53 protein-coding genes and 2 tRNA genes (1 of these 55 cut by a window edge) are annotated in these 57,412 nt (G+C 64.5%); 17 read left to right on the top strand and 38 right to left on the bottom strand.

Annotated features, from left to right (window positions below):
* Both aceE and ABIB56_RS00270 read left to right on the top strand, forming a co-directional pair.
* Nucleotides 1–2,668: the 3' portion of a pyruvate dehydrogenase (acetyl-transferring), homodimeric type gene (gene aceE / locus ABIB56_RS00275; protein ID WP_354566716.1), read on the top strand. The gene continues 59 nt to the left of window position 1, outside the view; the window shows 2,668 of its 2,727 coding nt (coding positions 60–2,727); its start codon lies off the left edge, out of view; its stop codon occupies nucleotides 2,666–2,668.
* Nucleotides 2,669–2,688: 20 nt separating this feature from the next.
* Nucleotides 2,689–3,888, top strand: a complete 1,200-nt coding sequence (locus ABIB56_RS00270; protein WP_354566715.1) for a PucR family transcriptional regulator — start codon at nucleotides 2,689–2,691, stop codon at nucleotides 3,886–3,888.
* Here the strand turns inward: ABIB56_RS00270 and ABIB56_RS00265 are convergent.
* A complete protein-coding gene (locus ABIB56_RS00265) occupies nucleotides 3,885–4,925 on the bottom strand; it encodes a saccharopine dehydrogenase NADP-binding domain-containing protein (protein WP_354566713.1) in 1,041 nt (346 codons plus the stop codon). The two genes, ABIB56_RS00270 and ABIB56_RS00265, sit on opposite strands and share 4 nt — an antisense overlap.
* Nucleotides 4,926–5,065: 140 nt before the next feature.
* Here ABIB56_RS00265 and ABIB56_RS00260 point away from each other — a divergent pair, with 140 nt between their 5' ends.
* The 5 genes from ABIB56_RS00260 (at nucleotide 5,066) to ABIB56_RS00240 (ending at nucleotide 9,836) form a co-directional block, all read left to right on the top strand.
* Entirely contained in the window at nucleotides 5,066–5,983 is a 918-nt protein-coding gene (locus tag ABIB56_RS00260; RefSeq protein WP_354566712.1) for an ACP S-malonyltransferase, read from the top strand.
* On the top strand, nucleotides 5,980–6,984 hold the full coding sequence (locus ABIB56_RS00255) for a beta-ketoacyl-ACP synthase III (protein WP_354566711.1): 1,005 nt from the start codon (nucleotides 5,980–5,982) through the stop codon (nucleotides 6,982–6,984). The genes ABIB56_RS00260 and ABIB56_RS00255 overlap by 4 nt, the downstream gene beginning before the upstream one ends.
* Before the next feature lie 40 nt (nucleotides 6,985–7,024).
* Nucleotides 7,025–7,273, top strand: a complete 249-nt coding sequence (locus ABIB56_RS00250) for an acyl carrier protein (RefSeq protein WP_331098484.1) — start codon at nucleotides 7,025–7,027, stop codon at nucleotides 7,271–7,273.
* 114 nt (nucleotides 7,274–7,387) lie between these two features.
* Nucleotides 7,388–8,626: a beta-ketoacyl-[acyl-carrier-protein] synthase family protein gene (locus tag ABIB56_RS00245; RefSeq protein WP_354566710.1), complete on the top strand. Its 1,239-nt coding sequence runs from the start codon at nucleotides 7,388–7,390 to the stop codon at nucleotides 8,624–8,626.
* Nucleotides 8,627–8,648: 22 nt separating this feature from the next.
* A complete protein-coding gene (locus tag ABIB56_RS00240) occupies nucleotides 8,649–9,836 on the top strand; it encodes a glycosyltransferase family 4 protein (RefSeq protein ID WP_354566709.1) in 1,188 nt (395 codons plus the stop codon).
* Between the two features lie 76 nt (nucleotides 9,837–9,912).
* Here the strand turns inward: ABIB56_RS00240 and ABIB56_RS00235 are convergent, their stop codons facing one another.
* Nucleotides 9,913–10,392, bottom strand: coding sequence for a DUF3145 domain-containing protein (locus ABIB56_RS00235; RefSeq protein WP_354566995.1), 480 nt, complete (start codon nucleotides 10,390–10,392; stop codon nucleotides 9,913–9,915).
* A 291-nt stretch (nucleotides 10,393–10,683) separates the two neighbouring features.
* Here ABIB56_RS00235 and ABIB56_RS00230 point away from each other — a divergent pair, with 291 nt between their 5' ends.
* A complete protein-coding gene (locus ABIB56_RS00230) occupies nucleotides 10,684–11,247 on the top strand; it encodes a PadR family transcriptional regulator (protein ID WP_354566708.1) in 564 nt (187 codons plus the stop codon).
* On the opposite strand, the gene ABIB56_RS00225 is transcribed toward ABIB56_RS00230, so the two are convergent.
* The 4 genes from ABIB56_RS00225 to ABIB56_RS00210 all read right to left on the bottom strand — a co-directional run bounded on the left by ABIB56_RS00225 (nucleotide 11,248) and on the right by ABIB56_RS00210 (nucleotide 14,814).
* Nucleotides 11,248–12,924 (bottom strand): bifunctional 3'-5' exonuclease/DNA polymerase, encoded by a 1,677-nt coding sequence (locus ABIB56_RS00225; RefSeq protein ID WP_354566707.1) that lies wholly within the window; start codon nucleotides 12,922–12,924, stop codon nucleotides 11,248–11,250. It lies immediately after the preceding gene.
* A gap of 194 nt (nucleotides 12,925–13,118) precedes the next feature.
* Complete coding sequence (locus tag ABIB56_RS00220) at nucleotides 13,119–13,949, bottom strand: DUF1684 domain-containing protein (RefSeq protein WP_354566706.1); 831 nt, start codon at nucleotides 13,947–13,949, stop codon at nucleotides 13,119–13,121.
* Between the two features lie 115 nt (nucleotides 13,950–14,064).
* Nucleotides 14,065–14,268, bottom strand: a complete 204-nt coding sequence (locus tag ABIB56_RS00215) for a cold-shock protein (protein ID WP_147784641.1) — start codon at nucleotides 14,266–14,268, stop codon at nucleotides 14,065–14,067.
* A 378-nt stretch (nucleotides 14,269–14,646) separates the two neighbouring features.
* A complete protein-coding gene (locus ABIB56_RS00210; protein WP_354566705.1) occupies nucleotides 14,647–14,814 on the bottom strand; it encodes a hypothetical protein in 168 nt (55 codons plus the stop codon).
* Nucleotides 14,815–14,987: 173 nt separating this feature from the next.
* Between ABIB56_RS00210 and ABIB56_RS00205 the strand changes: the two genes are divergently transcribed.
* From ABIB56_RS00205 to ABIB56_RS00185, 5 genes are all read left to right on the top strand, one after another.
* Nucleotides 14,988–16,043, top strand: coding sequence for an acyl-CoA dehydrogenase family protein (locus ABIB56_RS00205; RefSeq protein ID WP_354566704.1), 1,056 nt, complete (start codon nucleotides 14,988–14,990; stop codon nucleotides 16,041–16,043).
* Nucleotides 16,037–16,795 carry a PIG-L deacetylase family protein gene (locus tag ABIB56_RS00200; protein ID WP_354566703.1) on the top strand — a complete coding sequence of 253 codons (759 nt, stop codon included), beginning with the start codon at nucleotides 16,037–16,039 and terminating at the stop codon, nucleotides 16,793–16,795. The genes ABIB56_RS00205 and ABIB56_RS00200 overlap by 7 nt, the downstream gene beginning before the upstream one ends.
* On the top strand, nucleotides 16,761–17,405 hold the full coding sequence (locus ABIB56_RS00195; protein WP_354566702.1) for a class I SAM-dependent DNA methyltransferase: 645 nt from the start codon (nucleotides 16,761–16,763) through the stop codon (nucleotides 17,403–17,405). The genes ABIB56_RS00200 and ABIB56_RS00195 overlap by 35 nt, the downstream gene beginning before the upstream one ends.
* Nucleotides 17,405–18,106: a glycosyltransferase family 2 protein gene (locus ABIB56_RS00190; protein ID WP_354566701.1), complete on the top strand. Its 702-nt coding sequence runs from the start codon at nucleotides 17,405–17,407 to the stop codon at nucleotides 18,104–18,106. The genes ABIB56_RS00195 and ABIB56_RS00190 overlap by 1 nt, the downstream gene beginning before the upstream one ends.
* A gap of 252 nt (nucleotides 18,107–18,358) precedes the next feature.
* The gene (locus tag ABIB56_RS00185; protein ID WP_354566700.1) at nucleotides 18,359–20,455 is read left to right on the top strand and encodes a PQQ-dependent sugar dehydrogenase; all 2,097 of its coding nucleotides are present in this window, start codon (nucleotides 18,359–18,361) and stop codon (nucleotides 20,453–20,455) included.
* A gap of 17 nt (nucleotides 20,456–20,472) precedes the next feature.
* Here the strand turns inward: ABIB56_RS00185 and ABIB56_RS00180 are convergent, their stop codons facing one another.
* From ABIB56_RS00180 to ABIB56_RS00160, 5 genes are all read right to left on the bottom strand, one after another.
* Nucleotides 20,473–20,739, bottom strand: coding sequence for a hypothetical protein (locus ABIB56_RS00180; protein WP_354566699.1), 267 nt, complete (start codon nucleotides 20,737–20,739; stop codon nucleotides 20,473–20,475).
* Between the two features lie 272 nt (nucleotides 20,740–21,011).
* On the bottom strand, nucleotides 21,012–22,481 hold the full coding sequence (locus ABIB56_RS00175; protein ID WP_354566698.1) for a hypothetical protein: 1,470 nt from the start codon (nucleotides 22,479–22,481) through the stop codon (nucleotides 21,012–21,014).
* Nucleotides 22,482–22,577: 96 nt separating this feature from the next.
* Nucleotides 22,578–22,654: transfer RNA gene (locus ABIB56_RS00170), tRNA-Ile, on the bottom strand.
* Between the two features lie 16 nt (nucleotides 22,655–22,670).
* A complete protein-coding gene (locus ABIB56_RS00165) occupies nucleotides 22,671–23,915 on the bottom strand; it encodes a glycosyltransferase (RefSeq protein WP_502917515.1) in 1,245 nt (414 codons plus the stop codon).
* A 29-nt stretch (nucleotides 23,916–23,944) separates the two neighbouring features.
* Nucleotides 23,945–24,886 carry a DMT family transporter gene (locus ABIB56_RS00160; RefSeq protein ID WP_354566697.1) on the bottom strand — a complete coding sequence of 314 codons (942 nt, stop codon included), beginning with the start codon at nucleotides 24,884–24,886 and terminating at the stop codon, nucleotides 23,945–23,947.
* Nucleotides 24,887–24,926: 40 nt separating this feature from the next.
* On the opposite strand from ABIB56_RS00160, the gene def reads away from it, so the two are divergent.
* Nucleotides 24,927–25,493, top strand: a complete 567-nt coding sequence (def, locus tag ABIB56_RS00155) for a peptide deformylase (protein WP_354566695.1) — start codon at nucleotides 24,927–24,929, stop codon at nucleotides 25,491–25,493.
* A gap of 22 nt (nucleotides 25,494–25,515) precedes the next feature.
* Here def and ABIB56_RS00150 read toward each other — a convergent pair whose 3' ends face one another.
* The 14 genes from ABIB56_RS00150 to dnaG form a co-directional block, all read right to left on the bottom strand.
* Nucleotides 25,516–25,821: an AzlD domain-containing protein gene (locus ABIB56_RS00150; protein WP_354566694.1), complete on the bottom strand. Its 306-nt coding sequence runs from the start codon at nucleotides 25,819–25,821 to the stop codon at nucleotides 25,516–25,518.
* On the bottom strand, nucleotides 25,818–26,528 hold the full coding sequence (locus ABIB56_RS00145) for an AzlC family ABC transporter permease (protein ID WP_354566693.1): 711 nt from the start codon (nucleotides 26,526–26,528) through the stop codon (nucleotides 25,818–25,820). The genes ABIB56_RS00150 and ABIB56_RS00145 overlap by 4 nt, the downstream gene beginning before the upstream one ends.
* A 22-nt stretch (nucleotides 26,529–26,550) precedes the next feature.
* Complete coding sequence (locus tag ABIB56_RS00140) at nucleotides 26,551–27,462, bottom strand: sensor histidine kinase (RefSeq protein WP_354566692.1); 912 nt, start codon at nucleotides 27,460–27,462, stop codon at nucleotides 26,551–26,553.
* 94 nt (nucleotides 27,463–27,556) lie between these two features.
* A complete protein-coding gene (locus tag ABIB56_RS00135; RefSeq protein ID WP_354566691.1) occupies nucleotides 27,557–27,880 on the bottom strand; it encodes an SHOCT domain-containing protein in 324 nt (107 codons plus the stop codon).
* 128 nt (nucleotides 27,881–28,008) lie between these two features.
* Entirely contained in the window at nucleotides 28,009–28,674 is a 666-nt protein-coding gene (locus ABIB56_RS00130) for a response regulator (protein WP_354566690.1), read from the bottom strand.
* On the bottom strand, nucleotides 28,671–29,933 hold the full coding sequence (locus ABIB56_RS00125) for a sensor histidine kinase (protein WP_354566689.1): 1,263 nt from the start codon (nucleotides 29,931–29,933) through the stop codon (nucleotides 28,671–28,673). Before ABIB56_RS00125 ends, ABIB56_RS00130 begins: the two co-directional genes overlap by 4 nt.
* Nucleotides 29,934–30,063: 130 nt before the next feature.
* Nucleotides 30,064–30,136: transfer RNA gene (locus tag ABIB56_RS00120), tRNA-Asn, on the bottom strand.
* Between the two features lie 63 nt (nucleotides 30,137–30,199).
* Nucleotides 30,200–31,186 carry a lactonase family protein gene (locus tag ABIB56_RS00115; RefSeq protein ID WP_354566688.1) on the bottom strand — a complete coding sequence of 329 codons (987 nt, stop codon included), beginning with the start codon at nucleotides 31,184–31,186 and terminating at the stop codon, nucleotides 30,200–30,202.
* Nucleotides 31,183–32,040 (bottom strand): ATP-binding cassette domain-containing protein, encoded by an 858-nt coding sequence (locus ABIB56_RS00110; protein ID WP_354566687.1) that lies wholly within the window; start codon nucleotides 32,038–32,040, stop codon nucleotides 31,183–31,185. The genes ABIB56_RS00115 and ABIB56_RS00110 overlap by 4 nt, the downstream gene beginning before the upstream one ends.
* Nucleotides 32,041–32,050: 10 nt before the next feature.
* Nucleotides 32,051–33,733, bottom strand: coding sequence for a dipeptide ABC transporter ATP-binding protein (locus tag ABIB56_RS00105; RefSeq protein WP_354566686.1), 1,683 nt, complete (start codon nucleotides 33,731–33,733; stop codon nucleotides 32,051–32,053).
* Complete coding sequence (locus ABIB56_RS00100; protein WP_354566685.1) at nucleotides 33,730–34,761, bottom strand: ABC transporter permease; 1,032 nt, start codon at nucleotides 34,759–34,761, stop codon at nucleotides 33,730–33,732. Before ABIB56_RS00100 ends, ABIB56_RS00105 begins: the two co-directional genes overlap by 4 nt.
* Nucleotide 34,762: 1 nt before the next feature.
* Nucleotides 34,763–35,857 carry an ABC transporter permease gene (locus ABIB56_RS00095; protein WP_354566684.1) on the bottom strand — a complete coding sequence of 365 codons (1,095 nt, stop codon included), beginning with the start codon at nucleotides 35,855–35,857 and terminating at the stop codon, nucleotides 34,763–34,765.
* A 99-nt stretch (nucleotides 35,858–35,956) separates the two neighbouring features.
* Complete coding sequence (locus ABIB56_RS00090; RefSeq protein ID WP_354566683.1) at nucleotides 35,957–37,597, bottom strand: ABC transporter substrate-binding protein; 1,641 nt, start codon at nucleotides 37,595–37,597, stop codon at nucleotides 35,957–35,959.
* 151 nt (nucleotides 37,598–37,748) lie between these two features.
* A complete protein-coding gene (gene dnaG, locus ABIB56_RS00085) occupies nucleotides 37,749–39,629 on the bottom strand; it encodes a DNA primase (RefSeq protein ID WP_354566682.1) in 1,881 nt (626 codons plus the stop codon).
* Nucleotides 39,630–39,947: 318 nt separating this feature from the next.
* Between dnaG and ABIB56_RS00080 the strand changes: the two genes are divergently transcribed.
* On the top strand, nucleotides 39,948–40,439 hold the full coding sequence (locus ABIB56_RS00080) for a hypothetical protein (RefSeq protein WP_354566681.1): 492 nt from the start codon (nucleotides 39,948–39,950) through the stop codon (nucleotides 40,437–40,439).
* A 7-nt stretch (nucleotides 40,440–40,446) separates the two neighbouring features.
* Here the strand turns inward: ABIB56_RS00080 and ABIB56_RS00075 are convergent, their stop codons facing one another.
* Both ABIB56_RS00075 and dusB read right to left on the bottom strand, forming a co-directional pair.
* Nucleotides 40,447–41,697, bottom strand: coding sequence for a deoxyguanosinetriphosphate triphosphohydrolase (locus ABIB56_RS00075; RefSeq protein ID WP_354566680.1), 1,251 nt, complete (start codon nucleotides 41,695–41,697; stop codon nucleotides 40,447–40,449).
* Complete coding sequence (gene dusB, locus ABIB56_RS00070; protein WP_354566679.1) at nucleotides 41,687–42,838, bottom strand: tRNA dihydrouridine synthase DusB; 1,152 nt, start codon at nucleotides 42,836–42,838, stop codon at nucleotides 41,687–41,689. Before dusB ends, ABIB56_RS00075 begins: the two co-directional genes overlap by 11 nt.
* A gap of 37 nt (nucleotides 42,839–42,875) precedes the next feature.
* Between dusB and ABIB56_RS00065 the strand changes: the two genes are divergently transcribed.
* Entirely contained in the window at nucleotides 42,876–43,361 is a 486-nt protein-coding gene (locus ABIB56_RS00065; RefSeq protein ID WP_354566992.1) for an aminoacyl-tRNA deacylase, read from the top strand.
* 776 nt (nucleotides 43,362–44,137) lie between these two features.
* On the opposite strand, the gene ABIB56_RS00060 is transcribed toward ABIB56_RS00065, so the two are convergent.
* The 9 genes from ABIB56_RS00060 to ABIB56_RS00020 form a co-directional block, all read right to left on the bottom strand.
* Nucleotides 44,138–44,791, bottom strand: a complete 654-nt coding sequence (locus ABIB56_RS00060) for a DsbA family oxidoreductase (RefSeq protein ID WP_354566678.1) — start codon at nucleotides 44,789–44,791, stop codon at nucleotides 44,138–44,140.
* Nucleotides 44,788–45,804 carry a putative endonuclease domain-containing protein gene (locus ABIB56_RS00055; RefSeq protein ID WP_354566677.1) on the bottom strand — a complete coding sequence of 339 codons (1,017 nt, stop codon included), beginning with the start codon at nucleotides 45,802–45,804 and terminating at the stop codon, nucleotides 44,788–44,790. Before ABIB56_RS00055 ends, ABIB56_RS00060 begins: the two co-directional genes overlap by 4 nt.
* A 250-nt stretch (nucleotides 45,805–46,054) precedes the next feature.
* A complete protein-coding gene (locus ABIB56_RS00050) occupies nucleotides 46,055–47,440 on the bottom strand; it encodes a glycine--tRNA ligase (RefSeq protein ID WP_354566676.1) in 1,386 nt (461 codons plus the stop codon).
* Nucleotides 47,441–47,823: 383 nt separating this feature from the next.
* Nucleotides 47,824–48,963 (bottom strand): cysteine desulfurase family protein, encoded by a 1,140-nt coding sequence (locus ABIB56_RS00045; protein WP_354566675.1) that lies wholly within the window; start codon nucleotides 48,961–48,963, stop codon nucleotides 47,824–47,826.
* On the bottom strand, nucleotides 48,960–49,817 hold the full coding sequence (gene nadC / locus ABIB56_RS00040; protein ID WP_354566674.1) for a carboxylating nicotinate-nucleotide diphosphorylase: 858 nt from the start codon (nucleotides 49,815–49,817) through the stop codon (nucleotides 48,960–48,962). The genes ABIB56_RS00045 and nadC overlap by 4 nt, the downstream gene beginning before the upstream one ends.
* Complete coding sequence (gene nadB, locus ABIB56_RS00035; RefSeq protein WP_354566673.1) at nucleotides 49,811–51,352, bottom strand: L-aspartate oxidase; 1,542 nt, start codon at nucleotides 51,350–51,352, stop codon at nucleotides 49,811–49,813. The genes nadC and nadB overlap by 7 nt, the downstream gene beginning before the upstream one ends.
* 2 nt (nucleotides 51,353–51,354) lie before the next feature.
* A complete protein-coding gene (gene nadA, locus ABIB56_RS00030; RefSeq protein ID WP_354566672.1) occupies nucleotides 51,355–52,659 on the bottom strand; it encodes a quinolinate synthase NadA in 1,305 nt (434 codons plus the stop codon).
* 29 nt (nucleotides 52,660–52,688) lie between these two features.
* Nucleotides 52,689–53,378, bottom strand: coding sequence for an NUDIX hydrolase (locus tag ABIB56_RS00025; RefSeq protein WP_354566671.1), 690 nt, complete (start codon nucleotides 53,376–53,378; stop codon nucleotides 52,689–52,691).
* 82 nt (nucleotides 53,379–53,460) lie between these two features.
* Nucleotides 53,461–54,519 carry an aminotransferase class V-fold PLP-dependent enzyme gene (locus ABIB56_RS00020; RefSeq protein WP_354566670.1) on the bottom strand — a complete coding sequence of 353 codons (1,059 nt, stop codon included), beginning with the start codon at nucleotides 54,517–54,519 and terminating at the stop codon, nucleotides 53,461–53,463.
* Between the two features lie 85 nt (nucleotides 54,520–54,604).
* Between ABIB56_RS00020 and ABIB56_RS00015 the strand changes: the two genes are divergently transcribed.
* Entirely contained in the window at nucleotides 54,605–55,555 is a 951-nt protein-coding gene (locus ABIB56_RS00015) for a LysR family transcriptional regulator (RefSeq protein ID WP_354566669.1), read from the top strand.
* Here the strand turns inward: ABIB56_RS00015 and ABIB56_RS00010 are convergent.
* Both ABIB56_RS00010 and ABIB56_RS00005 read right to left on the bottom strand, forming a co-directional pair.
* A complete protein-coding gene (locus ABIB56_RS00010) occupies nucleotides 55,552–56,613 on the bottom strand; it encodes a Gfo/Idh/MocA family oxidoreductase (RefSeq protein WP_354566668.1) in 1,062 nt (353 codons plus the stop codon). The genes ABIB56_RS00015 and ABIB56_RS00010 overlap by 4 nt on opposite strands.
* A 25-nt stretch (nucleotides 56,614–56,638) precedes the next feature.
* Nucleotides 56,639–57,028, bottom strand: coding sequence for a hypothetical protein (locus ABIB56_RS00005; RefSeq protein ID WP_354566666.1), 390 nt, complete (start codon nucleotides 57,026–57,028; stop codon nucleotides 56,639–56,641).
* Nucleotides 57,029–57,412: the final 384 nt, after the last annotated feature.

The following is a 57,412-nucleotide window of genomic DNA, read 5'->3' as shown; positions in this document are numbered from 1 at the left end:
GACTGCCGAATGGCAGGAATCCCTCGATGAATTGGTAGCCGCGCAAGGTCACGAGCGCGCCCGCGAGATCATGCTGAGTCTGCTCAAAAGGTCCAAGGAGTTGCACCTCGGTGTGCCCATGGTCCCCACGACTGACTACCTCAACACGATCGCTCCCGAGAACGAGCCGGACTTCCCCGGCGACGAAGAACTCGAGCGACGGTACAGGGCGTGGCTGCGCTGGAATGCGGCCATCATCGTGCACCGCGCGCAGCGTCCCGGCATCGCCGTCGGTGGACACATCTCCACCTATGCGGGTTCTGCGACGCTTTACGAGGTCGGCAGCAACCACTTCTTCCGTGGCCAGGACCACCCGGGCGGCGGAGACCAGATCTTCTATCAGGGCCACGCCTCCCCCGGCATGTATGCCAGAGCGTTCCTCGAGGGCCGGCTGAGCGCCGACCAGCTCGACGGATTCCGCCAAGAAAAATCCCACGCCGCAGGCGGGCTGTCCTCCTACCCGCACCCGCGCCTGATGCCGAACTTCTGGCAGTTCCCCACGGTGTCGATGGGTCTCGGTCCGATCAACGCGATCTACCAGGCCCAGTCGAACAAGTACCTCACCAACCGCGGAATCAAGGACGCCTCCGACCAGCAGGTCTGGGCCTTCCTCGGTGACGGCGAGATGGACGAGGTGGAAAGCCGTGGTGCGCTCCAGCTCGCCGCGAACGATGGTCTCGATAATCTCAACTTCGTCATCAACTGCAACCTGCAGCGCCTCGACGGCCCGGTGCGCGGCAACGGCAAGATCATTCAGGAGCTGGAGAGCTTCTTCCGCGGTGCCGGATGGAACGTCATCAAGGTGATCTGGGGTCGCGAGTGGGACGAACTCCTCGCCCGCGACAACGAGGGCGCCCTGCGCGATCTGATGAACCGCACCCCCGACGGCGACTACCAGACCTACAAGGCCGAAAGCGGCGCCTACGTTCGTGAGAACTTCTTTGGCCGCGACCCGCGCACCCTCGAGATGGTCAAGGACTACAGCGACGACCAGCTCTGGGGCCTCAAGCGCGGCGGACACGACTATCGAAAGGTCTACGCGGCCTTCAAGGCGGCATCCGAGCACAAGGGGCAGCCCACGGTCATCCTGACCAAGACGGTGAAGGGCTACGGCCTCGGCCCCTCGTTCGAGGGCCGCAACGCGACCCACCAGATGAAGAAGCTCACGCTCGACAACCTCAAGCAGTTCCGCGACGTGATGAATATCCCGATCACCGACGCTGTGCTCGAGGAAAACCCCTACCTCCCGCCGTTCTATCACCCCGGTGAGAACGACGAGGCGATCCAGTACATGCACGAGCGCCGACGCGCGCTCGGAGGTTATCTCCCTGAGCGCCGCACGAAGTACACCCAGGTCGCCGTGCCGGAAGACGCGTCCTACGCCATCGCCAAGAAGGGATCGGGCAAGCAGGAAATCGCCAGCACCATGGCCTTCGCCCGCCTGCTCAAAGATCTACTCAAGTCACCGGAGTTCGGCCACCGGATCGTGCCGATCATCCCGGATGAAGCGCGCACCTTCGGTATGGACGCCTACTTCCCCACCGCAAAGATCTACAACCCCAACGGCCAGCAGTACACCTCTGTGGACCGCGAGCTGCTCCTCGCCTACAAGGAGAGCGCCCAGGGACAGATCGTGCACGTCGGAATCAACGAGGCGGGCGGCTTCGCAGCCTTTACCGCCGCGGGCACGTCGTACGCCACGCATGGGGAGCCGCTGATCCCGGTCTACGTCTTCTACTCGATGTTCGGCTTCCAGCGCACCGGCGATGCCATGTGGGCCGCAGGAGACCAGATGGCTCGCGGATTCATCGTCGGGGCGACCGCTGGACGCACCACCCTCACCGGTGAAGGCCTCCAGCACGCCGACGGCCACTCGATCCTTCTCGCCTCCACCAACCCTGCGGTCGTCTCCTACGATGCGGCCTACGGCTACGAACTCGGTCGCATCGTGCAGGACGGCCTCAACCGCATGTACGGTGGCACGCATCCGAGTCCGAACGTCATGTACTACCTCACGGTGTACAACGAGCCGATCGTTCAGCCGGCCGAGCCTGAGAATCTCGACGTGGACGGAGTGCTCAAAGGTATCTACCTGCTGAAGCCTGCAGAGACGTCAGGGCCGAAGGCCCAGCTGCTGGCGTCCGGCGTGGCGGTGCCGTGGGCCCTCGAAGCCCAGCAGTTGCTCGCCGACGACTGGAACGTTTCGGCCGATGTCTGGTCCGTCACGTCGTGGACAGAGCTGCGCCGCGACGGCCTCGCCGCCGAGGAGCAGAACTTCCTCAACCCCAACGCGGAGAAGCGCGTGCCCTACGTCACGCAGAAGCTCGCGGAGGCGGAGGGACCGTTCGTCGCCGTCACCGACTTCATGCACGCCGTGCCTGACCAGATCCGCCAGTTCGTGCCCGGAGATTTCGCAACCCTCGGCGCCGACGACTTCGGCTTCTCCGACACCCGTGCCGCTGCCCGTCGATTCTTCAAGATCGACGGACCGTCGCTTGTCGTGCGCACTCTCGAGTCGCTGGCGGCACGCGGCCAGGTCGACCCGAGTGTGCCCCAGCAGGCGATCGATAGGTATCGGCTGCACGACGTGAACGCGGGCTCCACCGGCTCGGCGGGCGGCGAGAGCTAAAGCTCTCCGCTCGACGACTGATGGCACCGGTGGCGAAGACAAAAGAGCAGACGCTCGCCTGGCTCAGGGCGATCTCTGGCGAACTCGCGACCGCAACGCTCAAACGACTCGACGACACGCTGCCCTGGTACGGCGAAATGCCACCGGGGCGGCGGTCGGCTGTCGGTCTCGTCGCCCAGGCTGGCATCACCTCCTTCATCCACTGGTACGAGGACCCCGCATCGACACCGTGGATCGCAGCGGATGTCTTCGGTGCCGCGCCGCGCGAACTCCTCAGGTCGGTCAGCCTCACTCAGACGCTCCAGCTCATCAAGGTGACGGTGGAAGTGGTGGAGGAGCGCGTCAAAGGCGCTGATGAGTCGGTGCGCGAGGGGATCCTGCTCTATTCCCGTGAGATCGCCTTCGGTGCCGCTGACGTCTATGCTCGCGCGGCCGAAGCCCGTGGACTCTGGGATGCGCGGCTCGAGGCGCTTGTCGTCGACTCGATCCTGAGCGGAGAGTACGACGACGAACTGCCATCACGGATCGCCGCACTGGGCTGGCACGGGCATGGGGAGGTTTCCGTGCTGGTGGGAACCGCGCCGAAGATGCTCGACGTGGACATGCTTCGCCGCACGGCGCGACACCTCGACGCTGACGTGCTGATCGGTGTGCAGGGAAGCCGTCTCGTTCTCGTGATCGGTCGCGCCCATCCAACACCGGCGGACGACGAACCGGCGGGCGCCGTGCTGCTCCCGTTCCTCGACATCGCTACGGCTCTCGAGCCCGGCTTCGGCGACGGACATCTCGTGCTCGGCCATGAGGTGGCCAGCCTGGTCGAAGCATCCCGAAGCGCGAAGGCGGCACTCGCGGGTTTCGCCGTCGCACGATCGTGGCGCAACGCCCCACGACCGACGCTGGCAGACGACCTGCTACCTGAGCGCGCCCTCGCCGGCGACGCCCTCGCACGCGCGACCCTGATCAACCGCATCTACAAGCCGCTGCAGGCGCACTCGACAGAACTGCTCACAACCCTCTGGTGCTACCTCGACAACGGCCGATCGCTCGAAGCGACCGCACGGGAGCTGTTCGTGCACCCCAATACGGTGCGCTACCGCCTCAAGCGCGTCACCGAGGTCATCGGCTGGGATGCTACTGGGGCGCGCGAGTCGCTTATCCTGCAGGCGGCGCTGATTCTCGGATCCATCGCGGAACCCGACGGTCCGCTGCGGCGCAGCTAACTCCCGGTGACGATCCGTCCGCGGTCGTCCAGCGCGTCGATGCGAGTGTCTGGCACACCGAGCGCGAACTCGGTGCCGAGCACCGAGGCGATGGTGGCCACATCCGCCAGCGGTCGCCCGAGCACACCGAGTACCGCATTGACCGTTGAGGTGGCAGTGAAAGCGAAGCCCTCCCCCGTGGACAGCCAGGAACTCGCGGTGTGGCCGTTGGCATCCGTCGCTCTCGCCCATGCGTAGGAACGATAGACGTGGCCGGAACTGTGTCGCACCTCCGGCAGCCCTTTCACCAGGTGAGCACGCGCGGCGAAGCCGACGACCGGCAATCCCGCTGTCAACAGCGTCGCCGGCGCCGAAAAGCCGACCGAGGCGCTGACAGTGCGCATTCCCGTGGTCTGACGAACCGTCACGAGGTCGCCGGTGGCGATCGGGACGATGCTGCGCGCACCGATCGGCGTGGAGATGCGGCGGATGCCACGCCCCAACGGTGCCCGCTGCACCAGCCCGTTCACGATCCGAACGCCGCCGCTGCCGAGTACTCCGACGACACTCGCGGACGTGGCAGGACCACCCCGCGCGTTGTCGGCGAACATCGCTACCTCCACGGCGACGGGTTCGGCCACTGACCCGACGGCATGGGCGGCGACGGCGTCGGTGACCACCGTTCCAAATCCGACCGAGGGCACGGCCGTGATACCGACGGCGCGCACGCGGGCACCCTGCCGGAACAGCTGCTGCACCGACTCGAACTCGTTGGAGATGTCGAGGTAGTGCGTGCCGCTCACGATGCAGGCGGTGAGCACGGGTTCGAGCGTCTCGACGAATGGACCAGCCGCGTTCACGACCAGGTCCAGTGGAGTGAGAGCCTTCGCGAGCGACGCGTCGTTCACGACCACGAAAGGCAGATCGAGCGACTCCGCGAATGGCCGGAGTCGGGACTCCGTGCGTCCGAGCAGCACGGGGCGTTCACCCCTGGCAATCGCCTCTGCGGCGATGAGACCACCGGTATAGCCGGTCGCACCATAGATCGCCCAGGTCATCCAGCCTCCGATTGTGAACCATCACCGACCTTACGGCAGCCCGACACGCATCAACAGCTGTAGAACTGCGCCAAAGCTGTACGTGTTTATTAGTGTTGAAGCACAACTCCCCCGTCCCCCTCCCAGAGGAGACTTGACAAGTGATCGTCGTCGTGTGCCCAGGACAGGGCTCCCAAACTCCCGGATTCCTGGCTCCCTGGATCGCCGAGCCCCGGTTTCGCGACCACCTCGGCGCGATCTCCGACGCCGTCGGCATCGACCTCGTCGCCCACGGAACTACCTCCGATGCCGACACCATTCGCGACACGGCTGTCGCCCAGCCGCTGATCGTCGCCGCAGGACTGCTTACGCTGACCGCACTTCTGAAAACCCGCCGTGGCCGTGTCGGCGGCATCGCGGGTCATTCAGTCGGCGAGCTGACCGCAGCAGCAGGCGCCGGCATTCTGAGTGAAGCGGATGCCATGACTCTGGTGCGCGAACGCGGCACGGCAATGGCCAAGGCTGCGGCCATCACGAAAACCGGAATGAGCGCTGTCGTCGGCGGGGACGAAACCGCTCTTCTCGCCCAACTCGCTGAACTGGATCTCTCACCAGCAAATTTCAACGGCGGCGGTCAGATCGTCGTCGCAGGCGAACTGGCGGGTCTGGAGAAACTCAAGGAGAATCCTCCGGCCGGCGCCCGCGTCATCCCGCTCCAGGTCGCCGGTGCATTCCACACCCGGTATATGGCCCCGGCTGTTGATCACCTGCGCGACGTCGCCGCAGGGCTCGAGAAGCGCGACCCGAGCCTGACCATCTGGACCAACCGCGACGGCTCGGCGGTCGCCAGCGGTGACGCGTTCATCGAACTCCTCGTCGGCCAGGTCTCCTCGCCGGTACGGTGGGACAAGACCGTGGAAGCGTTCGCGGACGCAGGCGTCACCGGATTAATCGAGGTTGCTCCAGCTGGCGCCCTCGTGGGTCTTGCCAGGCGCGGCCTCAAGGGGATCCCGACGGTGGCTGTGAAGACCCCGGACGACCTCTCCGCAGCATTCGACCTGATAGACGGGAATTCATGAGCCAGCCAACACTCCAGCAGTCCACAGGACCGGAGTTCACCCGCATCTACAGCTACGGCGCCGCCCGCGGCGACCTGGTCGTGCCCAATGACGATCTAATCGGCCCGATCGACTCGAGCGACGAGTGGATCCAGCAGCGTACCGGGATCATCACTCGCACCAGGGCATCGCACGATGTCCTCGCCGTCGACCTCGCGACGGATGCCGCCCGCGAGGCCATCGACAAGTCCGGCATCGCACCGGAGCAGATCGACCTCGTGATCATCGCGACGATCAGCAATGTGCGACTCACCCCCTCGATGGCCGCAGTCGTCGCGGACCGGGTCGGAGCGAATCCCGCAGCCGCCTACGACGAGAATGCGGCCTGCGCGGGATTCAGCTATGGCGTGACGCAGGCTGACGCGCTCATCCGCACCGGCGCAGCCCACTACGCACTGGTCATCGGCGCGGAGAAGCTCTCTGACATCGTTGATCCGACCGACCGCTCCATTTCCTTCCTCCTCGGAGACGGCGCCGGAGCCGTCGTCATCGGGCCGAGCGACTTTCCCGGCATCGCAGCGCCCGTGTGGGGTTCGGACGGGTCAAAAGCGGATGCCGTCGGCATGAACGCGAACATCACAGAGTTTCGCGATGGCACAGCACCGTGGCCGACACTCCGCCAGGAAGGCCCTACGGTCTTTCGCTGGGCGGTCTGGGAGATGGCGAAGGTCGCTAAGCAGGCTCTGGAGGTCGCCGGTGTGACCGCCGAAGACCTCGCCGCGTTCATCCCACACCAGGCGAACATGCGCATCATCGACGAGTTCGCCAAGCAGCTCGGACTTCCGGAATCGGTGGTGATCGGCCGGGACATCGCTACCACCGGCAACACCTCGGCCGCATCCATCCCCCTCGCCACCCATCGCCTGCTCGAAGAGCATCCGGAGCTCAGCGGCGGACTCGCCCTGCAGATCGGTTTCGGCGCGGGCCTGGTCTTCGGGGCCCAGGTAGTAGTCCTCCCATAAGATAATCAACGGTCAACCGACACCCCCAAGGAGAAACACAATGGCATTGTCCACAGAAGAAGTTCTGGCAGGTCTCGCCGAGCTTGTCAACGACGAGACTGGCATCGCCACCGACTCGGTCGAGCTGGACAAGTCGTTCACGGACGACCTGGACATCGACTCCATTTCGATGATGACCATTGTCGTGAATGCAGAAGAGAAGTTCGACGTGAAGATTCCCGACGAAGAGGTCAAGAACCTGAAGACTGTCGGCGACGCTGTCAGCTTCATCGTCAACGCACAGGGCTAGACCCCTCACCAGACGCGGCTGGTCAGCCCTGGTTTGCCGCCAGGGCTGGCCGCAACCGCACCGCGTTGGACAGCGCGTAGTGCCTGATCGTCGATCCACAAGAGAGATGTCGTCATGAGACCCAAAAAAATCGTTGTTACCGGGCTGGGCACGACCTCGCCCCTCGGCGGAAATGTCCAGGACACCTGGGAAGCACTCCTCGCCGGGGAATCCGGCACCCACACCCTCGAGAACGACTGGGCCGAGACCTACGGGATCCCGGTGAACTTCGCCGCCAAGGCCAAAGTGCGCCCTGAGGAAGTTCTGGAGCGGCCGGAGGCCAAGCGGCTCGACCCGTCCGCGCAGTTCGCCCTCATCTCGGCACGCGAAGCATGGGCGGATGCCGGAACTCCCGATGTCGCGCCAGAGCGTCTCGGCGTGGATTACGCCACCGGCATCGGTGGCCTGTGGAGCCTCCTCGACGCCTGGGACACCCTGCGCGAAAAGGGATCCCGCCGAGTCCTGCCGATGACGGTCCCGATGCTCATGCCGAACGCGGCCGCAGCAGCCCTCTCGATGAATTTCGAGGCTCGCGCCTTCGCCCGTACCGTGGCATCCGCCTGTGCTTCGAGCACGGAATCGATAGCCAACGCCTACGAGCACCTCCAGCTGGGGCTCGCCGACGTGATCATCGCCGGCGGTGCGGAATCCGCGATCCACCCCATCACGCTCGCCTCGTTCTCGTCGATGCAGGCGCTCTCACGGCGCAATGATTCGCCAGAGACGGCGTCGCGCCCCTACAACGTCGACCGTGACGGCTTCGTGATGGGTGAGGGCGCGGCCAGTCTCGTGCTCGAGACCGAGGAACACGCCCTAGCCCGCGGTGCACATATCTACGCCGAGGTCGCCGGCGGTGGCGTGACGGCGGATTCGTATCACATCACCGCGAGCGATCCTGAGGGGCGTGGCGCCTCAAGGGCTATCGCGCAGGCGCTGGAACAGGCGGATGCGACCGCCGCCGAGGTCAATCACATCAACGCTCACGCCACGAGCACACCCGTCGGCGATATCGCGGAGTACGCGGCCCTTAAGGCAGCATTCGGCGATCGGATCCACGAGATTCCCGTATCGGCTACCAAGGGCGCCACAGGGCACCTCCTGGGCGGTACTGGGGCACTGGAAGCGATCTTCACGATTCTCGCGCTGCGTGACCGCACAGCGCCGCCGACAATCAACCTCACGGAGCAGGATCCCGAGATCCCTCTCGACGTCGTGACGTCGCCTCGTGCGCTGGGAGACGGACCCCTGCTGGCGATCAGCAACTCTTTTGGTTTCGGCGGTCACAACGCCGTACTCGCGTTCAGGAGCGTCTAGCCGGGGCGCCCCTGCGGATTCCATGCGTATTGCAATAGTCAGCGACTACTACTTCGACTACGTCGGGGGTGCCCAGACCTCGATGCGCCAGCAGAAGCTGGCGCTCGAGGAGGCCGGTCACGAGGTGGTCGTCGTCTCCCCCGCCCGCGGGATCTTCGGTCCCCGCTACCGGCGGATACCGACGGGCCTGCTGGTGAAGCCGCTCTGGCGGCTGCCCGTCCTGGACCTCGCCGTCGTTCCGAACAACGATCGCAGCGTCAGCGCCCTCGAGCGATACTTCCGCGACGAAAAGATCGATGTCGTGCACATCCAGACCGAGTTCGGGCTGGCTCATGTCGTCGACGCGGCCGCTGCCCGAATCGGAATCCCGCTCGTGCACACAGTGCACAGTTTCTACTGGGCCAGCGAGGGCGGACCGCAGGCCTCGGTGGCCTGGTTCATTCGCTGGGCGCTGCAGCTCGTCATCGGCGAGACGATCCCGAAGCTCCAGTTCACGCCGCGCAAGGCCGATAACCTGCTGCGCAACCTGGTGCTGGTGATGGCCAGGAAGGCCGGGCAGGTCGTGTCGCCGTCCGCCCACCAGGCCGCCGATCTCAAAGCTGCGGGTGTCATGGGAACCATTTCTGTCATCCCGAATCCGATCGCAACCGCCGAGCGCTCCTCAGATGCGCTGACCATGGAGCAGGCGCAGAACCCCCGCTTCCTCTGGGTGGCGCGCTGCGAACCGATCAAACGTCCGCTGCCGTTCGCGAGGGCAGCGATCGACGCGCTCGCACGCACGAACAACGGCTTCAGCGTCGACTTCGTCGGCGAGGGTGCCGACCTCGCCGCCCTGAAGAAGCTGGCTGAGGGTCATCCGCAGATCCGCGTCCACGGCGCGCTCCCGCACGACGAAGTGCTCTCGCTCATGGATCGGTCCGCAGCGATCGCCCTCACCTCGCTGGGTTTCGACAACCAGCCGATGACGATCGCCGAGGCGGTGAGCCGCGAACGCGGGGTGCTCTACTGCGATCCGCGGCTGAGCGAAGGCCTGCAGAATTCAGGCTTTCTCTCGAAGACACCGGATGACAAGGGTCTGGCCGACGCGATCGTCACGCTGGTCAACGATCCATCGCTGCTCGTCGGACTCTCCAAAGGCGCGGACATCGACCGCGAACTGTTCTCTCCCTCGCGCTATGTGGAGCGCATCGTCGAGGTATACCGCTCGTAGCGCTGTCGTTTCGGCGGTCTGCTGTCGCTATCCGGGCAGCGAAGCGCCGAAACGACAGCGCAACGGCACCTCGGAATCAACCGACCTTGTGCAGCCAGACCACCTGGTTGGTATCGCTCGCGTGGCGGAACGCCTCCAGCTCGTCGTCCCAGGCCTGGCCGAGAGCAAGTCGCAGTTCGCGATGGAGTTCGAAGGCGTCGGAACCGGCAATCTCCATGGCATAGCGGATACGGTCCTCGGGAATCACGACATTGCCGACGTTGTCGGTCTGGGCGAAGAAGATACCGAGGTCGGGGGTGTGCAGCCAACGGCCGCCATCACTGCCGGCCGTGGGATCTTCTGTTACCTCGTAGCGCAGGTGCTCCCAGCCTCTGAGCGCCGAAGCGAGAGCAGCGCCCGTGCCCTGCGCGCCCTCCCAGTAGAACTCGGTACGCATCGATCCCCTGAGCACCGGCTGCTCTACCCAGTCGAAGTTGACCGCACGGTCGAGAGCACCCCCTGCCGCCCACTCGATGTGAGGGCAGAGCGCACGCGGAGACGAGTGCACATAGAGCACCCCGCGCGCCCGGGTAGCGCGTTCCCTTGCGGTACCACTAGTACCGGTGAGCCCGTCTTGCGCGGTCTGACCGGAATTGTGTTCAGCCACGATGTCTCCATTCCGTTGAGGTGCGACTTCCCCATCGACCTCGGAATGAATCCGTGCTGCTTATTGAATTGACGGCTAACCGTTGGCCTCATTATTGCCGATGGAACCGGTAAACCACAACTGTGTGATTACCGTGTCTTTCCTTCCCGCGTGTCGCGAATCTATACTCGGTATATCTTTCGAAGCAGCCGAGGAGGGCGCGTGTCCGTTCGAGACGGCCTGCTGGCGATTCTCACGCTCGGCCCCGCCTACGGTCTTCAGCTTCACTCCGAGCTTGCCAGTCGAGCCCCGCACCGCAAACCCGTCAATGTCGGGCAAATCTACGGCACGTTGGAGCGGCTGGCGAAACAGGGCCTCATTGAGCCAGCCGGCCTGACGGATGACGCACTCCCCCTCTATCGCCTGACCGAAGCGGGCAAGAACGAAGCCACAGGCTGGATGTCTGAGCCGGTGATCGACGCGCTCCCCGAGTGGACTGAGATGCTTGACCAGGTTCTTGTGGCCAGTTCCATCGACCCGGTGTCGGCGAAACGCGTCGCCCAGCTCTTTCGACGCTGGTGGGAGACGGATCTCGAGCACACGCGCAGGCCGGTGATCGAAGGATCATTTCCCACCGACGCGCATCTCGCGCTGGTGGCCAGGGAGGCCCAGGCGGTAGCCGCGATTGCCTGGCTCGGTTCCGCTATCTCGGCGCTCTCCGAGAACGACTCGATCCGGGGACTCTCCGACGTGCGGCCTCGGCGCGGGCGTCGTCCGCGAGCCTGATCACTTCGCCTGCCCGTAGTTGTCGACGACCGCCACGGTGAGCGGGAAAGTCACCGGAATCGCGCCGAACATCAGCCGACCGGCCTCCGCTGCTGCGTCACGCACGGCACCCTCGACGATCTCGGCGAGCTCAGCCGGGCAGTGGACGACGACCTCGTCATGCATGAAGAAGACGAGATGCGGAGCATCCGTGATCCAGTCGCCGCCACCCAGGTCATTGAGGCTGCGCCTGAGGTTGGCCATCCAGCAGAGCGCCCACTCGGCGGCACTGCCCTGCACCACGAAGTTACGGGTGAAACGACCCCAGCCGCGGGCCTGGCCGCGAGCACGACTGGTATCGGCGTCCGTCGCCGTTTCTCCGTAGGCCTCCGACTGGCTCGCACGCCAGCTTGCCCCCGGTAAGGGTGAACTGCGCCCGAGGCGAGTCGTGACGATCTCCCCGCGCTCCCCGTCCCGTGCAGCCTGCTCAACCAGTCCGATGGCACGCGGATAGGCGCGCGCGAGCTTCGGCATAAGCCTGCCGCTCTCCCCGGTCGTCGCACCGTACATCGCCCCGAGCATCGCGACCTTGGCCTGGTCGCGAGTTTCCACCGCGCCACTTGCGACAATGCCCGCGTAGAGGTCACCGGCGCTTCCTGCCTCGGCCATCCCGCGGTCGCCGGACATCGCAGCGAGAATGCGCGGCTCCAACTGTGACGCGTCGGCGACAACGAATTTCCAGCCGGGATCCGCGATAACGGCACCGCGAATCTGCTTGGGGAGCTGCAGTGCGCCGCCGCCGCCCTTGCTCGCCCAGCGCCCGGTGACCACGCCACCAGGAACGTATTCCGGGTGAAACCGCCCGTCACGCACGTTCGTGTCCAGCCAGTGCCATCCGTTCGCGCTCAGCAGGCGGGAGAGCTTCTTGTACTCGAGGAGCGGCCCGATCGCCGGATGCTTGAGCTTCTTCAACTCCCAGGAGCGGGTGGACTTGACCATCAGCCCCGCGACGCCCAGCGCCTTCAGTAGTTCGTTGGGCGAATCGGGATTGAGGCCGGGCGACTCCAGGGCGTCCCTGATGCGGGTGAGTACGGCCTCAAGGATTGGTGGGCGCTCACCGCCCTCCGGTCGTGGGCCGAGGTAGCCGCTGAGAATCTCGTCGTGCACGTCTGACCGCCACGGCAGCCCCGCATACATCATTTCCGCAGCCACCAGCGCTCCGGCAGACTCGGCGGCGAGCAGGAGTCCAAGTCGACGAGGGTCTTCCGCAGCAGCAATGGCCTCGCGTTGCGAGAGGAACTCGGCCAAAACATCCTCATCGACGGGCCCAGCCGCTGGCTCGTCAAAATCGAAGAGGGCCTCCTCGACACGCTCTATAGTTTCGGGGGCTGCTCGATCCCACGAACTCCGGGGTGCTGTGGCCAGTCGCGAACCAGCCGTCAGCGCGGAATTTCGCAGAATCGCGTGCGAAAGCCTGAGGTCCACGCAGCGCTCAACTCGAATCCGCGCTGCGAGCAGGACGGGGTACCAGCGGCTCGTGTCGTCCCAGACCCAGCGCGGATGCTCCGGCTCCAACTCGGCGACAACCCCAGCCAGGCCGCTCTCCGTGACCGTCCGCGGCTCCCCCACTGGCACGCCGTCCGAGTCGAGGCGCTGCACAACCGGCCCCTCAGCGCTGGAGAACAGGGCGACGTACACAGGACAATTCTGCCTGCCGCTCGCGACATCCACAGCACCCCCGTGTCCCCACCCTTCGGAAATTCAGGAGATCGGTCACGAACCGTGCCTTGGGGGTCCATCTGGGCTGGCTCCCGTACCCAAGTCCTGAGTTTCCGAAGGTTGACACCGAAGAACACTCAGGAGAAGAGTTCGGCGGTCTCGGTCAGCAGGGATCACTCGTGGAGCAGCGAGCCGTCTTTCTTGAGAACCTGCTTCTCGCCAGCCTCGATCGGCACCGCGAACCGATTCTGCTTCGGGGGCATCGGGCAATTGAACGCATAGCTGAAGGCACAGGGCGGGAGCACGGCCCGATTGAAATCGAGGGTGATGGTGCCATCCTGATTCGGAGCGACGAAAAGGAAGCGACCCACGCTGTAGGTGCTGTCGCCACTGGTGGAGTCAGAGAATACGAGTTGAAGTGCGCGCCCGGATTTGAAGGCCGCCAGGTCGTAATCGACGCCGTCCTTGGAGAAGGTGATCTCGCCGGGCACGGCCATGTCGCGGGTCTTACCGTCGTCTTTGAGATGTTCGAAGCCGACGGTCGTGCCGCCCTCGATCTCCGTGAAGGTTCCGGTGATCACCCAGTCGGGGTTGTAGTCGAAGGCATCGATCGAACCGAACTCCTGGATGCCCTCTGAGTTCCCATCCCACACCCGCAGCGCGTAGGTGCCCTCTTCGCTGGCAATCACGAAGCCGGTGATCGTGTCGCTGAAGACGATCTCGCTCGGCGTCTCGGCATCCTTACCGCGCACAACAGCCTCGCCGTCAACGAGTACCCCGTCGACGACGATGTTCTCGGATGCCGCAGCCGTCAGCTTCAGTCCCGACTCCCCTTTGGCCAGCGGCGCCCATTTACCGGGGACACCCCAGATGGTCTGCTCTGAGTCGATCCACTGGGTGTTGACCAGCGCGAGGCTGCCCTTGGGCTGCACCACTGCGAGTTCACGACGCCCGTGATAGGTGGCGAGCTGGTCTGCGGCGGTGACGGTAGCGGTGTCAGTCATAAATTCCATCCTTGCTGAAGTCGCTGAAGACAACGACGAGGAACACACGAGCATTCCCTTAACGACAAAACCGGCCCCCGCTATGCGGGGACCGGTTCCGAGTCAAACTAAGCGCTTAGAGCGGGCGGATGTTCTCAGCCTGCGGACCCTTGGGGCCCTGCGCCAGGTCGAATTCGACCTTCTGGTTCTCGTCGAGCGACTTGTAGCCGCTGCTCGCGATCGCCGAGTAGTGTGCGAACACATCGGGCGATCCGTCATCGGGGGCGATGAATCCAAAGCCCTTTTCAGCGTTAAACCACTTCACGGTTCCTAGTGCCATAATTTTCTCCTTCAGGAGTCTTCGCGCGAACCCGACTGTCGGATCCGCTCGTCGCGGTGTTCATCGTCCGCTCCCGAAAAAGTCAAGGCACCTTCTGGATAAATCCGTGGGGTTCCGAGCATTCAAGATGTGCGAGGTACTGCAACTGCACGGCCCACTGTAGTGGAAGTACCGCCATTTGGGTCAATGTGTAACAAAAACGGAACACAAAGATTTTCCATCCTGTGCGTAAACAGCCAACGTTGCAGGGTGACAGACAGCAATAGAGCGGACCGAGACGGTCACTATCGCCACCACAGTGCTCCAGGCTCCCGGTCCCCTGGATGCCCGTCCCAGACCAGGCCGTTGAAGCACTCGGCACGTCCCTGAAGCGGGCGCCTAAACGTTCGAGTTGCCGCCTGCCGCGCGGCGGATGAATCCGATGATCGCCGTGATGACGAACAGGATGATCCCGATCACCGCGAGGAAGAACAATCCCTTGATCACGAACCCGATCACGGACAGAACCAGCCAGATCACGAGCAGCGCGAGAATCAGTTTCAGCATGAAGCCGACTCTACGCGTTCGTGGGACCAGGGCGACGTAGAGGCGATTCTCATGGGTGCATATCCCCTCGGCCGTGTTCCCGCGGTATCGTCAGGTCGAGCGGTTAAGCACGACTTATTCTCCGGCGCAACCCCGTTCCTCTGAGCAGTTAGCGCGCCTACTGTGATGTCCTGATGTCCTTCGCAGCCGCTCCCGTCTCGTTCGCTTCGGTGCCCAAAGGCCCGCCAGGATCTCTTACGAATCTCGCCGTGGGGTACTCGGGCGCGGGTGTGATCGAATCCCTCGCGCTGGCAAAGCAGCTCGGCAGCAGCGGAAAATGCCCAGGAGCCGGTGACACCCGGGACATCTGGGAGGCGCTGGCGACTGTCGGTGCGCGGGATCTGGGCGCCGCCCGGGCCGTCGAACCCCACCTGGATGCACTCGCCATTCTCGATCAGGCGACTAATGCGGGTTTCGAAGGCCAACCCGATGCCACCGAGCGAGCCTGGGGTGTCTTCGCTGCCGAAGGAGGCAGCGACCCATTGATCGCCAGCGCAATAAACAGTGGTTGGCGATTGGATGGCACGAAGCCCTGGTGTTCATTGGCCGGGGAGCTGGATTCCGCTCTCATCACCGCGAGCGTGGATGGTGGATCGCGACGATTGTTCGCCGTCGACCTCTCCGACCCCGGGGTCGACGTGCGTACGGACAGCTGGCACTCGCGCGGGCTCGCCGAAATCCGGAGCGGTCCTGTGCACTTCGCATCGGTCAGTGCCGTTCCGGTGGGCGACGAAGGATGGTATCTCGAGCGACCAGGATTCGCGTGGGGCGGAATCGGTGTGGCTGCCTGCTGGTTCGGGGGCGCCGTTGGACTGGCGCGGAGCCTCTTCAGCGCGGCGCAGAAATCCTCGGCCAGCCCTTTTCTGTTCATGCATCTGGGTGCAGTCGACGAGCTTCTGCAATCCTGCCGTCGCGCACTCCTCGAAGCTTCCCAGTCCCTCGACGACGGAGTTGCGGTCGGAAGTGCAGGACGTCTACTCGCCAAACGAGTTCGTAGCACGGTCGCACGGTCGAGCGAAGAGGTCATTCAACGAGTCGGTCACGCTCTCGGACCGGCACCTCTCGCACTGGATGAAGGTCACAGCAAACGCGTTTCGGACCTCGAGCTTTACCTCCGGCAACACCATGCCGAACGCGACGACGCGTCACTTGGCGAAGCGCTCGCACGAGCGGAGGGTGCACCGTGGTGACTTTCGACTCGCGGACCGCCGGCACATCCGCGGAGATCTGGAATGCCGACGCACGGAGACACCGACTGCCGGAACTTCGCCTGGAAGGCATCGACGAACTGATCGTCATCGCGGCTCATCCGGACGACGAAACCCTTGGTGCAGGCGGTTTGATCGCCGAATGCTCGATTATCGGCATCCCAATCCACGTGGTCGTCGTGACAGACGGCGCGGGCTCTCATCCCCATTCAACAACCGTGACACCGGTAGGTCTCGCGGTGCGCCGCCGCCGAGAAACGACGAATGCTGTCCGCCGTCTTGCTCCGGCAGCCGTGGTGACGTTCCTTGATTTCGGCGATGGCACCATCCGTGAGAATCGCGAACAGGTGCGGATCGAAGTCGACTGCATCGTCGCGAAAGCCTCCCAGAACGCACTTCTCGTGGCACCGTGGCGGGGTGACGGGCATCGAGATCACCGCATACTCGGCGAGGTGACAGCCGAAGCAAACGCCGGACGGGGCATCAGGTTCCTCGAGTATCCGATCTGGCTGTGGCACTGGTCGTCCCCCGAACTGGATTCGACCCCGTGGAAGCAATTCTCAGCGCTGCGGATGAGCGAATCGACGCTCGCTGCCAAGAACGCGGCAATCCGCCTCCACGAGTCACAGGTCGCACCACTTTCGGCAGCCCCAGGGGACGAAGCCGTGCTTGACTCGCAATTTCTGCGCAACTTCGAACATGACGCGGAGGTGTTCATTGCACCAGAGCGGTGAGGCCGAAACAAGGACCGTTCCTGGGTCGTATTTCGACGCGACCTATGCACGACACGAAGACCCATGGGGCTTCGGAACTCGCTGGTATGAAGAGCGAAAGAGGGCTCTCACGCTGGCCGCACTCCCCAGGGAGCGATTCGATTCGGCTTTCGAGATCGGATGTTCGATCGGCGTGCTCACCGAGGAATTGACCCGACGTTGCGGTCAGCTCCTCTCAGTGGATATTTCGCAGGCCGCCGTCGATCGAGCGAAGAGCCGGTTGTCGCGCACTTCGAACCTGACTATCGAACGCGCCGATGTAGCCGAGGAGTATCCATCCGGACCTTTCGACCTTGTTCTGCTCTCCGAGGTGGGCTACTACTTTGCCCTGGACGATCTCCACCGTTTGATTGTCTCCATCGAAGGCAGTCTTGCCACCAATGGTGTGCTGGTGGCCTGCCACTGGCGCCATCCGGTGGACGACTATCCGCTCTCCGGCGACGCGGTGCATCAGGCGATTGAGGAGCACGGAGGTTTGCACCGGATCGTGCGCCATATGGAGGAAGACTTCGTGCTCGAGGTCTTCTCGCCCGACCCGCGGTCCGTTGCCGAACAGACGGGACTCGCCTGATGGCGGCAATTCGAGCGGTAGCCGTGGTGATTCCCGCGCGCGACGAGGAGAAACTCATTCGCCGCTGTCTCGAATCGGTTCGGGCCGCCGTGGGCCACGCCGCGATGACGAGTTTTCCGGTACCCAGAATTCTCGTCGTGCTCGTGGCAGATCGCTGCACCGATCAGACCGTCGCCATCGGCCGTGAGTTCTCCGAGGTCTCCGTGCTGGAAGTGGATGCCGCCAACGTCGGTATCGCCAGAGGAGCGGGTATCCGCTATGCCCTCGCTACCCTCGACAAGCCGCTCCCGAACGTCTGGATCGCCAATACCGACGCGGACTCGGTGGTGCCGACAAACTGGATCACCACCCAACTCGATCTCGCGAAGCACAAAGGAGTGATGGTCGGCACCGTTCGCCCGGACTTCGCCGAGCTACTGCCCCATCAGATCGAGGCATGGAAATTGACCCACATCCCTGGGAAACCGAACGGCCACGTGCACGGCGCCAATCTCGGCGTACGAGCAGACCTTTACCGATCCGCCGGTGGATTCGCGCGAGTAACCGAACACGAAGACAACCTGCTGGTTTCGACGCTCAAGGATTCTGGCGTGCAGGTGATCGCCAGCGACAGTTGTGAAGTGATGACCTCCGCTCGGCGCGAAGGCAGGACACCCGGCGGATACGCCGAATACCTTCGAATGGCGCTTGCCACCGGGTGAGGCCCGCTCAGAATAGCCCGACCGTGGCTCTGGATGTCAGAGAGTTCGACCGCGGGCGCTTGGTGGGTCCCGCCGGAGACAGTGCTCCCACGCGGCGCCGAGCCCTTGCGCCCGCCACCCCCGGGTGGTGTGATGGTAGCGGCATGAAAAGTAAGTGTTGCTCGCACGTTGGGTGCAGTGGGGTCGAGCGTCTGCGATAGCCGATGCGCGCAACGACACCGGATAGCTGCTCCCCCGCTCAAAGGAGACAGTGTGTCTGAGACAATTCCGCTGCATCGCCGGGGGCGAAGAATTCTTACCGCCCTCCTCGGCCCCGTTCTCGCCATCGCTCTCGCCGCGATGCCCGTCGCAACCCTTGGTGCCTCGGCCGCAGCGGGGAGCACTATTCGTGGGACTGCTTCTGGCCGTTGCCTCGATGTGGTCGGGGCGAACACCGCTTCGGGTACCGGTATTGATGTCTACGACTGCGGCACCCCCGCGAACCAGCAGTGGTCCCTGACCGCCGCGGGCGAGTTACGGGTGTACAACGGCACGATGTGTCTCGACGTTGCAGCGCACAAGCGGGCTCCCGGGGCGCGGGTGCAGATCTACGGATGCAACGGCGGCGCGAACCAGCGGTGGACGCTCGCAGCCGACCACACGATCCGCGGCGTCGAATCGGGTCTCTGCCTCGACGTGCTGAACGCGGCTACGGCGAACAGCTCCACGGTAGCCATGTGGACCTGCCACGGCGGCGGAAACCAGCAATGGACTAGCGCTCTGGGGAACCCTGACACGCAGCCCCCAACGGTGCCGGGTGGCACACGTGTCAGCGACCTGACCTGCTCGTCGGTGAGCTTTGCGTGGAATGCCGCGACCGATAATGTCGGCGTGGCCTTCTACGACGTCTATCACGACGGCCAGCTCATGAAGAGCGTCAGTGGATCCACGCTCTCGACGAGCCTCACCGTGGTCGGCGGCGTCACGTGGGGTCTCTATGTCAATGCCCGGGATGCTGCGGGCAATGTCTCGCAGGCGAGTTCCACGGTCCCCATCATGCCGCCGCAGTGCCAGCCCGACACGACTCCCCCGTCAGCACCCGGCTCGCTAACCGCGTCCGCCGCAGGCACGACCGTGAGCCTGTCATGGGCGGCGTCCTCCGATGACATCGGGGTGCGCGCCTACGATGTCTACCGCAACGACGCCAAGGTCGGCAGCGTGACCGGTACCGCATCCACCGCGCCAGCGACGAGCTATATGGACAGCGGCCTGGCCGCGACGACGACCTTCAGCTATCGCGTGGTCGCACGCGACGCGCAGGGCAATGTCTCGACATCGAACGCCACAGCTGGCGCGACCACCGGTACCGCATGCAGCAATTCGGTATGCGAGGTGACCCAGGTGACGACGGACACCGACATTCCCTGGGGCCTCGTCACCCTGCCAGACGGCAGCATCTTGTATAACCAACGCGACGCGCACAATATCGTTCACCTCGATCCGCAGACCGGAGCGAAATCGACTGTCGGCACCGTGCCGAATGTCGAAAACACCGATGGCGAGGGCGGACTAACGGGCCTCGCCATCGCATCGACCTTCGCAACCGACCACTGGCTGTACATCATGCACACGTCACCCACGGATAACAGGATCGTGCGCATCAAAATGACGAACGGTGTTCTCGACACCGCAAGCGAGCAGGTGCTTCTCTCGGGCATCCTGCGCAACAAATTCCACGATGGTGGCCGCCTACGCTTCGGGCCGGATGGCAAGCTCTACGCGTCGACCGGGGATGCCCAGAACGGTGACAACGCGCAGAACATCGCCAAACTGAACGGCAAAATTCTCAGGCTCAATCCGGATGGCTCGATCCCCGCCGACAACCCCTTCGGTAACGCCGTCTGGAGTTACGGCCACCGCAATCCTCAGGGCCTCGCTTTCGATTCACAGGGGCGACTCTGGGAGCAAGAGTTCGGCAACAGTGTGATGGATGAGACAAACCTGGTCGTCAAAGGCGGCAACTATGGCTGGCCGGCCTGCGAGGGCACCACAGGAGCATGCGGAACCACGGGCTTCATCGCACCCGCTCACACCTATCCGACGGCGGATGGATCGTGCTCAGGCATCGCGATCGTGAAGGATGTGCTCTACGTGGCCTGCGAGCGGGGTACCCGCCTGTACCGCGAGGTGATCAGCGGCAGTGCACTCACCAACGTCCAGACGTATTTCGTCGGAACCTACGGTCGGCTGCGCACGGTTGAGCCCGCCCCCGATGGCGGACTGTGGCTGACGACGTCAAACCAGGGTGACAAAGACAGCATTCCGAACAACAGTGCGGAGAGGATTCTCCACGTCACCCTCGGCGGGTGACGCCGCCAGCCCCCGCCTCACTCGGCGGGTCCGCCGCGCATCTCGAAGTCGATCTGCGACGCGTCGAGAGAAGCCAGCACATAGGCGAGCACATCCGCATCGAAGGTGCCATTGTCACGCGCGTCGAGCAGCGCTGACCGCTGTACCGCGATGACCGAGAGCCGGTGGTTCTTCGCGACGTCGAACGCCTCTCGCGTGAGGCCGTTCTCAAGCTGGGGCGGCTCTGCAACAGTTTCAGCGCTGGTCTTCAAGAGGTCGAAGATGCGGGCACGATGGCTCTTCACGTCGATGAAGCAACGCCCACGGGCCCGAAATCACACCACTCAGCGGGACCTCACCCGAGACAGTCGCTCGTTGAACTCCGACTCGGTTACTTGCACGTCTCCTCCAAGGAGGCTGAGAGCACAGGTAGTCCTCCACAATGCGGACACACGGATGCGACACGCCGAGGATCACTCAGTCGAGGGCGCGCGAAGTGCATCCCGATCCCGAGGGCGACCGATGGTCCAAACCTCCGTACAAACAAGATTGAACGGACGGGACTTGAACCCGTGACTCACGGATTAGGCCCGAACTGAATCCCTGGCGGGAGCGTAGCGGGCTCCTCATTTTCTGGGTCATGCGTCCAGTGTCCGTCGTCGTCAATCGAGAGGCCGTTCAAATGCAGCAACTCAGCGATGCCGTTCAATTCGGTGCTCTGCTGGAAGCTTTCGCGCAAGCTGTCGCTGCTGCTGGTGCGGCTCAGAGCTATCGCCCTCACCACGAACCGGTTGGTCTGACTAATCACATACGAAATGACCTGATCTGGGAACTCGCCACGGTCGGCGTGCTTGAGATCGTTGTAGTTGTCAGCGATTGCGCGCGCGAGACCGACAACCGTTTGAATTCGACCAGGCCAGGTCAAACTCAACTCCGCTAGGCAGCGGTACACGTAGGTCGCGGTGGTCTTGGCCCTCCCTCGACGGGTAACTTCCTCACCGTCTCGCTTGCCGAGTAACGCGCCCGCCGCCTCCAGACTCATGGAGGTAGAGAGTACGACGTCCTCGATAAACGCGCCGCTTCGATTGAGTATCGCTGCGCTCGGCACAATGAATCGGGACCATTTATCGTAGGCATCGGACCAGGCCTCCAGTCCCTCTGAGCCGACCGCTGCGAATGGCACGAGAGGGCGATCAAAGTCCTTGCCAAGGGGCAGCTGACGTGATCGCTCGCCCAGGGTCCGGCGGCTTATCAGCTCTCTCAGGGGAAGATCCATCACCGTCCCCTCACGGCCTCCCCTCGTGGGAAACCGATCATCGCGCATTTGGTGTCGACGGAATGAAATGGGCCTGCCGAATACGAAGACAAGGAGCGTTGCGAACTTTCTTTGCTCCACAAAGTGATCCCAGAATTCACGAGACCCTGCCTCAAATTTACTGACGAGAGTCACGCTGTCATTCAAGGTCGTTACGGTTGCGAGTGGTCCGCGCACGGGATGATGAGACCAGGAAGACCGCAGCTCCATCGTGGCCTCGCCCTGATTCCATGAGACAACGGGGCCACCGGCAAGGTGGATCGTTACGCCCTGAACCTTGCCATCCTCGTCCGTCTCGCGATCTGTTGTGACGGCTGTCGCACGACTCCAAAGCGTCGCCGCGTCGACATAGCTATGGAGTTCTGCCATCTCTAACGCATCGGCGAGCGGGCCCTCTCGGTTAGCAAACACAACTTCATTAGGGCGCAGTTTGCCGAGAGATGACTTGTCGCCGCCCCAAGTTTCCGAATGGCCGCTCCACGCTACATCAAACATGGAGATGGTACCTTCGGGAGTCCGCATGAGCATGTTCTTCGGCGGGGACTGCTGAGAGAACCACTTCGCGACATGCGCAAACTGGTCGGCGTCATGATGCGCAAGATAGGGAATCTCGACGACCACGCCTTGCGGGTCGATTATGCGAAACGTTGCACCCACGTAGGGCATATCGTCGACGCCATCAATGAGGAGACCGGCAATACTGTCGCCAAACTCAAACTCGGACCACTCCATGGCGTGAGCCTATCTACACCGAAGGATTCGGAGTGCATGCGGAGGGCATGCCTGATTTCTGAGCGAAGGGCGCGCTCCAGATTCCCATACAAACGTTGGTGGGGCGAACGGGACTTGAACCCGTGACCGACGGATTATGAGTCCGCTGCTCTAACCAGCTGAGCTACCGCCCCGCGGTCCCGCTGAGCGTTAGGAAACCGGCTCGTCGAGCGACGCGTCGGTGACCGGATCGGTCACCGGTTCACCACGATACAGGCTCTCAAAGGTGTTCAGCGTGCGCTGGATATCGTGTGCCGCGATGTATCTGAGACTCGCCTTTTTCATGCGGGTGAGCTCCTCATCCGACAGGGTGAGAACCTGCGTGAGCTTGGCGGCGAGGTCCGCCGAATCGCCCGGCGCGAAGAGGAAACCGTTCTTGCCGTCGTGCACGAGATGCGGAAGCGCCATCGCATTGGCTGCAACGACTGGCAAGGCGGATGCCATGGCTTCCATGGTCGCGATGCTCTGAAGTTCCGCGATCGACGGCATCGCGAACACGCTGGCATTGGCGAGCACGGTGCGCAGCTCGTCATCGGTGACGTAGCCGGTGAAGTTGACGTTGTCTGCGATACCCAACTGCTTGGCCAGGTTCTTCAACTGGTTCATCTGGTCGCCACCGCCCACGATGTCGACCTGGGTGTTGAGTGCCGGATCCATGGTCGCGACGGCCTTGAGCAGCACGTCGATGTGCTTCTCCCCCGAGACGCGTCCGACGAAGACGATGCGGTTCTCCGTGCGCTTCTCAAAGCTCGGCGTGTACAACGACGCGTCGATGCCGCAGGAGATCGCGTGGACGTGCGTGAGCCCAGTCTCGCCCTCGAGGTAGTCAGCGGCCTTGCGACTCGGAGCGGTCACTGCCTCGCAGTAGGCGAAAGTGGACGACGCATCCTTCCACGCCATCTGGATGGCCTTCTTGCGGAGGAACTGCGGAAGCCGCGTGTGATCGATCAGGTTCTCTGGCATGAAGTGGTTGGTGGCGATAACCCTGATGCCACGCTTCGCGGCCTGCCTGGCCAGGCCCCTGCCGATGACGAGGTGCGACTGGACGTGCACGACATCCGGCTTCACCAGGTCAAGGATGCGAGCGGCGTGCGCCTGGCTGCGCCACGGCGGGATGAATCGCAGCCAGTCGTGCGGATACCAGCGCCACGAGTAGATGCGGTGGATGGTGAATTTGGCGCCGTCATGCTCTTCGATGAACGCGCCGTATTTGCCGTTGACCGATGGAGCCTCGACATGAAGTTGGTGTCCGCGCTCGGTGAGCCCTGCCGACAGGCGTGAGATGAAGTTCGCCGCACCGTTGACGTCGGGCGGGAAGGTATCGGCACCCATGAGAATCGTGAGGGGCTTCTTTGCGGCGGTGTTGTGCGGGGTATCAGACAAATTCCTGGGCATCCCTTGCGGTAGGAGGCAGAACCAACAGCTTAGTGCTGCACTTCTGGTTGACGTCTGGAGAGCTGGACCACGCCGTAGACCGCCAGCGCACCGGAGATCGCGAACGCGATGACGGCAAACCACGGGGCGCCGGCGGCCTCCTGGAGTACGACGATTCCGATGGTGACCGCGACGATCGGGTCGATCACCGTGAGGCCTGCAATGACGAGATCGGGAGGCCCGGACGCATACGCGGTCTGCACGAAGTAACCGCCGAGGATGGTCGCCACCAGCAGTGCGACGACGCAGAACAGCGTCAGCCATTCGAAACCGTGACTCGCCGACGAGCCGATGATCAGGGCGTGCACGCGGTCGATGACCACCTTCGCGAGGGTGGCGACGAAACCGTAGAGTACCCCGGCGCCGACGATGTAGATGAAGGCTTTGAAACGCTTGCGAAGGAAGGCGAAGACGAGGGCGAATGCGACGGTGATGATGCCCAGCAGGATGAGGATCGTCACCAGCTGCCCCTCGGAGATCTCGCTGGAATGCGCGAAGATGGTGGCGAAGGTGACGAAGAGACCGACACCGACGACGCAAAAGACGATGGGCCGGATGGTGTCCCTGGAGAGCTTGGTCTTGGCCACCCGCGCGTGCACGACGGCGGTGATGATCAGCGCGACTGCACCGAGCGGTTGCACCACGATGAGCGGCGCAAGCACGAGGGCGAAGAGCTGAAAGACGACAGCAAGGCCGAGCATGAGGGTTCCGAAAACCCAGGACGGTCGGCGCAGCAGGGCGAACAGTTGACCGATGCTGAGCGCGTCCGACGTGGGCTGCTTGGTCGAGTCTTCGACCTTCACGACCCCGCGATGCTGCAACTGGGCACCGATAGAGAGGAACACCGCGCCGACCAGCGCGATCGGGATGCCGAGAGGCGCATTAGGGGTGAGACTGATCTGGTCGGACAAAGCACTCAGGTCAGGTGGCACGGCACGACCCTACCTGCTGATGCTCCGATATTCTTGGCGAATGGCCGTCCTCCCGATTCAAATAACCGGCAATCCTGTATTGCACGCGCGCGCATCCGACGTCACCGAGTTCGATGCGAAGCTCGCAACCCTCGTCGCCGACATGTTCGAGACGATGGAGGCCGCACCGGGCGTCGGACTCGCGGCGCCGCAGGTCGGGGTCGCCAAACGGCTCTTCGTCTACAACTGGACCGACGACGATGGCGGGCTCTGGCGCGGTGTCGCCATCAACCCCGAGCTCTGGATCAGCCCGACGCCGACAGGCGAGGCGGATGAGGAGAGCGAGTCTGAAGGCTGCCTCTCGATCCCTGGTGAGCGCTTTCCACTGCGCAGGGCGGAACTCGCGATCCTCCGCGGCGTCGATCTCGAGCAGAAGCCGTTCGAGATCACAACCGAAGGCTGGCTCGCCCGTATTTTCCAGCACGAGTTCGATCACCTCGACGGTGTGCTCTATGCCGACCGTCTCGAATACAAGCAGGCTAAGGCAGCCGTTAAGGCGGTGCGCAAGAACGGCTGGGGCGTTCCCGACCAGAGCTGGCTGCCAGGGGTGGACGAACTCGAAGCCTGATCCCGGCCAGAGCCTCAGCTGGCTAGAGAAGGGCCCTGATGATCGCGGCGGTCACGGCCGCGGCGATCACCGCGACGATGAACGGCGCGCGCAGCGCGAACAGCATGGCAGCAACACCCAGTGCGGGCAACCGCGCGTCGATGACGACATGGGCGCCCTGGCCGAAAGTCTGCACGGCGATGAGCGCCGCGAGAAGCGCCACGGTGAGCAGGTTGGCGATGCGTGCCGGAGTCGGCCTGTCCAGGAACGAAGCCGGCACCAGATAGCCGGCCATCTTGAGGGCGAGACAGGCCAGCGAGGCGATGATCACGATCAGCCAGAGTGTCACGAGGATGCCTCCCTGCGCCGGGGAGCACCGAACCAGTTGAAGAGGCCGACGACGACCGCGACAATCCCGGCCACGAGCACCGGCAGGCCCGGGATCAGCACGGGCGTCGTCACGGCGGCAACGACCGCCGCTCCGGCGGCCACCGCGATCGTCTGCAGTTGCTTGAGGCGGGGCCACAGCAGGCCGAGGAATGCGGCAGCGGCGGCAGCATCCAGTCCGTACATGCGCACATCGCCGAGCGCATCCCCGATGAGCGCGCCGATCAGCGAGGTGAGGTTCCAGCCGACGAAGGTCGCGAGTGCCGTAATCCAGAAGCCGATGCGCTGGCTGCGGAGCGTCGGCTGCGTGGTCGCGACGGCCGTGGTCTCGTCGATGGTGACCCAGGCCGCAGCGAAGCGACGCCACGGTCCGTGACCGATGATCGGCGCCATCCGGATACCGTAGATTCCGTTGCGGATCCCGAGGATGGCCGCGCTGGCGATAGCTGACGGCCCCGCGGCTATTCCGCCGGTGGCGATCACGCCGACCAGGGCGAACTGGGATCCGCCGGTGAACATCAACAAACTCATCACACAGGTCTGCCAGACGTCGAGCCCGGCAGCCACGGCCAAGGCCCCGTAGGACACACCGTAGGCGGCCGCAGCGAGCCCCACCGCGAGAGCCTTGCGAATCGCGGCGGTGTCTTCGTTACTCCGTGCCATCGTCATGGCAGGTTGCGAAGCGCATGACTCAGGAGTCCAGTTTCACGCCATGGACGCCATTGTCGTAACGGATCGCCGGGAACACCGCGGAGACCGAGAAGCCGACGCCGGGCAGCAGATGGGCGTTGAAGACACCACGGAACAGCGAGGCGCGCTCGCGCATCTCGGTGATTCCCGGGCCGACCACCACCTCGGTGAGCGCATTCAGGTCGTCCTGGAAGGTGTAGGTGCGCTTCTGCGCGACCTCGTCGGGGTCCAGGCCCTGGCGGCGGGCCTCGGAGCGCACACCGTCATCGTCGACGAGCAGCTGCAGTCCCTCGTCGGTCCAGGTGATGGACACCTTGACCTGGGTGCCTGGGCCACCGTACTTCAGCGCGTTGGAGAGGGCCTCCTGCAGGATGCGGAAGATAGCGAGCTGGGCGCCCTCCTGGAGGTCGAACCGCTGGCCCGATTCGACGGAGGTGATGTCGAGCCCCGCATCGCGCATCACCCTGATCAGGTCGTCCATATCACTGAACTGCGGGCGTTCCACCTCATCGGTCGGCTCAGCGCCGACGACGGTCATCACCCGCCGGAGGTCCGCGAGGGTTCCCCTGGCCGTCTCCGCGATGACGGCGGCCGAACGCGCCGCAGCCCCCGGATCGGTTTCTGCGACGTAACCGGCGCCATCCGCCTGGCTGATGATGGTGGACACCGAGTGCACGGCGCCCTCGTGGAGTTCACGCACGATACGTATGCGGCCACGTTCCTCCTGCAGCGCGACCTCGAGGTCGATCTGGTCGCGTTCTGCGTCGACCCTGGCGAAGTACTGCCGACGGCGTGCACGAGCGGCACGAAGCCAGAGGATGAGAAAGACGATGGCCAGAACGAAGAAGAGAGCGGATGCCCCGGCCAAGGCGACCGCGAGGAACTGCGCGTTCTCTTCCAGCCAGGCGTTCACGTGTCTCTCCTTCCGGCAGGGGCGGTCGGCCGCTGCCCAGACATGAGAGTATCGCGAACCGACGACGCATGCTGCGCCGCCGGTTCGCGTGGGATTACTTGACGGGAGGCTGCGGGTAGGCGTTGGCGCGCAGTACCTCGAGCCGCGCGCGGTACTCCTTCTCATCGATGTCGCCCTGCGCGAAGCGTTCCGCGAGGCTCGACTCCGCTGACCGGGCGGCGTTGCCCCAGCCGCCGTAGCCGGGGTGCCCAGGGCCGCCCCAGCCGTTGCGACGCCAGCGACGACCGGCAAGTCGGAAGATCAGGATGAACAGGCCGATCCAGAACAGCGGGATCAGGAGGAACAAGAAGCCGAAGCCACCACCCCACGGGCCACCCCAGTGAGTCGCGAATCCGGCGAGAGCGAGTGTCGTAAGCACAGTGAATCCTTTTCTGTCGTGGGCTCCGGTGGAACCGCTACAACAAGACTCTTCGTTCGGCTCCGATCACGAATCTGCCGACCGGATGCTTCTGCCTACTGCCACGGGAGCAGCCGAGCACACGACTACTACTCCTGGTAGCCCGCGCGCACCAGGCCGGTCTCGTAGGCCACCACGACAAGCTGCACGCGGTCGCGCGCCACCAGCTTGGACATGATCCTCGAGACGTGCGTTTTCGCCGTCAGCGGGCTCAGGAACAGCCTCCGACCGATCTCATCGTTGGTGAGACCGAGCCCGACAAGCGCCAGCACCTCACGCTCACGCTCGGTGAGCACGCGGAGCTGGGTGGTATCCGGCGCCTCCTGGAGTGTGCCGGCCACCCGCTCGAGCAGGCGTTTCGTGACGCCGGGAGAGAGCAGGGCATCGCCGCCGGCGACCACCCGGACCGCGCGGATCAACTCAACCGGTTCAGTGTCTTTCACCAGGAATCCGCTCGCACCGGCTGTGATCGCGTGGGCGACATATTCGTCCAGTTCGAAGGTGGTGACGATGACAATATGTGTGTTGGACAGCGCAGGGTCAGCCGCGATCTGCTCGGTCGCCCATAGTCCGTCACCATCGGGCATGCGGATATCCATGAGCACGACATCCGGTTTCTCCCTGGTAACGAGAGCGACCGCATCCTTTCCGGTCCCGGCCTCCCCCACGATCTCCAGGTCCGGCTCCGCCTCGAGGAGCGAGCGGAACCCCGCGCGGATCAACTGCTGGTCATCGGCGATAGCGACGCGAATCATTCCGTGGTCTCCTCGGTGTGCCTGGGGATGCGGGCTGTCACGCGAAAACCGCGGTACGGCAGTGGGCTGGCCTGCAGTGATCCGCCCAGGAGCTCGGCGCGCTCGTGCATGCCGAGCAGGCCGCGTCCGCCGGAATCCTTCTTGGACTGCGACGCGGCTCCGACGCCGTCGTCGGTGACCGTGAGGATGTAGACCCTCGCCTCTTCCCGCAGGAAGACGTTCGCCTTTGTCGCGTTCGCGTGCCTGATCACGTTCGTTAGGGACTCCTGAGCGATGCGGTACAGGGCCAGCTGCGCAGCCGCCGGCGGGTTCGAAGTGATCTGATTCTCCAGCTCGACCTCGACGCCCTGGCCAGACATGGATGCCACAAGGCCTTCCAATCGCGACAGGTCGGGCTCCGGCACCAACGGTGCGCTCGGGTCCGCTCCGCCCTCAGCCCTCAGGATGCCGAGCACGGACCGCACCTCGTCCAGCGCTGTCTTGCTCGACTCCTTGATGCTGGCAAGGGCTTCCTTCGCCTTGTCGGGCTGCCGCTCCATCAGGTGCAGTCCGACGCCGGCCTGAACGTTGATCTGGCTCAGGGAGTGCGCGAGAACGTCATGCAGTTCGCGCGCGATGCGTACCCGTTCCGCCTGCACCTCGTTGAGCTTGCGCTCGGCGACCCGGCGGGAGATCTCCTCGTATCTGTCACGCCGCGTACGGATCGCCTCTCCGATGCCCATCACGATGAGCACGCCGAAGGTGATGGATGCGATGCGCGGCGGGGCGAGATCGGTGCCGAGGATGATCGCGATGGTGAGCGTGGCCACCCACACGGCGGCTACCGAGATCCAGGCCCAGACTCGCGCACCACGGACGACAGCCGACACGATGGCGAAGGCTAATGCGACGTATGGCGGGTGATCGGAATTGCTGAACAGCAGCAGGTCTGCACCACCGGCCGTAGCCGTGATCGCCACCACCGGGCCGGGAAATCGGCGAGCGGCGATGAGTGCCAATGGTCCGATAAACGCGATGATCAGACTGAGAAGCAGTCGGCCTTTGTCGTCCCACTGGGCCGAATGGGTGAGGCCGCTACCGGGGCGAAAACGGAAGAACACGCTCGGGATCTGCGTGACCAGCGAGAACACGACCGGCAGCCAGAGGGTTGCCCAGCGGCCCATCCGCCATGGCGGACCCTGCGCAGCGATCCGCTCGTCCCACGGTTCCTGCCACCGGTCGTGCCAGCGCGCGCTGGTGAAACGACCTCGGTATGGCATGAATCGATCGTACTGTCGCCCATTGGCCGCCGCATCCGCCCGGGGGTAGCGCTGCGCTACTCCCCGGGGAGTACAGCCGTTATTAAACAAACGAAGGCCGCAGGGGGTGGAGCCCCGTGCGGCCATCGAGCTCCCCGACTTGGACTCGAACCAAGAACCTGCCGGTTAACAGCCGGCTGCTCTGCCAATTGAGCTATCGAGGATTGCTGAAACAGCTTTGCTACTTTACCAAAGGATGCCGATGCACCAAATCGCCTGCGTGTCAGTCACCGCGCCGGAAGGATATAGGTCGGCGACGGCACGCGTTCCGGGACGCCGATCAGCTGCGGAATGCCCGTCGTAGGGTCGATGCGGAAGCTCGTCACCGTGCTCGACAGCTGGTTCGCCACATAGAGGATGTCGCCGGAAACCCAGAGATGACGTGGCCAGTCACCGCCGGTGGGAACGGATGCCAGCGGGCTCAGGTCGTCGGCACGTGCCACGGCCACGCGGTTGGAGCCACGCAGCCCCGTGTAGAGGAATCGCCCGGACGCATCGATCGCGAGTGCGGCGGCGTGGTCCCCGTCGACCCAGTCGGCGATCGAGGAGCCATGGGCCACGATGCCGGCGTGAGCGTCGAGGGAGAAGAGCGTACCGTCCAACTCACCGAGGAGATAGATCCGGTCTTCGACGGCGAGGAGGTCACGTGGACCGGTTCCCGCCGGAAACTCGCCGAACCCGATGCGCTCGAGACCGGTATCCGTCTGACGGTGCACGTAGACGCGATCGGCGCCGAGATCTGCGCTCAGCACCGTCTTCTCCCCGGTTACCAGCGTGGAGTGCGCATGGGGTCCGTCCTGCGTATTATGCGGGCCGCGCCCGACGCCCTGGAGGCTCTGCGCAAGTGGACCGATCTCCCCCGCGGCGGCGAGCGGGAAGACGTCCACCGACCCGTCGCCGTAGTTGGACACATAGAGCCAATCGGGCGCGACGCTGAGGTGGCACGGCGACGTGCCGCTGACAGCGTGACCGCCCTGGTGCAGGAGCTGCAGCCCCTCTCGGCGGAACGCCTCGACCCGGCGATTGCCCTCGTCCACCGCATAGACGATGCCGTCGACCACGCCGTCCGCCAGAAAGGATGGCGACGAGGTCTCGACCGCGGTCTGCACAAATTCGAAGCTGCCATCGGCTCTCGCACGCGCCACGCCGATTCCGGTGGCTTCGGCATCCATCGTCGCTGTATAGCCACCGACCCAGAACAGTTTCTCGCTCATACCTCGACACTACCGACGGGTTCAGGCCAGACAAGCTTCTTTTTCCCGAGACTCCGCGCCTTGGCAAGTCCCTTGAGGTACGGATCGTACGGGTCGGTGAGGATGTCGTCGATCGGTCCGAGGCCCACGACCACACCGTGCTGCAGAACGGCGACACGATGAGCAATACGCGAGACGACGGTGAGATCGCTGCTCACGATGATCGCCGAGAAGTCACGACGGGCCTGGAAGTCCCTGAGCGAATCCAGCACGCCGTCGCGCACCGAGGCGTCCACTCCCCTGGTCGGCTCGTCGGCCACCAGAAGCGTCGGTTCGAGGATCAGGGCGCGGGCGAGAGCCACACGCTGGCGCTGGCCGCTGCTCAGTTCGTAGGGCAGCTTGTTCATCAGTCCGAGTGGGAGACGCATCGCGTCGATGACGGTGGCGACGGCGGCCGTGGCCTCCCGCACGTTGAAGCGGCGGTCGCGCATGTAGATGGGCTCGGCCACATTGTCGGCCACAGTCAGCGTCGGGCTCAGCCGTTCTGCGGCATCCTGCGGAAGAAACCCGATGCGTACTGTGAGTCGATCGCGCTTGCGCCTGCCGATGCCGCGCACCTTCGTGCCGTAGACCTCGAGTGAACCTCCGCAGATCTCCGGAACTCCGTCGCCCAGACCGCCGCCGCCGGCCAGCCCCGCAATGGTTTCGGCGAGGGTCGACTTTCCCGAGCCCGACTCACCCACCAGCCCGAGAATCTCACCCTGCGTGACGTCGAGGGTGATTCCGCGCACCGCCAGAAACCCGGTCTTGGAGCCGTTCGATCGGTAGTGGATCGACAGGTCCCGCGCCTTCACGATGTTCGCTCCGTCCCCCACGGACGACATGCTAGCCCTCGGTCCTCAACAGTTGGAGTTCGGCGCGGCGCTTCGCCTGCTCGGCCGGGTTCGGTACCGGCAGGGAGGCGAGCAAACGCTTCGTGTACGGATGCTGTGGCGCCCCGAGCACCTCGGCCCCCGTCCCCTCTTCGACGAGTTCACCGCGGTAGAGCACGGCGATGCGGTCGGCCAGGATGTCGACGACAGCGAGGTCATGGCTGATGAAGAGCGCGGCGAATCCGAATTCCTTCTGCAACTCCGCGAACAGTTCGAGCACGCGAGCCTGCACGGAAACGTCGAGCGCGCTGGTCGGCTCGTCGGCGATCAACAGTCGCGGCTGGAGCGCAATGGCCCTGGCCAGCGAGGCCCGCTGGCGCTGTCCGCCGCTCAGTTCGTGCGGGAAGCGGTCTCCGAAGGCTTTGGGCAACTGCACTGCTTCGAGGAGCTCGTCGACGCGAGACCGGGCGGCGCGGGCGTCCCCCGCCTTGCCGTGCACGATCAATGGCTCTGCCACGCACTCGGCGATGCTCAGGAGCGGATTGAAACTGGTGGCCGGATCCTGGAAGACAAAGCCGATCTCGCTCCGGAGGGGGCGGAACTGGCGCTCCTTTACCCGGAGCATCTCCTGACCGAGCACGGTAAGGGAACCACCCGTGATGCTGGTGAGTCCGCCGATGGCGCGACCGATGGTGGTCTTGCCTGATCCGCTCTCGCCGACCAGGCCGAGCACCTCGCGTGCGCCGATCTCGAAGCTGACCCCGTTGACCGCCCGGAAGCCACCGCGACCGAGACGGCCCGGGTACTCGATCTCGAGGTTCTTCGCCACGACGAGAGGCTCGGAGACGGTGAGGGCACGCTCCGCCGCCCGTTCCCGCGTGTGGACAGTGCCGGACCCCAGGTAGGGCACCGCCGCGAGCAGACGCTTGGTGTAGTCGTGCTGGGGGTTGCCGAAGAGGCTGGTGACATCCGCCTCCTCAACCACCTCGCCCTCGTACATCACGGCGACACGGTCGGCGAGGTCAGCCACCACGCCCATGTTGTGGGTGATGAGTACGATCGCGGCGTTGAATTCATCACGGCAGCGGCGCAGCAGGTCAAGGATCTCTGCCTGCACTGTGACGTCGAGTGCCGTCGTCGGCTCGTCGGCCACGATCAGCTCTGGATCGAGCACGAGGGCCATCGCGATGACGACACGCTGCTTCTGCCCGCCAGAGAACTGGTGCGGGTAGTAGTTGACCCGGTGCTCAGCATCGGGAATGCCCACCTTGTCGAGGATCTCGATCGCCTTGGCCTTCGCCTCTGCGCGGCTGTACTTGCCGTGGGCGCGCAGACCCTCCGCGATCTGCCAGCCGACGGTGTAGACAGGATTGAGCGCTGTCGACGGCTCCTGGAAGACCATTGCCGCGCTCGTGCCGCGGATCTCGCGCAGCCGCTTGTGGCTGATCGTCACGACATTGTCGTGACCGAGCAGCACTGCGCCGGTCGCGGTCGCCGTCTCCGGGAGCAGTCCGAGGATGGTCTTCGCGGTGACCGTCTTGCCACTGCCGCTCTCCCCTACGATAGCGAGCACTTCACCCGCATTGACCGAGAGCGTGACACCGTCGACCGCGCGGACATCCCCGCCATCGGTCGCAAACGTCACGGTGAGATCGGTGATGCCGACCGCCTGTTCGCCCTTCGCCAGACTGCTCATGCACGTTCCTCCAGCTGATCGACGTGCCCGACCACATCGAGGCTTCCGCCGGGAATCGCTGACTCCGTGGCGACGGATGGTGCCTCGCCTGCGGTGCGACGCCTGGTACGCAACCGCGGATCGGCGAGGTCGTTGAGGCTCTCGCCGACCAGCGTGATACCGAGCACGACGAGCACGATGGCGAGGCCGGGGAAGACGGATGTCCACCAGATGCCGCTGGTCACATCCGAGATCGACTTGTTGAGATCGTAACCCCACTCGGCGGCCGAGGTCGGCTCGATGCCGAACCCGAGGAAGCCGAGCCCGGCGAGCGTCAGGATCGCCTCCGATGCGTTGAGGGTGAAGATCAGCGGAAGCGTGCGGGTCGCATTGCGCAGGATGTGGCGGAACATGATGCGTCCGCTTCCGGCACCGATCACTTTTGCGGACTCGACGAACGCCTCCGACTTGATGCGGATCGTCTCCGCCCTGATCACCCGGAAATACTGGGGGATGAAGACGACGGTGATCGATATCGCCGCCGAGAGGATTCCGCCGAAGAGGTCGGACCGTCCACCGGAGATCACTATCGACATCACGATCGCGAGCAGCAGGCTCGGAAATGCGTAGACGGCGTCGCCGATGGTCACCAGCACGCGGTCGAGCCAGCCGCCGATGTATCCGGAGATCAGGCCGATGGCGATGCCGATGAAGATCGACAGGATGATCGCCACGATGATCACGAGGGCCGCCGTCTGCGAACCCCAGATCACCCGCGAAAGCACGTCGTAGCCGCCGACCGTCGTGCCGAGCAGGTGCTTGCCGCCCGGAGGCAACTGGGTGCCGAAATTACCCGCGCTGTCGCGCAGCTGGGAGAATCCGTACGGGGCGAGCAACGGGGCGAAGATCGCCGTCAGCAGGAACGCGGCGGTGAGGATGAGACCGGCCACGAGCATGCCGCGTTGGAGGCCGACACTCTGCCTCAGCTGATGCACGATCGGAAGCCGGCGCAGCAGTCCACGCTTCTGCGGAGCGGGAATCGAAGCCATGTCAGTACCTCACCCTCGGGTCGATGAGCGCCGCGACGATATCCACGATGAAGTTAGTGATCGCCACGATTACGGCCAGCAGGGCGACAATACCCTGGACCGCGACGAAGTCACGGGCGGAGAGATACTGCGCCAGCATGAAGCCGAGGCCCTTCCACTCGAAAGTGGTCTCGGTGAGCACCGCGCCACCGAGAAGGAGGGCGATCTGCAGGCCGATGACGGTGATGATCGGGATGAGCGCCGGCTTGTAGGCGTGTTTGCGTACGAGACGAAACTCGCTGACGCCGCGGGACCGTGCCGCATCCACATAGTCGGCCGACAGGGTTCCGATCACGTTGGTGCGCACCAGTCGCAGGAACACGCCTGCGGTGAGCAGCCCGAGCGCGATAGCCGGGAGCACTGCGTGCGAGAGCACGTCGCCGATGATGGCCGGGTCGCCGATCTGCAGGGCGTCGATGAGGTAGATACCGGTCTTGTTCGGTAGCAACTGCATCTGGAGCTCGGTACTGGTTGTGGCACGTCCGGCAATGGGCAGAACGCCGAGCCAGACGCCGAAGACGAGCTTGAGCAGCAGCCCGGCGAAGAAGACCGGAGTGGCATAGAAGAGGATCGCGAGCACCCGAAGTACCGCATCCGGCCACCTGTCGCGCAGATAGGCCGCGAGCATGCCGAGAGGGATTCCGACGATGAACGCGACGATGAGGGCATACACCGCGAGTTCGAGGGTCGCTCCCCCGTAGGTGAGCAGAACCGTGCTGATCGGACGGTTGTCGCTGATGGTGGTGCCGAAGTTTCCGGTGAAGATCTGACCGAGGTATTCGACGTACTGCACGATAACCGGGCGGTCGTAGCCGGCGGCGTGGATGCGCTCCTGCAACTGTTCGGCGTTCAGCCGACCGCCGAGCGAGGCGGTGATCGGGTCGCCGATCGTGCGCATGAGCAGGAAGACCAGCGTGACCAGGATGAAGACCGTCGGGAAGATCAGCAGAAAACGGATGAGGATGTAGCGCCCGAGTCCGCCGCCGCGAACCTTCGAGCGAGACTTCTGTTCGGGTGCGCCAGGAGGCGTCGTCACCTCAGCGGCGGTTGTCGTCATTGTGCCCAATCGTTCTGATGTCTCACACGCGAGGGGCGACCCACACGAAAGTGTGGGTCGCCCCCGTTGCGCGGTGAGGAAATTCTAACCGTGTGACACTCAGCCCTTGGAAAGCGCCGCATAGCGGAACTTGAAGGAGGCGTCGAGCGTGTCCTTCACACCGGAGACACCCTTGACCGCGACGGCAACCTGGTCGCCCTGGAGCAGCGGGACTGTCGGCAGCTGGGCTGCGACCTTCGCCTGGATCTCCTCGATGAGCTTCGCACGCTCAGCCTTATCGCTCGTCACACCCTGCTTGAGAATCAGCGCGTCGACGGCGGGGTCGTCATAGTGGTTGATGATGAACGCCTCCTTGTCGGTCGGGTTGTAGAAGAACGGCGTGAGGTAGTTGTCCGCGTCGGAGTAGTCGGGGAACCAGCCGAGCTGGAACACCGAGTAAACGCCTGCCTTACGGTCCTTCGAGTACTGCACGTACTCGGTCGACTGCAAGTTCACCGTGAAGAGTCCGCCGGCTTCGAGCTGGCTCTTGATGGCCGCATACTCGTCGCTGGATGACTCACCGTAGTGGTCGGTGTTGTACTGCAGGTCGATCTTGACCGGGGTCGTGACTCCGGCATCCGCAAGGGCCTTCTTCGCCTTGCCGGCGTCCGGGCCGCCCTTTCCGTTGCCGTACAGGTCCTTGAGCACCGTGGTGGCTCCGGTCAGGCCGTCAGGCACGTAGGAGTACAGCGGCGAGTAGGTGCCCTTGTAGACGTTCTTGGCGAGCGCGTCGCGGTCGACGAGGTCGGCAGCCGCCTGGCGTACGGCGAGAGCCTTGGCCGGGTCGGCATCCGCGGTCTTCGTACCGAATGGCTGGGTCTGGAAGTTGAAGACGAAGTAGCGGATCTCTCCACCGGGGCCGTGATACACGGTCACCTTGCTGTCTTTCTCCAGGTTCGCGACGTCGGTGGGCGACAGGCTACGGAACGCCACATCGATGTTGCCCTTCTGCACGTCGAGCTTCAGGTTCGACTGCGACGCGTAGTACTTGACGTTGACGATATCGGTCTTGGCCTTGCCGAGAACGCCGTCGTAGTTGGGGTTGGCCTTGTAGGCGATCAGATTGTTGAAGTCGTAACTCGTGATGTCGTACTGACCGGCGAAGGCGTGAGCCTTGACAATCTCCTGGTCGGTCGCCAGCTTGTCGGCAGGGAAGACTTCTTCATCGACGATCGGGCCGGCCGGGCTCGACAGTATCTGCTTGAAGACCTGGTCGTTGGCTGTCTTCAGGTTGAAGACCACCGTCGTCTTGTCGGGAGCATCGACGCTCGCGAGGTTGTACAGCAGTGACGACGGGCCGTTGGCATCCGCGATCTTGAGGTCGCGGTCGAAGGTGAATTTGACGTCGGAGGAGGTGAGGTCGTGGCCGTTCGCGAACTTGAGGCCGGGCTTGAGCTTCACCGTGAAGGCGGTAGGCGACGTGAAGTCGCCGGACGCAGCGATGTCTGGCTGTACATCGGGGCTTCCGTACGGGGTGTTGTACAGGAACGGGAAAACCTGGTTCTGCACTGCAAAGGAACCGTTGTCGTAAGAACCGGCTGGGTCGAGCACTGTGACCTTGTCGGTGGTTCCGATGGTCAGCGGCTTCGACCCGGTGGTGGCTCCACCACCACCGGAGCAACCGGCGAGGGTGAGTGCTGCGATGGCGGTGCCACCGAGCACGGCAAGCGTTCGCTTGCGAATCGTGGATGCGGATGTCATATCCGTTTGCCTCTCTCGTGAAAAAACACAGTGGTCCGCACGATATACGGACCACGCACTGCTGTATGTGTCCTTGGTAACACAAAAAACGACAGCGGGACGCATCGAGAAGTTCGATGCGAACAATGTTTACGTATCTGCAACAACCGGCCTACTCGGTGCGCAGGGCCCGCCGCTCCGCCTCGATCCGCACGATCTCCACCTGCACGGCCCGGTACTTCTCGGGTTCAGCGGCGCTGTCAGTGCGCTGCATCTGGCCGAGAAGTTCCGCTTTGCGGCGCAGCAGGTCGCGCTCGATGATGTCAACGACCACCGCCTTGCAGTAGATCGAGAGATCACGGTTGGGCTTCTCCGGCAAGGGGGCGAGCCCGAGTTCTCGCACCAAAGTGGCGAACGGGCCAGGCACCTCCAAAGTGACCTTCTCGAGCCATCCGGCTTTCGCAAAGGCCTCCATGCTCACCGCGATGCCGTCCCGCACGACAGCCAGCGTCGCGTTGGAGTAGCTCACCTGGCTTGCCCTGTCGACGAGTTCTTTGCCGACGGCTTCCGGCTGTTGGAGGATCGCCATCAGCGCATCCCGTTCCAGCCTGGTCGCAGGATCCGTCGGCAGATGCACGAGCGACGGCCCCTGCTCCTGGGGCTGCTGTGGCGGCTCCTGACCGGTCGCGACGTGGCGGTTGGTCGGCTGCTCAGGGGCCTTACCCCGCGCGGATGCCACCGCCCTCCCCACCTCGGTGGGATCCATGCCCAGCCAGCCAGCAAGGTTGCGTACGTAACCCACGTTGAGCGCCTGGTCGCGGATGCCGGCGACCACCGGTGCGGCAGCCCGCAGTGCCGCGACGCGCCCCTCGACGGTGTCGAGGTTGTGGGCGGTGAGCGCTCGGCGGATCATGAACTCGAACATCGGCTTCTTGGACTGGATCAGGCGTCGCACGGCATCGTCACCGCGGTTCAGGCGCAGATCGCACGGATCGAGCCCGTCGGGGGCGACGGCCACGAAAGTCTGTGCGGCGAAACGCTGCTCCTCGCTGAACGCGCGGCTCGCGGCCTTCTGGCCTGCCTCGTCGGGGTCGAAGGTGAAGACCACTTCGCCGACGCCGCGGGAATCCGCATTCTCGACGTCTCCGAGCACCCGGCGGATGATCTTGATGTGCTCCACGCCGAATGCCGTGCCACAGGTCGCCACCGCCGTCGTGATGCCGGCGAGATGGCAGGCCATCACGTCGGTGTATCCCTCGACCACGACAACCTGGCGACCACGTGAGATGTCACGTTTGGCGAGGTCCAGTCCGTAGAGCACCTGCGACTTGTGGTACACCGCCGTCTCCGGCGTGTTGAGGTATTTGGGGCCCTGGTCGTCATCCAGGAGTCTGCGCGCGCCGAAACCCAGGGTCTGTCCAGTGACGTCGCGGATAGGCCAGACTAGGCGGCCACGAAAGCGATCGTAGGTGCCGCGGTCCCCCTGCCCGACGAGGCCTGCAGCCAGGAGTTCGGCCTCACTGTAGCCCAGCGTCTTCAGGTGCTTGCTCAGCGCGTCGTAACTCTTGGGCGCGAAGCCGATGCCGAAACGCTGCGCCGCCAATGGATCGAAGCCGCGCTCACCGAGGAACTTGCGGCCGGGCTCGGCCTCCGGTGTCGCCAGCTGGGCGACGAAGAAGTCTGCGGCGGCCTGGTTCGCGCCGAGGATACGTGCGCGGTTACCGTGATCGCTGTTGGCCTGTCCGCCGTCCTCGTAGTGCAGCTCGAAGCCGATACGGGCGGCCATCCGTTCGACGGCCTCGGTGAAGGTGGTGTGGTCCATCTTCTGCAGGAAGCTGAACACGTCACCGTCTTCGCCGCATCCGAAGCAGTGATAGCGACCAACCTGCGGACGCACGTGGAAGCTCGGACTGCGCTCGTCATGGAATGGACAGAGACCTTTGAGGGAACCGACGCCTGCGCCCTTGAGCGTGACGTAGTCACCGACAATGTCGGCGATGTTGATCCGCGCGCGAACCTCGTCGATATCGTTTCGTCGAATGAGGCCGGGCACAGTCAAATTCTAAGTTGCCCGACCGACGGTGCGGACCGGCTGTGAATCGTTCGTCGCTCAGCTCCCGTGCGTTCCGCCCCACCCCTTTCGGAAATTCAGGAGATTGGTTGTGTACGGTGCTGGCACCCCCGTGATGCCGGGCCTGTTTTCGACAACCGCTACCGATCTCCTGAATTTCCGAAAGGGGTGGGTCGACGCGCGCTGGCGGCGGAACCGCTCCGGGGAAGTTAGGCTGGGCGGATTCCAGTCGGAGGGGCGATGACGGTGGCGGGAAACTCAGCGCGAAGCGGGAGCCGCGGTAATCCACCGAGGCACGGCGTGCGCGAAGTGGCGGACGCCACGGGCAAATTCCCCACCGGCTACCGCTACAGCATGGTCTTCATCAACCGCATGACCGGGGTCCTCATCATCGTGATGCTCGCCTGCATCGGCGGCGCGTTCGCGGTCGGGGCCATCGGTGGAGACGACGCCCCTGCCTGGGTCGAGCCGCTGGCCATCGGTGTATTGATCGGCGGGATCGGCCTTCCGCTGCTCATCGCCGCGTGGCTCGGCGGCAGTTCCCTTCATCGCTACGGCGGTTGGGCCGGGGCGCTGCTCATCGTCGGAATGGCGCTCGGCGTCACCGGGCAGTTGATGGAGATCTGGACATGGTTCTGGATCGGTGCAGGAATCGACGCGCTGTGCGTGCTGGTCTTCTTCTACCTCGGCTTCCTCGCGAAGGTGCCGATGTGGCTGCAACTGCCAATCATCGGCTCGCCGAGGTTCTATCTCAGCCACGGGGAGCAGGGCGAGGCAGAGAAGCGGGGCTAGAAAACGATCAGCTGCCGAGGCGATCGTGCCAGGCCATCGCCGACTGGTCGGTGAGCGATGCGACCTGGTCGACGACGGCGCGCTTGCGTCCGGCATCCGTCGTCGCCTCACGCCAATCGGCCGCGAACCCGGGATCGAGCGAATCGGGTCCTCGGTCGAGCAGGGTGTCTGCCAGCTCGGTGAGCACTTCGCGCTGCTGCCGATAGATCGGCTGCCGGGTGTTCTTCGACATGACGAACGCGGCGACGATGCCCTTGAGCACGGCGATCTCGGCCTGGATCTGGCGCGGCACGATGATGTCGGCGGCAAAACGGATGAGGCTGCCCTCCCCCTGCTCGCGACGTGTAGCCTGCACCGCGGCTCCGGCAAACCGGCCGATGAGCTGCGAAGTGAGGTTCTTGAGACGTCCGTGGGAGACACGGCTGCCATCCCAGTCGTCGAGCCAGATGTCGAGCGAGTCCAACCTGTCGAAGGCTCCGATCAGCTCGTCGTGGTCCAGCTCACCGCCGATCCAGGAGAACATCGAATCGACAAGCTCGTCGTGGTTCACCCTGGCACCGAGGGCGCGCACGTCGATGTAACCGCTGACCACCGCATCCTCGAAGTCGTGCACGGAGTAGCCGATGTCGTCGGAGAGGTCCATCACCTGCGCCTCGATGCAGAGCCGCCGCTCTGGCGCACCGTCACGCAGCCAGCGGAACGCAGCGATGTCGTCGGCGTAGAAGCCGAATTTGGCGCGACCGCTCGGATCGTCCACAGCCGAGGTGTCGGGCCACGGATATTTGCAGCTGGCGTCGAGGCTGGCGCGAGTGAGGTTGAGGCCGTAACTGCGTCCGTCGGGTCCGAACACCTTCGGCTCGATGCGGGTGAGCAGCCGCAGGGTCTGCGCGTTGCCTTCGAACCCGCCGATATCAGTCGCCCAACTGCTGAGGGCGCGCTCCCCGTTGTGGCCGAAAGGCGGATGCCCGAGGTCGTGGGCGAGGCAGGCGGTGTCCACGACATCCGGGTCGAGTCCGAGGCTCGTGGCCAGCTCGCGGCCAACCTGGGCAACCTCGAGGGAATGGGTGAGTCGGTTGCGGGCGAAGTCGAGTCCTGCCGCGGGACTCAGCACCTGGGTCTTAGCGGCCAGCCTGCGCAGCGCACTCGAGTGCAGCAGGCGAGCACGATCGCGCGCGAAATCGCTGCGGCGGCTGGAGTGCTCTTCCGGAAACCAGCGAGCGGTGTCGTGCTCGCCATAGCCGCCAGTACTATCCGCCACTGTGGCTCAGTTCTGCCTCGGCGAGTTCCGCGCGGTGGGTGTCTGCCAGTTCGCGGCTGAGCAGCCAACCGTCGGGCAGCGACGGACGCTTTGGCGTGCCGGCACGACCTCGCGGTCCCTCTGCGGCCTCGCCGGGGTACGGCTGCTCCCAGTCGAGAGTGCCGAGCAGATCGTCCATCTGCTGCAGGCTCTTCACGGTCGCGAGGCTCGCACGAAGTTCGCCGCCGACCGGGTAGCCCTTGAAATACCAGGCGATGTGCTTGCGGATGTCGCGGCAGGCATGATCCTCGTCGCCGTCGAAAAAGTCCACCAACAGCTCGGTGTGGCGCTTGAGCGTGGCGGCGACGGTGCCGAGGCTGGGCTGCGCGATGTGCGCCTCTCCGCGGAAGGCCGCAGCGAGATCGCCGAACAGCCACGGCCGCCCAAGGCAGCCGCGACCGACGACGACCCCGTCGCATCCGGTCTCTTCGACCATGCGGATGGCGTCTGCACCCGACCAGATGTCGCCGTTGCCGAGCACCGGAACAGTCGTCACTGACTCCTTCAGGCGCGCGATGGCTGACCAGTCGGCGTGACCGCTGTAGAACTCGGACGCCGTGCGTGCGTGCAGCGCGATACTCGCCACACCGGCGCCCTCAGCGATGCGCGCCGCCTCGAGGTAGGTGAGGTGGTCGGAATCGATGCCCTTGCGCATCTTGACGGTGAGCGGAAGTGGTCCGGCGGCCTGCACTGCCTGCTCCACGATGTCCTGGAAGAGGTCGAGCTTCCACGGGAGCGCGGCTCCCCCGCCCTTGCGTGTGACCTTCGGCACGGGGCATCCGAAGTTCAGATCGATGTGATCGGCGCGGTCCTCGGCTACCAGCATGGTGACAGCCTCGGCGACTGTCTTCGGGTCAACACCGTAGAGCTGGATGCTGCGCGGCGTCTCCGATTCGTGGTGCTTGATGAGACGCATCGAACCCTCGGTGCGCTCCACAAGTGCGCGACTGGTGATCATCTCGGAGACGTAGAGACCGGCGCCGAACTCACGGCACAGCCGACGAAAAGCTGTGTTGGTGATCCCCGCCATGGGTGCGAGTACCACGGGCACATCAAGAGCGATGGGCCCGATCTGTAAGCTCTGGGCTGGGGCGGCGGTCATGGTCACCCCTCGATTCTCGCAGAAAGCCCCCGATCAGATGACCTCACCCGAAGGACGCGCCAGAGTCGAGGCGGATGCCGCAACTCGCCACCTCGAGGTGGAGATAGTCGAGCGTCCAGCTGCCGACTCACTCGAGCAGGCAGCGGCCATGCTCGGGCTCTCCGCCAGGGACATCGTGAAAACCCTCGTCGTGCGCAAGCACACGCCGAAGGGTGCGCCGAACGAGTACCTGTTCGCGCTGATCCCGGGCGACAAACAGATCTCCTGGCCGATGCTGCGCGCCGCCGTCGGTGTCAACAAACTGTCGCTGCCGTCGCCGGAGCTCGCGCTCGAAGCGACCGGCTACGAGCGCGGGACCATCACCCCACTCGGCAGCAGCACACCGTGGCCGATCTACGCGGATTCGGCCATCGTGGGCGCTCGCATCGCCGTGGGCGCAGGAGCCCACGGCTACAGCGCCTTCGTGGACGCCGACGCGCTCATCGCTGCCTACGCGGCAACAGTGGCCGACATCGGTAATTGAGCGCTAACGCCTGCCGGGGGCGGTGATTCCCGATTTCGTCACCGACCCCGGCAGAACTCTGGGGGTCTAGGTGTGCTCGAGGTGCAGGGTGTTCCCGATCATGAATCGGGGACACTCCTGCACCGTTGGGGAAAAACGCGGTTCTGTGACGGAAAGAATGCTCGACACGACGGCGATTGCAGCCATGCGGGTTATCCGGCCGTGAGGCTCGGAGTCAGCGGTTCTTCGCGAGTGAGGATCTGCGGCATGCGGCCGGGGATGGTGCGGCATTCCCCAGCATGCGAAACGACGGCGCCCTGTCTCCGTTTCGCATCCGATCACCGGCATGAGGTTGACGAAGGAAACCTGGAGATCAGCGGTCGCAGACGCCATTGCCCCAGAGCCGACGACAGGAGTCGTCGACATCTCGGATGTCAGGGTAAGTGCGTTCGAGAACGGTGCCACGGGCATCGGGTTTCCTAGGCTGGGCATGCAGGTTGGCAGCGGCGCTTCACCCTTTCGGCAAGAGCATCGTCTGTCGACGAAAAGCCCGGTTGTCGAGATCGCAATCGGGGGCCGATCTCAACGTGCGGCGACGGCTGATGTGCCCAAAATAGGGGATAGGTCACGCCCTGGTCAATACCCCTGTTTTAAGATCTGGCGTCATACCGCGTCTTCATCGAGTCGGTGGTTCACTGCAGTCTGCTCGTGATGGTCGGGGATCTCGCAAAAATCACCATCGCAGGCCGCTGCGTTTGGGTCGCCAATGATCTGAAGCGGCTTCGTCTTGGCATCCGTCACTGGATGGCCTCTCTCTCACCGCGCACCTGCGTGAGCACGTTAGCAAAGGTCTCCGCCTCCTGTGCCCCTGACACACCGTACTTACCGTCGATGACGAAGAATGGGACGCCCTGGATGCCGTACTCACCCGCGAGGGCCACATCCGCCTTCACCTCGGCGAGAAACTCGTTGGACTCGAGCGCACGCACCACATCCGCTCGGTCGAAGCCGATCTCTGCGGCGATGTCAGCGAGATCGCCGATGCGGCCGACATGCTCGCCGTTGATGAAGTATGCCTTGAGCAGCCGCTCCTTCATCTCGAGCTGTCGCCCCTTCGACTTGGCGTAGTGGATGAGCTCGTGCGCCTTCACCGTGTTGGTCTGGTGGACGTGGTCGTAGTCGTAGTCGAGCCCGACGGCCTGCGCGATGCCGGAGACCCGCGCAAGCATCTGCTCGGCCTGATCGACGGGCACGCCCTTGTGCTGGCTCAGATAGTCGATCGGGGTGCCCTCGAAGTCCACCGGGGTGTCCGGCGCGAGCTCGAATGAGTGGTACTCGATCTCCACCTCGCCGCCGAATGCTTCGGCACCCGCCTCAAACTTGCGCTTGCCGATGTAACACCACGGGCACTGTACGTCGGACCAGATGTCCACCTTGATTGGTTCACTCACTCTTGGTGCAACGCCGCCCGTCGCCGCCTATTCCCACCCCCTTTCGGAAATTCAGGAGTTTGGGTGACTCGTCTTCGCGCTCGCAGCCTGTTTCCGGGCACTCTCACCGGTCGGGAAGTCGCGTGTCCTGAATTTCCGATCGAGGAGGCGAATTTGTGGACGGAGATGGCTGTCTCGATCGCCAGCAGCACCGAATCCCACTCGTAGAACACCATTCGGGCGGTCGGGCGGAAGGAATAGAGCTTTTCTATCGTGATTTTCACGTCCTTGCGGCGATCCTTATCGAAACGGGTGAAGTGGGTCTCCTCGCCGTCTACCTCAACCGCGACACAGCTGTCGACCAGCAGGTCTATCTGACGAGCGGCACCGATCGACACCTGCGACCGGACCGAGTGCCCACGCAATCGCAGTCGAGTGCGAGAAAGGCTCTCAGGCAAACTGTCGCAGTACTCGTCTGCCCATTCGCTGAGGTACCGGTAATCCTCGGGAAGCCGGAGCACGAGCGATTCGAAGTCGATCCGATCAATGATGTTTCCGCGCAACGCCCAGTCGAGTGCGGCCACCGAAGTCTCAAGACTCTCATCGAGTACCACCCGATAGAGCGCGTCCAGAATACCGACGGATGCGACATCCCCTCGCTCGCCCACAGAGATGCCGTCCCAGTGGAGCACCACCCCTCTGGGTGCCTCAGTATTGAACGCCACACGACGATTGTGCTGTGACCGCAGCCGGGCTGCGTTGTCCGGAACGGAAACGTGCAGTGGATGATCACCAAGAACCCATCCGCCCGCCTGAATCACCGCCGAAATTCCGGTCAGCCTGCCACCGACGCGCACGGCTCGCACCCGAGGATCCGTTCCCGGAAGCGTCGTGTACCAGCCCTGCCTAGCCCGACTGGCTGTACCGTCCCTGACCGCTCGCGTGAGGTCGAGATCTCTCACTCCACGCGCCACCAACTGCTGTTTCTGGGCAAAACCACCCAGCGAATTCACGAGTTCGGCTACATCACGCATCGAACGAGAATGACTCTCGTTCAATCGCGACGAACGCCAGACTCAGAATCAGTGCATACGCAGCCAACATGCATGCCTGTGCAGGACCAGCAACCTGGGCCGCCACTTCGGAAATTCAGGAATATCGCGTAGCCGGGATTCACCAATCCCCGTCATCATTGGTCCCAGCCCACATCGATGACACCGAAGTCCTGAATTTCCGAAAGAAATGGGCCTCGCGAGACGAGACGAGTCGGCGAAGCCTGGCGCCCTATGCCCCCAGCAGCTGCTCGGCCAGGTAGCCGCGCAAGCGATCGAGTGATACGCGCTCCTGGGCCATCGAATCGCGCTCTCGCACAGTCACGGCCTTGTCGTCCAGGGTGTCGAAATCGACGGTGATGCAGAACGGCGTGCCGATCTCGTCCTGGCGGCGGTAGCGGCGTCCAATGGCGCCCGCGTCGTCGAAGTCGATGTTCCAGTATTTGCGCAGGTCGGCCGCGACCTCGCGAGCAACCGGTGAAAGCTGTTCATTTCGCGACAGTGGCAGCACAGCTACTTTGATCGGCGAAAGCCGACGATCGAGGCGCAACACCGTGCGCTTGTCGACCCCGCCCTTCGTGTTCGGTGCCTCATCCTCGTGATACGCGTCGACAAGGAATGCCATCAGAGCGCGGGTCAGGCCGAACGCCGGCTCGATCACGAAGGGAACCCAGCGCTCGTTCGTCGTCTGATCGAAGTAGGACAGATCGACACCGGATGCCGCGGAGTGTGTCTTGAGGTCGAAGTCAGTGCGGTTCGCCACCCCCATCAGCTCGCCCCACTCGCTACCCGCGAACCGGAAGCGGTACTCGACGTCGACAGTGCGCTTGGAGTAGTGGGAGAGTTTCTCCGTGGGGTGTTCGTAGAGTCGGAGGTTCTCCGGGTCTATGCCGAGGTCTGTATACCACTTCAGCGAGGCATCGATCCAATACTGGTGCCACTGCTCGTCGGTACCCTCTTTGACGAAGAATTCCATCTCCATCTGCTCGAACTCGCGCGTGCGGAAAATGAAATTTCCGGGCGTGATCTCGTTGCGGAAGCTCTTGCCGATCTGGGCGATGCCGAAAGGTGGCTTCATGCGCGCGGAACCCAGAACGTTGGCAAAATTGACGAAGATGCCCTGCGCGGTCTCTGGACGAAGATAGTTCAGTCCCTCCTCGTTGTCGACAGGGCCGAGGAAGGTCTTCAGCAGGCCGGAGAAGTTCTGCGGCTCGGTCCACGAGCCGGGTTGGCCGGTGTCGGGATCCTTAATGTCGGCCAGCCCGTTCTCCGGCGGATGCCCGTGCTTCTCCTCGTATGCCTCGAGCAGGTGGTCGGCGCGATAACGCTTGTGCGTGTACAGGGACTCGACGAGCGGATCGCTGAAGACCTCAACGTGCCCGGATGATTCCCAGACCTTGCGCGGGAGGATGACGGCAGAGTCGATGCCCACGATGTCGTCGCGGCCCTGCACCATGAACTGCCACCACTGGCGCTTGATGTTCTCCTTGAGCGCCGTGCCGAGCGGCCCGTAGTCCCAGGCGGAACGCGAGCCGCCATAGATCTCCCCCGATTGGAAGACAAAACCGCGACGTTTCGCCAGGTTGATGACGGGATCGAGTGGGGAGGCGTTGGCCACGAAAACTCCAAAGGTCAGCCGTGCTGGATGCGCGGTCGAAAAGTAGATTCGAGTCTATCGGGCGGTCGCAGACCACCTGCGCGGACGATGGCGGTCGCAGACTCCGTCCGGGCACGAAGTCCTGCGGGCGAAATAGCCCTCCCGTCGTTGGAAATTCAGGACATGCGCGACAGGCGCGACTGCCGCGATCAGTGGGCGCCTGCCGATCGCCGATGGTGAGTGCGCGATGTCCTGAATTTCCGAAAGGAACCGTGGAACCGAGGAACCGAGCAACCGAGGAACCGAGGAGCTGACGGAACACGGAAGCGGGAGGAGAACAGGCGGTGGGCGCTGATTGGAGGGCGCGAGGCGAGCGCGAAGGCGCTGCCGGGCAGCCGGGCGAGTTACGAGGCGCGGGAGTGGAGGGCCGCGACCGCCCCGGCGACGCAGGCAACGACCTCGCCGGCATCGGCCTCGGTCGTGGTGGTGTCGAGGGTGAAGCGCACCGCCGTCGTGGCAACCTCGGGTGGAATGCCGAGTGCGATCAGTACGTGGGATGGGTCATCGCTGCCCGCAGCACACGCTGAACCGCTCGAGCAGACGATGCCATGCCGCTCCAGCTCCAGCAGCACGGCCTCGCCGCTGGTACCGGGAAAGCAGAAGGACGCGTGCGACGGGAGCCGTGAATCGCGCGAACCGGTCAGGAAAGCCTCCGGTACGACAGCCAGCACGCCATCGATCACGATGTCGCGAATGCGAGCAACGGCGGCGACCTTGTCCGTCGAATGGGTCGATAGTTTCAGCGCTGTGGCAAGGCCGACAGCGCCGGCGACGTTCTCGGTTCCGGAGCGGTGCCCTCGCTCCTGCCCACCGCCGTGCAGCAGCGGTTCGAGTGCGACAGCAGTGCGGATCGCCAGCACCCCGATCCCCTTGGGTGCCCCGAGTTTGTGCCCGGAGACGCTGATCGCATCGACGCCGAGCGTACGCAGTCCGAGCTCGAGCCAACCCGCGGATTGGACGGCATCCGTATGGAACGGCACACCTGCGGCCCTGGTCAGTTCGGCGATCTCAGCGATGGGCTGCACCGTACCGATCTCGTTGTTGGCATGCATGATCGTGACGAGAGTCGTGTCGGGACGCAGCAGCCGCGCGACATCGACCGGGTCGACCAGTCCTGAGTTGTCGAGAGGTAAGAACTCGATCTCGAAGTCGTGGAATCGGCACAGATAGTCACAACTCTCCAGCACCGCCTCGTGTTCGATGGCGGTGGTGAGGATATGCCTGCCGCGGGGGGCGGCCAGCGCAATCCCTTTGATGGCGAGATTGTCGGACTCGGTGCCTCCAGCCGTGAAGATGACTTCGGATGCCCGGCACTCGAGCGCGGACGCCACCGCCGAGCGCGCCCCGGCAAGCGCTCGCGCCGCGGACTCACCCACCTCGTGATGACTGGACGGATTGCCGAAATCCCCGGTGAGATGGGGCCACATCGCCTCGAGCACTTCACGGCGAACCGGGGTGGTCGCGGCGTTGTCGAGGTAGATCACGCCGCGTCCAGGTCGATGTCCAGTCCGAGGTCGAGCGAGCGGACGCTGTGCGTGAGCGCTCCCACCGAGATGATGTCGACACCGGTGCGGGCGATGTCGCCAACGGTGTCGAGGTTGACCGAACCGCTGGCTTCCACGAGAGCGCGTCCGGCGACGAGTGCGACCCCTTCCCGCAACTGCGCGAGGCTGAAATTGTCGAGCATGATGGTGTCGATCCCTGCGGCCAGCACCGGCTCGATCTGGTCGATACGATCGACCTCGACCTCGAGATGGGTGGTGTGCGACAGTCTGTCACGTACCTCGAGGAGTGCCTCGGTGAGGTCGCGGCCTCCCGCGGTCAGCACGGCGAGGTGGTTGTCTTTCGCCATCACGGCGTCGGAGAGCGAAAAGCGGTGGTTGTTGCCGCCCCCGGAGCGCACTGCGTGGCGCTCGAACTGGCGTAGTCCGGGAGTGGTCTTACGGGTGTCGACGATGCGGGCACGCGTGTCTGCCACCTCCGCGACGTACCGGGCCGTAAGCGTGGCGATTCCGGACATCCGCTGCACGAAGTTGAGCGCAACGCGCTCCGCCTGAAGTACCGCCCGCGCCGGACCGGAGACTTCCGCGAGCATCGTCCCGCGCTCGAACTCTTCGCCGTCGGCGACGAACACCGTCACCGCGATTGCTTCACTGGTGAGCCTCATGGCGGCCGCGAAAACCTCTCCCCCGCTGAGCACGCCCGGCTCACGAGCGACCAGGCGTGCCGTGGCCACAGCCTCGACGGGAATGAGGTTCTCCGAGGTGATGTCGCCCCACGGTGCATCCTCGATCAGGGCGGCACGGACGACGGGAAGGATGTGCTGGTCGGTCAGCATGAGACGGTGACCTTTCTTGCCGGTTGGAGCTGCGCCCATCCGAGGTGGCGGGCGAGCTGCGGCCTGGTGGCGGGGAAATCGGATCGGTAGTGCGCCCCGCGGGACTCTTCGCGCGCGAGTGCGGCCTGCACGATCACGCGGGAGAGCTCGAGGAGGTTGGCGTTCTCCTGCGCCGTGACGGTACCGGACCCGTCGGGAATCCAATGGGCGAGCTGCTCTGCCGCATGCTGGAGTTGCTCACCGCTGCGGAACAGTCCGGCCTCGTCCCACATGAGCTGCTGCAGCTCGAGCCGCGTGAACAGCTCTGTCGGGTCGACTGGGGTGTCGAGCGGCTCCGGTGGCATCGAATCGTCGAGCACGGCGGCATCGGGCCACGGCTGGTCGAGCATGCCGACCGAACGCCAGGCGAAGACCAGGGATTCGAGCAGCGAGTTGGATGCCAGCCGGTTGGCTCCGTGCACCCCGGTACAGGCGACCTCTCCGACGGCGAAGAGACCCGGAAGCGAAGTGCGTCCCCACTCGTCGGTGCGCACGCCGCCCATCCAGTAGTGGGCTGCCGGCGTGACCGGGATGGGTTCGCTCCCCCACTCGAGCCCGTACTCATGGCAGACCCTGGTGATGCCCGGGAAGCGTTCGGCGAGAAACTCGGCGCCGAGAGCGGTCGCGTCGAGGAGAACGGGTGTGCCGCCCTGCGCGGCCATCTGTCGGGCGATCCCGCGGGCGACCACATCCCGCGGGGCGAGTTCGCCGTCCGGATGCCAATCCGTCATGAATCGACGACCGTCGGCATCGAGAATCATCGCCCCCTCGCCGCGCACCGCCTCCGAGATGAGGAAGTTACCGGGGACGGCGAGCGAGGTGGGGTGGAACTGGTAGAACTCCACATCGCTGAGCACCGCTCCGGCGCGAAGAGCAGCCGCGGCACCATCACCGGTCGTAACGATGGGATTGGTGGTGTGCCGGTAGAGCTGGCCCGCGCCACCACTGGCAAGGATGACAGAGTCCGCTTCGAGCCTGCGCGCGCCGACGGCCGGTGCGATGACATCCACTCCGACGACTCGGCCGTCGCTCACAACGAGGTCTGTGACGAAGGCATATTCGATGACGCGCGCGGCCGATTCCCGCACGGCGAGAACGAGTGCGGCCTCGATCGCCGCGCCGGTGGCGTCTCCGCCGGCGTGCAGGATGCGAGAACGGGAATGGGCGGCCTCACGACCGCGGGCGAGTTCGCCGTGTTCCCTGTCGAAGGCGACACCGAGGCGGATGAGATCCCTGACCCGATCCGGCCCTTCGGTGCAGAGCACCTCGACCGCGCGATGCGAGTTGAGCCCAGCGCCGGCCCGCAGGGTGTCATCGATGTGCGATTCGACGCTGTCGTCGTCGAAGAGTGCCGCGGCGATGCCGCCCTGGGCGTATTTGGTGTTGCTCTCGGCGAGTTCCCACTTCGTCACCAGGGTGACGTCGTGGCTACGGCTCGCCTCGAGGGCTGCGACGAGCCCCGCGATCCCGGTGCCGACGACGATGACACTTCCCACGATCAGTCGCCGATCACCTGAGCGGCGGTGACGCCGGGCCTGGCCGCGAGCATGCGTTCGAGCGCGACCCTGGCCGGCACTGCCACGTCATCCGGAACGCTGATCTGGTTGACCACCTCGCCGCGCACCAGCGCCTCGAGCACCCAGGCCAGGTATCCGGGATGGATGCGATACATCGTCGAGCAGGGGCAGATCACCGGGTCGAGGGAGAAGATCGTGTGCTGTGGGTATTGCGCCGCGAGCCGGTTGACCATGTTGATCTCGGTGCCGATCGCGAAGGTTGTCGGCTCGGTGGCGGCCGCGATGGCCTTGCCGATGAAATCGGTCGAGCCCGCCGCATCGGCGGCGTCGACGACGGCCATCGGGCACTCGGGGTGTACGAGCACGGTGACGCCGGGGAAGTCGGCGCGTGCTTTGTCGATCTGGTCGACGCTGAAACGCTTGTGCACGGAACAGAAGCCGTGCCAGAGGATCACCTGGGCGGCGTCAAGGGTGTCGGCGTCGTTTCCGCCGAGCGGACGGTTGGGGTTCCACATCGGCATGCGCTCGATCGGCACGCCCATCGCCTTGGCCGTGTTGCGTCCAAGGTGTTGGTCGGGGAAGAACAGCACGCGCTGCCCGCGCTCGAAAGCCCACTCGAGCACCGTCGCGGCGTTCGATGACGTGCAGACGATACCGCCGTGCTCACCGCAGAAACCTTTGAGGGCCGCCGACGAATTCATGTAGGTGACGGGGACGACGGGAACACGGCCGTCAGCGTCGAGTTCCGTTCCGTAGAGTGCCTCGAGTTGCTCCCATGCCTCCTCGACTGAGTCGATGTCGGCCATGTCGGCCATTGAGCATCCGGCGGCCAGGTTCGGCAGGATCACCGCCTGCTCAGGACGCGCGAGGATGTCGGCCGTCTCCGCCATGAAGTGCACGCCGCAGAAGACGATGGCTTCGGCATCCGGCCTGGCCTTGGCGGCGTTCGCCAGCTGGAAGGAGTCCCCGACGAAGTCAGCGTACTTCACGACCTCGTCGCGCTGGTAGAAGTGACCGAGAACGACGACCCGTTCACCGAGTGTCGCCTTCGCGGCCATGATCCGCGCATCCAGCTCGTCGTTGGATGCGACGCGGTATTCTTCGGGGATCTGGCCCTGGCGAGCGGTGCCGGTCGGGATGACATCCCCCATCGAGGAGCCGGGACCGTAGCTGGGCATGGGCTGCAGGTCGAAGACCCATGGCCCCTCAGCGAGGTCTGGGCTGCAGGTGGCGCCGTCGCGCGCCCCGGTGCTGATGAGCTGGATAGTGGTGTCGACGGACGACAAGGTGACTCCTCGTGGATGGGTGGGACGGTTCAGGAACGCCCGAGCGGACCGTTGTCGGTGAGCTCGACGGAGGTGTTGTACCGGTACAGCCGCGGCGGCCGATGGCGACCACCGGTGAGGTGCTGCTCCGTGGCGATGATCGCCTTGGACGCTTCAATCTGGCGACGGAAGTTGGCCGGATCGAGCGGGCGGCGCAGCACAGCCTCGTGTACCTCGCGAAGCTCGGCCAGGGTGAAGGTCTCGCCAAGGAAGGCGTGGGCGATGCGGCTGTATTCCATCTTGGTCCGCAGCCGCCACAGCGCGTATTCCACGATGAGGTTGTGGTCGAAGGCGAGTTCCGGCAGCTCGTCGGCAGCGAACCACCGCACGTTCTTGCCCTCGGCGAGGTCGGCCTGCTCGGAGCGCACCAGCGCCCAGTACACGATCGACACGACACGTTCGTACGGCGAACGGTCGGCATCGCCGAAGGCGTAGAGCTGTTCGAGGTAGTTCGGCTCGAGCGCCGTGGTCTCGCGCAGGTTGCGTCCGGCCGCAGCTACCAGGCTCTCCGTCGCCTCGATGGGGCCGCCGGGAAGGGCCCACCGTCCGTCGAATGGTGCACGGATGCGTCGCACCAGCGGCAGACGGAGCGAAGCCGCCGAACCCTCGCCGTCAGACCGCAGCGCGAAGATCACGGTGGACACGGCGATCGTCACGTCGCCGTCCGTTGTCTCCGTCATGCTGCCGCCCTGGTGGTCAAGTAAAGGTGTCAATGACCTTAAGGCATTCTAGTACTCAACTCGGCCTCAGCCCTAACGGAGCTCAGCGCAGCGCGGATACCACCGTCGCGACATCCGATTCGTCGTTCCAGAGGTGGAATGCCGCGCGGAGGCGACCGGCGCGTCCAGAAGCTCTCACCCCGGCCGCGACGAGGCGTTGGAGATCGTGACCGTCGGGGTCGGCCCAGGTGACGATGGCCTGGTGCTGCCGCTCGATGCCGAGCTCGTCGCACAGCGCGTCACCGAGGCCGCTGGCGCGTCGCCACACCTCGTCGATGTCCAGTTCGGAGAACATGCGGATCGCTGGCTCCGCACCCACCCAGGCAGGCCACGCCGGTGAGACGTCGAACCGACGGGCGTCGCTGGCGAGATGCATATTCGGTGCGTAACAGGACTGCCAGACCTGGTCGCCGGCATACCAGCCTGCCTGGATCGGAACGAGCTCCGGCTGAAACCTGTCACTCAGCGTCAAAAAGGCGACACCGCGAGGCGCACACAGCCACTTGTAGGCATGGCAGGCGGTGGCATCGAACAGCGACGCATCGACGGGATGTACACCGGCGGACTGTGTCGTATCGCAGAAAGTGAAGCTGCCGTGGACACGAGCGGCAGCGACGATCGCATCGACATCGGCGACGACACCCGTGGCGGACTGCACGTGCGAGAAGACCACCAGCCACGTCTCGTCGGAGATCGACGCGGCGAGTTCCGTGATGGGGACGCTGCGCACGCGAATGCCCGGTCGCTGCAGGAAGGGAAACACGATCGAGCTGAAGTCGCCCTCGACGCAGAGCACCTCCGCCCCCTCCGGAACCGCCGCGGCCAGAACGCTGGTCATCGCCGAGGTCTGCGAACCTGTCGCGACGCGGTCCACGCCGACGCCGACCAGGTTCGCGTAGTAGCTGCGGGTGCGCTCGATGATCCCGTCATAGTCCATCGGATCGCGACGGGCGGCCGACCAGAGGTCGAGATCCGCTTTCTGGGCGGCAACTGTCTCCCTGGTGGGAAGACCGATGGATGCCACAGCCAGGAACCCGCGTGGGTCCTCATAGCTGTCGATGGCCCGTTGAAGGGCCGGCGAGGTGCTGTGGTTTGTGGCCACTGGTGAACTCATCATGGATCTATAGTGAGCCTGACGCACTCATGCGACAAGAGCATCATTCGGATGCAACCCATAACATGAAGCTATGACCATCGATCTCGACCCGCAGCTCGATCTTCAATCGATCCGGATCGTGCGCGCGATCGCCGAGGCCGGCTCGATCACCGGCGCCGCCCGACTCCTCGGCTACAGTCAGCCCGCAGTGAGCCAGCATCTCCAGCGCACAGAGTCGCGGCTCAATCTCCCCCTTGTCACCCGGATCGGCCGTTCCGTGAAACTGACCGAGGCCGGACAGGTGCTGGCGCGGCACGCGATCACCATCACTTCCGCGCTGGACGCCGCGGCTGGCGACCTCGCCGATCTCGCTGGATTGCGTACCGGTACCGTGCGGCTCGCGGCCTTTCCGACAGCGTCATCCACCATCGTGCCGCGGCTCCTCGCCGCGATGGCCGAAGCGCATCCGGGGGTGCAGCTCAGCTACATCGAGGCACAACCGCCGGAGGCCGTCGCCCTGCTGCGCGACGGCGGCATCGACCTCGCCGTCACCTTCAGCTATCCGGGCGACCGGGCCGATCCGCACCGAGACAGCGCGAGCGGATTGAGTACTGAAAGCCTCTTCACCGAAGAGATGGTGGCCGTGCTCCCGGCCGCCCACCCACTCGCGAACGACGACGTGGTCGATGTCGCGAGTCTTGCCTCCGATCGCTGGATCGCCGGATGCCCACGCTGCCGCGGACACCTTCTCGCCGTCTGCGAGGTGGCCGGCTTCGAACCCACCATCACCTTCGAGACCGACAACGCCAGCGCAGTGCTCAACATGGTGGCGAGCAATCTCGGCGTGGCGATGCTTCCGCGGCTCGCGCTGGCGACCGCGACTCTGCCCCTCGGCGCGGTGATCAGGCCGCATACTCCGCAGAGCATCCGCAGCATCCATCTGCTGGCCAACGACGGCGCACGGCGCGTGCCGAGCGTGGCTGCGACGGTCTCGCTGCTGCACAGGCTCGAGGGCAGCGACTGGGGTTTGAGCGCCCGCTAACCGCGGGCGAGCTCGTGCACGCGCTCGATGATGCGAAGCGTCTCGAGCGCGTCGCGCGGGTCGACCGGAACGCTGGCGCCGTCCCGGAGCGCGGCAGCTACACCGGCATAGAAGGCCGGGTAGTCGCCTCGCTCGGTCTGCACTTTCGTGAGCGGTTCATCCGAGGACCCCACGATGCCGAGAGTCCCCCACTTCTCGATCGGCTCGACGCCGTAGCCTTCGTCGGTCGGCGAGACGCCGGAAACGAGTGCGGGTTCCTGGCCGTCCAGCCCGAACACCGTGTAGGCCGACCGGGAACCAAGCACGCGGAAACGCGGCCCGCTCTGCCCGGCGAGCCTGCTCAGGATGAGGTGCGAACGCACACCCGAATCGTGCAGCAGCGAGATGAAGGCCTCGTCATCGCTCACTCCGCCATCGCGCATCACGGCGACCTCGGCGTGCTCCACCCTCGCGGGCCCGAACAGTTGGAGGGCCTGGTCGATGACATGGCTGCCGAGGTCGAAGGTGATCCCGGCGCCCTGGACGCTGGTCGTGGTGTCCTGCCAACGGTCGCGCAGCGAGGGCGACCAGCGTTCGAAGGTCGACTCGAAGCGGTGCACGGAGCCGAGCGCGCCCTCCTCGAGCAGCCGGAACACAGTCAAGAAGTCGCCGTCCCAGCGTCGATTCTGGAAGACGACGAGAGGTAGTTGCACGCTCTCGGCGGCCGCGATCAGCTGCTCGGCTTCGGACACGGATGTTGCAAAAGGCTTGTCGATCACGACGGCGGCGCCGCTTGCCAGGGCCGCGAGCCCCTGCTCGAGGTGCGCGTACGCCGGTGAGGCGAGCACCACGAGATCCAACTCGCGCTCGAGCAGTTCCTCCGGCCTGGACACGACCTCAGCCCTGGGATGCTGCTGGCGCGCCTGCTCCTGACGGGAGGCATTCCCCGCGGAGATCACGTCGAGCGAGAACCGCGGATTGGCCCTGATGAACGGGGAGTGGAAGATCCTGCCGGACAGCCCGTAGCCGACGAGCCCTGTCCGGATCGTGCCTGCCTGAGACGCTGTGCTGTCAACCATCAGGCCAGACTAAAGCGCTACGCGCTCAGGCGCCGGTCGCTGCCACGAGGGCTCGCACGTAGTTGACGCGAGAATGGGCGTCCTGCACGGCTCCTGGACTGGTAACGGGTACCTGGGTCACGTGAATCAGGTTGCCGTTCTGCACGGTGACCTGGAGGTGTCCGGTTGTCACGGTCTCCTTCGCGAGAAGAAACAGCAATCCGAGTAGGAAGAAGAAAGCCCCGATGATCGCCAGCACGATCGCCCAGGTGGGGATCTTCGTCTGCGTGTGAGAGAGGTCGGTGATGAAGATCTGCGTGCCTTTGAGCGGTCGCGATCCGTTCGGCGTCACCAACCAGCTCTTGCTCACCGTGATGTCACCGATGACGATCAGTGCCTGTTCGGGCTGTGCTGCCGTTGCTTGCACATCAGTCATGAATATCCCCCACCTCTAAGCCGATAGTGAAATCCTAGTGGCGCGCTCCACGGCGATCTCACAAATGGCGCGGCGTGCGCCCGCCCCGCTATCGCCCTCCCTTTCGGAAACTCAGGACTTCTGCACACGCCAGGTCACCGAGGCCAGCAACCGCGGGCGGCTCCCAGCGCGGCATGCACCGAAGTCCTGAATTTCCATCGCTCGGCGCAGATGGCGGGCCCTTCGTGGCGGCACAGCAGACTGGCGGGCATGCTCGGTTCGAGCGGTTCGAGCGGTTCGAGCGGCTGTCCTAGATGAGTGAGTCCTATTAGGCGGATGCCGCGTGGGCGCTGTTAATCGGAGGCGGAGGGTGTTAAACCCAGCGTGTGAAAACAGACCTCAACA

Origin of the sequence: Glaciihabitans sp. UYNi722 (genome assembly GCF_040549465.1) — a bacterium.
GTDB lineage: Bacteria > Actinomycetota > Actinomycetes > Actinomycetales > Microbacteriaceae > Lacisediminihabitans.
Note: the sequence above shows the minus strand (reverse complement) of the source record. Positions and strands in the feature narration are given on the sequence as shown.

What these genes read in the sequence shown, in the direction of transcription:
- ABIB56_RS00065 (WP_354566992.1), top strand. Translation starts at nt 42,876, where the DNA reads ATGACCTCACCCGAAGGACGCGCCAGAGTCGAGGCGGATGCCGCAACT.
- ABIB56_RS00105 (WP_354566686.1), bottom strand. Translation starts at nt 33,733, where the DNA reads ATGAGCAGTCTGGCGAAGGGCGAACAGGCGGTCGGCATCACCGATCTC.
- nadC (WP_354566674.1), bottom strand. Translation starts at nt 49,817, where the DNA reads ATGCTGACCGACCAGCACATCCTTCCCGTCGTCCGTGCCGCCCTGATC.
- ABIB56_RS00010 (WP_354566668.1), bottom strand. Translation starts at nt 56,613, where the DNA reads ATGGTTGACAGCACAGCGTCTCAGGCAGGCACGATCCGGACAGGGCTC.
- ABIB56_RS00245 (WP_354566710.1), top strand. Translation starts at nt 7,388, where the DNA reads ATGAGACCCAAAAAAATCGTTGTTACCGGGCTGGGCACGACCTCGCCC.
- ABIB56_RS00215 (WP_147784641.1), bottom strand. Translation starts at nt 14,268, where the DNA reads ATGGCACTAGGAACCGTGAAGTGGTTTAACGCTGAAAAGGGCTTTGGA.
- ABIB56_RS00220 (WP_354566706.1), bottom strand. Translation starts at nt 13,949, where the DNA reads ATGACTGACACCGCTACCGTCACCGCCGCAGACCAGCTCGCCACCTAT.
- ABIB56_RS00095 (WP_354566684.1), bottom strand. Translation starts at nt 35,857, where the DNA reads ATGACGACAACCGCCGCTGAGGTGACGACGCCTCCTGGCGCACCCGAA.
- ABIB56_RS00255 (WP_354566711.1), top strand. Translation starts at nt 5,980, where the DNA reads ATGAGCCAGCCAACACTCCAGCAGTCCACAGGACCGGAGTTCACCCGC.
- ABIB56_RS00250 (WP_331098484.1), top strand. Translation starts at nt 7,025, where the DNA reads ATGGCATTGTCCACAGAAGAAGTTCTGGCAGGTCTCGCCGAGCTTGTC.
- ABIB56_RS00195 (WP_354566702.1), top strand. Translation starts at nt 16,761, where the DNA reads ATGACGCGGAGGTGTTCATTGCACCAGAGCGGTGAGGCCGAAACAAGG.
- ABIB56_RS00130 (WP_354566690.1), bottom strand. Translation starts at nt 28,674, where the DNA reads ATGATTCGCGTCGCTATCGCCGATGACCAGCAGTTGATCCGCGCGGGG.
- ABIB56_RS00025 (WP_354566671.1), bottom strand. Translation starts at nt 53,378, where the DNA reads ATGACGGAGACAACGGACGGCGACGTGACGATCGCCGTGTCCACCGTG.
- ABIB56_RS00190 (WP_354566701.1), top strand. Translation starts at nt 17,405, where the DNA reads ATGGCGGCAATTCGAGCGGTAGCCGTGGTGATTCCCGCGCGCGACGAG.
- ABIB56_RS00210 (WP_354566705.1), bottom strand. Translation starts at nt 14,814, where the DNA reads ATGCTGAAACTGATTCTCGCGCTGCTCGTGATCTGGCTGGTTCTGTCC.
- ABIB56_RS00265 (WP_354566713.1), bottom strand. Translation starts at nt 4,925, where the DNA reads ATGACCTGGGCGATCTATGGTGCGACCGGCTATACCGGTGGTCTCATC.
- ABIB56_RS00015 (WP_354566669.1), top strand. Translation starts at nt 54,605, where the DNA reads ATGACCATCGATCTCGACCCGCAGCTCGATCTTCAATCGATCCGGATC.
- dusB (WP_354566679.1), bottom strand. Translation starts at nt 42,838, where the DNA reads ATGACCGCCGCCCCAGCCCAGAGCTTACAGATCGGGCCCATCGCTCTT.
- ABIB56_RS00115 (WP_354566688.1), bottom strand. Translation starts at nt 31,186, where the DNA reads ATGAGCGAGAAACTGTTCTGGGTCGGTGGCTATACAGCGACGATGGAT.
- ABIB56_RS00055 (WP_354566677.1), bottom strand. Translation starts at nt 45,804, where the DNA reads ATGCGTGATGTAGCCGAACTCGTGAATTCGCTGGGTGGTTTTGCCCAG.
- ABIB56_RS00270 (WP_354566715.1), top strand. Translation starts at nt 2,689, where the DNA reads ATGGCACCGGTGGCGAAGACAAAAGAGCAGACGCTCGCCTGGCTCAGG.
- ABIB56_RS00165 (WP_502917515.1), bottom strand. Translation starts at nt 23,915, where the DNA reads ATGCCCAGGAATTTGTCTGATACCCCGCACAACACCGCCGCAAAGAAG.
- ABIB56_RS00100 (WP_354566685.1), bottom strand. Translation starts at nt 34,761, where the DNA reads ATGGCTTCGATTCCCGCTCCGCAGAAGCGTGGACTGCTGCGCCGGCTT.
- ABIB56_RS00205 (WP_354566704.1), top strand. Translation starts at nt 14,988, where the DNA reads ATGTCCTTCGCAGCCGCTCCCGTCTCGTTCGCTTCGGTGCCCAAAGGC.
- ABIB56_RS00005 (WP_354566666.1), bottom strand. Translation starts at nt 57,028, where the DNA reads ATGACTGATGTGCAAGCAACGGCAGCACAGCCCGAACAGGCACTGATC.
- ABIB56_RS00240 (WP_354566709.1), top strand. Translation starts at nt 8,649, where the DNA reads ATGCGTATTGCAATAGTCAGCGACTACTACTTCGACTACGTCGGGGGT.
- ABIB56_RS00175 (WP_354566698.1), bottom strand. Translation starts at nt 22,481, where the DNA reads ATGGAGTGGTCCGAGTTTGAGTTTGGCGACAGTATTGCCGGTCTCCTC.
- ABIB56_RS00090 (WP_354566683.1), bottom strand. Translation starts at nt 37,597, where the DNA reads ATGACATCCGCATCCACGATTCGCAAGCGAACGCTTGCCGTGCTCGGT.
- ABIB56_RS00125 (WP_354566689.1), bottom strand. Translation starts at nt 29,933, where the DNA reads ATGCCATACCGAGGTCGTTTCACCAGCGCGCGCTGGCACGACCGGTGG.
- ABIB56_RS00145 (WP_354566693.1), bottom strand. Translation starts at nt 26,528, where the DNA reads ATGACGATGGCACGGAGTAACGAAGACACCGCCGCGATTCGCAAGGCT.
- def (WP_354566695.1), top strand. Translation starts at nt 24,927, where the DNA reads ATGGCCGTCCTCCCGATTCAAATAACCGGCAATCCTGTATTGCACGCG.